General features: G+C 60.2%; 56 protein-coding genes, 2 tRNA genes, 1 rRNA gene and 1 pseudogene (1 of these 60 only partly in view). 36 read left to right on the top strand and 24 right to left on the bottom strand.

Going from position 1 to position 55,146, the window contains the following annotated elements; all coding sequences use genetic code 11:
* On the top strand, positions 1-482 hold the 3' portion of the coding sequence (locus ACYAR8_RS02690; protein WP_108120632.1) for a 1-acyl-sn-glycerol-3-phosphate acyltransferase. 682 nt of this gene lie to the left of the window's left edge; 482 of the gene's 1,164 nt are visible here — the last part of the coding sequence; its start codon lies beyond the left edge, outside the window; it ends in the stop codon at positions 480-482.
* A 170-nt stretch (positions 483-652) separates the two neighbouring features.
* Complete coding sequence (locus ACYAR8_RS02685; RefSeq protein ID WP_463579017.1) at positions 653-3,751, top strand: autotransporter domain-containing protein; 3,099 nt, start codon at positions 653-655, stop codon at positions 3,749-3,751.
* Between the two features lie 4 nt (positions 3,752-3,755).
* Here the strand turns inward: ACYAR8_RS02685 and ACYAR8_RS02680 are convergent, their stop codons facing one another.
* Positions 3,756-4,025, bottom strand: coding sequence for a hypothetical protein (locus tag ACYAR8_RS02680; RefSeq protein WP_108120630.1), 270 nt, complete (start codon positions 4,023-4,025; stop codon positions 3,756-3,758).
* A gap of 139 nt (positions 4,026-4,164) precedes the next feature.
* On the opposite strand from ACYAR8_RS02680, the gene ACYAR8_RS02675 reads away from it, so the two are divergent.
* Positions 4,165-4,368 carry a hypothetical protein gene (locus tag ACYAR8_RS02675; protein ID WP_065991803.1) on the top strand — a complete coding sequence of 68 codons (204 nt, stop codon included), beginning with the start codon at positions 4,165-4,167 and terminating at the stop codon, positions 4,366-4,368.
* Between the two features lie 100 nt (positions 4,369-4,468).
* Here ACYAR8_RS02675 and ACYAR8_RS02670 read toward each other — a convergent pair whose 3' ends face one another.
* Positions 4,469-5,050 carry a YajG family lipoprotein gene (locus ACYAR8_RS02670; RefSeq protein WP_108120628.1) on the bottom strand — a complete coding sequence of 194 codons (582 nt, stop codon included), beginning with the start codon at positions 5,048-5,050 and terminating at the stop codon, positions 4,469-4,471.
* A gap of 222 nt (positions 5,051-5,272) precedes the next feature.
* Here ACYAR8_RS02670 and ACYAR8_RS02665 point away from each other — a divergent pair, with 222 nt between their 5' ends.
* Both ACYAR8_RS02665 and mqo read left to right on the top strand, forming a co-directional pair.
* On the top strand, positions 5,273-5,506 hold the full coding sequence (locus tag ACYAR8_RS02665; protein WP_463579016.1) for a hypothetical protein: 234 nt from the start codon (positions 5,273-5,275) through the stop codon (positions 5,504-5,506).
* Between the two features lie 734 nt (positions 5,507-6,240).
* The gene (gene mqo, locus ACYAR8_RS02660; protein WP_463579015.1) at positions 6,241-7,746 is read left to right on the top strand and encodes a malate dehydrogenase (quinone); all 1,506 of its coding nucleotides are present in this window, start codon (positions 6,241-6,243) and stop codon (positions 7,744-7,746) included.
* Between the two features lie 125 nt (positions 7,747-7,871).
* On the opposite strand, the gene ACYAR8_RS02655 is transcribed toward mqo, so the two are convergent.
* From ACYAR8_RS02655 to ACYAR8_RS02640, 4 genes are all read right to left on the bottom strand, one after another.
* Positions 7,872-8,333 carry a hypothetical protein gene (locus tag ACYAR8_RS02655; RefSeq protein WP_463579014.1) on the bottom strand — a complete coding sequence of 154 codons (462 nt, stop codon included), beginning with the start codon at positions 8,331-8,333 and terminating at the stop codon, positions 7,872-7,874.
* A 229-nt stretch (positions 8,334-8,562) separates the two neighbouring features.
* Positions 8,563-8,850 (bottom strand): PA4642 family protein, encoded by a 288-nt coding sequence (locus ACYAR8_RS02650; protein WP_463579013.1) that lies wholly within the window; start codon positions 8,848-8,850, stop codon positions 8,563-8,565.
* Between the two features lie 67 nt (positions 8,851-8,917).
* On the bottom strand, positions 8,918-9,403 hold the full coding sequence (locus tag ACYAR8_RS02645) for a hypothetical protein (protein WP_463579012.1): 486 nt from the start codon (positions 9,401-9,403) through the stop codon (positions 8,918-8,920).
* A 211-nt stretch (positions 9,404-9,614) separates the two neighbouring features.
* Complete coding sequence (locus tag ACYAR8_RS02640; RefSeq protein ID WP_037018287.1) at positions 9,615-10,172, bottom strand: hypoxanthine-guanine phosphoribosyltransferase; 558 nt, start codon at positions 10,170-10,172, stop codon at positions 9,615-9,617.
* Between the two features lie 197 nt (positions 10,173-10,369).
* Between ACYAR8_RS02640 and upp the strand changes: the two genes are divergently transcribed.
* Both upp and ACYAR8_RS02630 read left to right on the top strand, forming a co-directional pair.
* On the top strand, positions 10,370-11,008 hold the full coding sequence (gene upp / locus ACYAR8_RS02635; protein ID WP_074883995.1) for a uracil phosphoribosyltransferase: 639 nt from the start codon (positions 10,370-10,372) through the stop codon (positions 11,006-11,008).
* Positions 11,008-12,288: a uracil-xanthine permease family protein gene (locus tag ACYAR8_RS02630; RefSeq protein WP_037018282.1), complete on the top strand. Its 1,281-nt coding sequence runs from the start codon at positions 11,008-11,010 to the stop codon at positions 12,286-12,288. The genes upp and ACYAR8_RS02630 overlap by 1 nt, the downstream gene beginning before the upstream one ends.
* A gap of 448 nt (positions 12,289-12,736) precedes the next feature.
* Here ACYAR8_RS02630 and hemH read toward each other — a convergent pair whose 3' ends face one another.
* Positions 12,737-13,765 (bottom strand): ferrochelatase, encoded by a 1,029-nt coding sequence (hemH, locus tag ACYAR8_RS02625; RefSeq protein ID WP_463579011.1) that lies wholly within the window; start codon positions 13,763-13,765, stop codon positions 12,737-12,739.
* A 14-nt stretch (positions 13,766-13,779) separates the two neighbouring features.
* Positions 13,780-14,682 carry a TIGR01777 family oxidoreductase gene (locus ACYAR8_RS02620; protein ID WP_463579010.1) on the bottom strand — a complete coding sequence of 301 codons (903 nt, stop codon included), beginning with the start codon at positions 14,680-14,682 and terminating at the stop codon, positions 13,780-13,782.
* Between the two features lie 298 nt (positions 14,683-14,980).
* On the opposite strand from ACYAR8_RS02620, the gene ACYAR8_RS02615 reads away from it, so the two are divergent.
* From ACYAR8_RS02615 to ACYAR8_RS02590, 6 genes are all read left to right on the top strand, one after another.
* Positions 14,981-15,967, top strand: coding sequence for an NAD(P)/FAD-dependent oxidoreductase (locus tag ACYAR8_RS02615; protein ID WP_108120623.1), 987 nt, complete (start codon positions 14,981-14,983; stop codon positions 15,965-15,967).
* A complete protein-coding gene (locus ACYAR8_RS02610) occupies positions 15,964-16,179 on the top strand; it encodes a TIGR02450 family Trp-rich protein (RefSeq protein ID WP_074883982.1) in 216 nt (71 codons plus the stop codon). The genes ACYAR8_RS02615 and ACYAR8_RS02610 overlap by 4 nt, the downstream gene beginning before the upstream one ends.
* Positions 16,180-16,348: 169 nt before the next feature.
* Positions 16,349-17,329 (top strand): 2-thiouracil desulfurase family protein, encoded by a 981-nt coding sequence (locus ACYAR8_RS02605; RefSeq protein ID WP_074883978.1) that lies wholly within the window; start codon positions 16,349-16,351, stop codon positions 17,327-17,329.
* 2 nt (positions 17,330-17,331) lie between these two features.
* On the top strand, positions 17,332-18,270 hold the full coding sequence (locus tag ACYAR8_RS02600; protein ID WP_083398691.1) for a MerR family transcriptional regulator: 939 nt from the start codon (positions 17,332-17,334) through the stop codon (positions 18,268-18,270).
* Between the two features lie 9 nt (positions 18,271-18,279).
* Positions 18,280-19,725 carry a deoxyribodipyrimidine photo-lyase gene (phrB, locus tag ACYAR8_RS02595; RefSeq protein WP_463579009.1) on the top strand — a complete coding sequence of 482 codons (1,446 nt, stop codon included), beginning with the start codon at positions 18,280-18,282 and terminating at the stop codon, positions 19,723-19,725.
* A gap of 53 nt (positions 19,726-19,778) precedes the next feature.
* A complete protein-coding gene (locus ACYAR8_RS02590; RefSeq protein ID WP_074883972.1) occupies positions 19,779-20,090 on the top strand; it encodes a YkgJ family cysteine cluster protein in 312 nt (103 codons plus the stop codon).
* Positions 20,091-20,218: 128 nt separating this feature from the next.
* Here the strand turns inward: ACYAR8_RS02590 and ACYAR8_RS02585 are convergent, their stop codons facing one another.
* The 6 genes from ACYAR8_RS02585 to hemA all read right to left on the bottom strand — a co-directional run bounded on the left by ACYAR8_RS02585 (position 20,219) and on the right by hemA (position 25,600).
* The gene (locus ACYAR8_RS02585; RefSeq protein ID WP_074883968.1) at positions 20,219-20,737 is read right to left on the bottom strand and encodes an acyloxyacyl hydrolase; all 519 of its coding nucleotides are present in this window, start codon (positions 20,735-20,737) and stop codon (positions 20,219-20,221) included.
* 112 nt (positions 20,738-20,849) lie between these two features.
* Entirely contained in the window at positions 20,850-21,650 is an 801-nt protein-coding gene (gene murI / locus ACYAR8_RS02580) for a glutamate racemase (RefSeq protein WP_463579008.1), read from the bottom strand.
* Positions 21,643-22,416: a molybdopterin-synthase adenylyltransferase MoeB gene (locus ACYAR8_RS02575; protein ID WP_463579007.1), complete on the bottom strand. Its 774-nt coding sequence runs from the start codon at positions 22,414-22,416 to the stop codon at positions 21,643-21,645. The genes murI and ACYAR8_RS02575 overlap by 8 nt, the downstream gene beginning before the upstream one ends.
* A complete protein-coding gene (gene prmC / locus ACYAR8_RS02570; RefSeq protein WP_463579006.1) occupies positions 22,410-23,243 on the bottom strand; it encodes a peptide chain release factor N(5)-glutamine methyltransferase in 834 nt (277 codons plus the stop codon). Before prmC ends, ACYAR8_RS02575 begins: the two co-directional genes overlap by 7 nt.
* Entirely contained in the window at positions 23,244-24,326 is a 1,083-nt protein-coding gene (prfA, locus tag ACYAR8_RS02565; protein WP_463579005.1) for a peptide chain release factor 1, read from the bottom strand.
* Positions 24,323-25,600 (bottom strand): glutamyl-tRNA reductase, encoded by a 1,278-nt coding sequence (gene hemA / locus ACYAR8_RS02560; protein WP_074883953.1) that lies wholly within the window; start codon positions 25,598-25,600, stop codon positions 24,323-24,325. Before hemA ends, prfA begins: the two co-directional genes overlap by 4 nt.
* 258 nt (positions 25,601-25,858) lie before the next feature.
* On the opposite strand from hemA, the gene ACYAR8_RS02555 reads away from it, so the two are divergent.
* From ACYAR8_RS02555 to ychF, 8 genes are all read left to right on the top strand, one after another.
* Complete coding sequence (locus ACYAR8_RS02555; RefSeq protein ID WP_463579004.1) at positions 25,859-27,586, top strand: tetratricopeptide repeat protein; 1,728 nt, start codon at positions 25,859-25,861, stop codon at positions 27,584-27,586.
* A 4-nt stretch (positions 27,587-27,590) separates the two neighbouring features.
* On the top strand, positions 27,591-28,208 hold the full coding sequence (gene lolB, locus ACYAR8_RS02550) for a lipoprotein insertase outer membrane protein LolB (protein ID WP_463579003.1): 618 nt from the start codon (positions 27,591-27,593) through the stop codon (positions 28,206-28,208).
* Positions 28,209-28,210: 2 nt separating this feature from the next.
* Positions 28,211-29,062 (top strand): 4-(cytidine 5'-diphospho)-2-C-methyl-D-erythritol kinase, encoded by an 852-nt coding sequence (gene ispE / locus ACYAR8_RS02545; RefSeq protein ID WP_463579002.1) that lies wholly within the window; start codon positions 28,211-28,213, stop codon positions 29,060-29,062.
* 36 nt (positions 29,063-29,098) lie between these two features.
* Positions 29,099-29,173 (top strand) — tRNA-Gln (locus ACYAR8_RS02540).
* Between the two features lie 47 nt (positions 29,174-29,220).
* Complete coding sequence (locus ACYAR8_RS02535) at positions 29,221-30,162, top strand: ribose-phosphate pyrophosphokinase (protein WP_037018241.1); 942 nt, start codon at positions 29,221-29,223, stop codon at positions 30,160-30,162.
* 140 nt (positions 30,163-30,302) lie between these two features.
* Complete coding sequence (locus ACYAR8_RS02530; RefSeq protein WP_463579001.1) at positions 30,303-30,914, top strand: 50S ribosomal protein L25/general stress protein Ctc; 612 nt, start codon at positions 30,303-30,305, stop codon at positions 30,912-30,914.
* Between the two features lie 75 nt (positions 30,915-30,989).
* The gene (gene pth / locus ACYAR8_RS02525; protein ID WP_108120616.1) at positions 30,990-31,574 is read left to right on the top strand and encodes an aminoacyl-tRNA hydrolase; all 585 of its coding nucleotides are present in this window, start codon (positions 30,990-30,992) and stop codon (positions 31,572-31,574) included.
* Positions 31,575-31,595: 21 nt separating this feature from the next.
* Complete coding sequence (ychF, locus tag ACYAR8_RS02520) at positions 31,596-32,696, top strand: redox-regulated ATPase YchF (protein WP_074883938.1); 1,101 nt, start codon at positions 31,596-31,598, stop codon at positions 32,694-32,696.
* 87 nt (positions 32,697-32,783) lie between these two features.
* Here ychF and ACYAR8_RS02515 read toward each other — a convergent pair whose 3' ends face one another.
* The gene (locus tag ACYAR8_RS02515) at positions 32,784-33,440 is read right to left on the bottom strand and encodes a class I SAM-dependent methyltransferase (RefSeq protein WP_463579000.1); all 657 of its coding nucleotides are present in this window, start codon (positions 33,438-33,440) and stop codon (positions 32,784-32,786) included.
* 158 nt (positions 33,441-33,598) lie between these two features.
* On the bottom strand, positions 33,599-35,656 hold the full coding sequence (locus ACYAR8_RS02510) for a methyl-accepting chemotaxis protein (protein ID WP_074883932.1): 2,058 nt from the start codon (positions 35,654-35,656) through the stop codon (positions 33,599-33,601).
* 431 nt (positions 35,657-36,087) lie between these two features.
* Here ACYAR8_RS02510 and ACYAR8_RS02505 point away from each other — a divergent pair.
* Positions 36,088-36,164, top strand: a tRNA-Met gene (locus ACYAR8_RS02505).
* 121 nt (positions 36,165-36,285) lie between these two features.
* Here the strand turns inward: ACYAR8_RS02505 and ACYAR8_RS02500 are convergent.
* Entirely contained in the window at positions 36,286-36,630 is a 345-nt protein-coding gene (locus ACYAR8_RS02500) for a hypothetical protein (protein ID WP_074883926.1), read from the bottom strand.
* Positions 36,631-36,819: 189 nt separating this feature from the next.
* Here ACYAR8_RS02500 and ACYAR8_RS02495 point away from each other — a divergent pair, with 189 nt between their 5' ends.
* Together ACYAR8_RS02495 and ACYAR8_RS02490 are read left to right on the top strand one after the other, a co-directional pair.
* Complete coding sequence (locus ACYAR8_RS02495; protein ID WP_074883924.1) at positions 36,820-37,524, top strand: hypothetical protein; 705 nt, start codon at positions 36,820-36,822, stop codon at positions 37,522-37,524.
* A gap of 141 nt (positions 37,525-37,665) precedes the next feature.
* Positions 37,666-39,246, top strand: coding sequence for an aldehyde dehydrogenase (NADP(+)) (locus tag ACYAR8_RS02490; protein ID WP_074883923.1), 1,581 nt, complete (start codon positions 37,666-37,668; stop codon positions 39,244-39,246).
* Between the two features lie 81 nt (positions 39,247-39,327).
* On the opposite strand, the gene ACYAR8_RS02485 is transcribed toward ACYAR8_RS02490, so the two are convergent.
* On the bottom strand, positions 39,328-39,936 hold the full coding sequence (locus ACYAR8_RS02485) for a flavin reductase family protein (RefSeq protein WP_074883922.1): 609 nt from the start codon (positions 39,934-39,936) through the stop codon (positions 39,328-39,330).
* Positions 39,937-40,118: 182 nt separating this feature from the next.
* Here ACYAR8_RS02485 and ACYAR8_RS02480 point away from each other — a divergent pair, with 182 nt between their 5' ends.
* From ACYAR8_RS02480 to ACYAR8_RS02460, 5 genes are all read left to right on the top strand, one after another.
* Positions 40,119-40,256, top strand: coding sequence for a hypothetical protein (locus tag ACYAR8_RS02480; protein WP_158273366.1), 138 nt, complete (start codon positions 40,119-40,121; stop codon positions 40,254-40,256).
* The gene (aztA, locus tag ACYAR8_RS02475) at positions 40,253-41,005 is read left to right on the top strand and encodes a zinc ABC transporter ATP-binding protein AztA (RefSeq protein WP_074883921.1); all 753 of its coding nucleotides are present in this window, start codon (positions 40,253-40,255) and stop codon (positions 41,003-41,005) included. Before ACYAR8_RS02480 ends, aztA begins: the two co-directional genes overlap by 4 nt.
* Entirely contained in the window at positions 41,002-41,871 is an 870-nt protein-coding gene (locus ACYAR8_RS02470) for a metal ABC transporter permease (protein WP_463578999.1), read from the top strand. Before aztA ends, ACYAR8_RS02470 begins: the two co-directional genes overlap by 4 nt.
* Before the next feature lie 27 nt (positions 41,872-41,898).
* Positions 41,899-42,786, top strand: coding sequence for a metal ABC transporter substrate-binding protein (locus ACYAR8_RS02465; RefSeq protein ID WP_463578998.1), 888 nt, complete (start codon positions 41,899-41,901; stop codon positions 42,784-42,786).
* 128 nt (positions 42,787-42,914) lie between these two features.
* Positions 42,915-43,565: an HD domain-containing protein gene (locus ACYAR8_RS02460; protein ID WP_463578997.1), complete on the top strand. Its 651-nt coding sequence runs from the start codon at positions 42,915-42,917 to the stop codon at positions 43,563-43,565.
* Between the two features lie 13 nt (positions 43,566-43,578).
* Here the strand turns inward: ACYAR8_RS02460 and ACYAR8_RS02455 are convergent, their stop codons facing one another.
* The gene (locus ACYAR8_RS02455) at positions 43,579-43,860 is read right to left on the bottom strand and encodes a BrnA antitoxin family protein (protein WP_463578996.1); all 282 of its coding nucleotides are present in this window, start codon (positions 43,858-43,860) and stop codon (positions 43,579-43,581) included.
* A complete protein-coding gene (locus ACYAR8_RS02450; RefSeq protein ID WP_463578995.1) occupies positions 43,857-44,093 on the bottom strand; it encodes a BrnT family toxin in 237 nt (78 codons plus the stop codon). The genes ACYAR8_RS02455 and ACYAR8_RS02450 overlap by 4 nt, the downstream gene beginning before the upstream one ends.
* A gap of 176 nt (positions 44,094-44,269) precedes the next feature.
* On the opposite strand from ACYAR8_RS02450, the pseudogene ACYAR8_RS02445 reads away from it, so the two are divergent.
* The 3 genes and pseudogenes from ACYAR8_RS02445 to ACYAR8_RS02435 form a co-directional block, all read left to right on the top strand.
* Positions 44,270-45,139, top strand: a pseudogene (locus ACYAR8_RS02445) (MCP four helix bundle domain-containing protein); the annotation flags it as partial.
* A complete protein-coding gene (locus tag ACYAR8_RS02440; protein WP_425438842.1) occupies positions 45,134-45,997 on the top strand; it encodes a methyl-accepting chemotaxis protein in 864 nt (287 codons plus the stop codon). The pseudogene ACYAR8_RS02445 and the gene ACYAR8_RS02440, both read left to right, overlap by 6 nt.
* A gap of 121 nt (positions 45,998-46,118) precedes the next feature.
* Positions 46,119-47,285 carry a hypothetical protein gene (locus tag ACYAR8_RS02435; RefSeq protein ID WP_463578994.1) on the top strand — a complete coding sequence of 389 codons (1,167 nt, stop codon included), beginning with the start codon at positions 46,119-46,121 and terminating at the stop codon, positions 47,283-47,285.
* A 121-nt stretch (positions 47,286-47,406) separates the two neighbouring features.
* On the opposite strand, the gene can is transcribed toward ACYAR8_RS02435, so the two are convergent.
* Positions 47,407-48,048 carry a carbonate dehydratase gene (gene can, locus ACYAR8_RS02430; RefSeq protein ID WP_065991764.1) on the bottom strand — a complete coding sequence of 214 codons (642 nt, stop codon included), beginning with the start codon at positions 48,046-48,048 and terminating at the stop codon, positions 47,407-47,409.
* A 160-nt stretch (positions 48,049-48,208) separates the two neighbouring features.
* On the opposite strand from can, the gene ACYAR8_RS02425 reads away from it, so the two are divergent.
* A complete protein-coding gene (locus ACYAR8_RS02425) occupies positions 48,209-48,622 on the top strand; it encodes a serine kinase/phosphatase (RefSeq protein WP_463578993.1) in 414 nt (137 codons plus the stop codon).
* Between the two features lie 56 nt (positions 48,623-48,678).
* Here the strand turns inward: ACYAR8_RS02425 and rimI are convergent, their stop codons facing one another.
* Entirely contained in the window at positions 48,679-49,131 is a 453-nt protein-coding gene (gene rimI / locus ACYAR8_RS02420; protein WP_074883905.1) for a ribosomal protein S18-alanine N-acetyltransferase, read from the bottom strand.
* A complete protein-coding gene (locus tag ACYAR8_RS02415) occupies positions 49,124-49,930 on the bottom strand; it encodes an energy transducer TonB (RefSeq protein ID WP_463578992.1) in 807 nt (268 codons plus the stop codon). The genes rimI and ACYAR8_RS02415 overlap by 8 nt, the downstream gene beginning before the upstream one ends.
* Positions 49,931-50,074: 144 nt before the next feature.
* On the opposite strand from ACYAR8_RS02415, the gene mksB reads away from it, so the two are divergent.
* The 3 genes from mksB to mksF are packed head-to-tail and all read left to right on the top strand — an operon-like array spanning position 50,075 to position 54,880.
* Positions 50,075-51,352, top strand: coding sequence for an Mks condensin complex protein MksB (mksB, locus tag ACYAR8_RS02410; RefSeq protein WP_463579073.1), 1,278 nt, complete (start codon positions 50,075-50,077; stop codon positions 51,350-51,352).
* The gene (gene mksE / locus ACYAR8_RS02405) at positions 51,342-52,049 is read left to right on the top strand and encodes an Mks condensin complex protein MksE (RefSeq protein WP_122536222.1); all 708 of its coding nucleotides are present in this window, start codon (positions 51,342-51,344) and stop codon (positions 52,047-52,049) included. Before mksB ends, mksE begins: the two co-directional genes overlap by 11 nt.
* Positions 52,046-54,880, top strand: a complete 2,835-nt coding sequence (gene mksF, locus ACYAR8_RS02400; protein WP_463578991.1) for an Mks condensin complex protein MksF — start codon at positions 52,046-52,048, stop codon at positions 54,878-54,880. The genes mksE and mksF overlap by 4 nt, the downstream gene beginning before the upstream one ends.
* 174 nt (positions 54,881-55,054) lie before the next feature.
* On the opposite strand, the gene rrf is transcribed toward mksF, so the two are convergent.
* Positions 55,055-55,146 (bottom strand): 5S ribosomal RNA (gene rrf, locus ACYAR8_RS02395); the annotation flags it as partial.

Here is a 55,146-nt window from a genome sequence, read left to right as displayed (position 1 = left end):
TGAACCTGACGCCGGTGTCGATCAGCTATGAATACGACCCGTGCGATCACGCCAAGGCGCGAGAGCTGTATATCCGCGCCACCACCGGCAGTTACACCAAAGTGCCGGGTGAGGACGACGTCAGCATCGCACTGGGAATCACCGGCTACAAAGGCCGCGTGCACGTGAACTTTGCCCCGCCGATCACCGAACTGTTCGAGGACACCAAGCTACTGGCCATCGAGATGGACCGGCAGATCCTCGGCGGCTATCGACTGTTCCCGGTCCACTACCTGGCGTACGCGCAGTGGGCCGACGCCGAGCCGGCGCTGAAGGTGCCGAAGGCCGCTGACGTGTTTCCGGCGGACGAGCTGGACCGCGCCGAAGACGAATGGCAGCGCCGCCTCAATGGCTGCCCTGCCGAGCATCGTCCGTTTCTGATTCAGCAATATGCGATGCCGGTCCGCAACCAGTACAGAGTGAAGGCCGGGTTGCCGCTTTAAGCCCCCTTCCCTCCCCCGAATAAACGGCGCCCTCAAGGCGCCGTTTGTCGTTGTGCGCCTGCGTTGCCTTGGCGATATCAGCCTTCACAAATGTGTCACCGCTGACACACTCAAGCGTAAGACTTGCTCGCTAAGGTCGTCGCCTATCCAAACGAGTGAAGGCGTACGCTATGCGATCCAGCAAACCGGTTGCCCATGTCATGGTGTCTTCCCTGGTACTTTCAGTGCTCGCCGTGTCGGTTCAGGCAGCGAGCCGTTCGGGTGACAACACCATCAACGGTGTCGACCTGCTGTCCGGATTCGACACGTTGTGGACGACCGGCGCGACGTGGGACACGGGCACACCGACCGCCCTGGGTCAGAGTCTGCTGAGGCGCAACCTGCAGATCGTGGTCGACCGTGCCAACACTCGCACCCTCGCCCAGGAAACAGCCGCCTACTTCGATGACCGCCGTGACCAGAGCTACAGCGCCATCAGCGGCCTGGGCTCGTTGAGCGCTGCCTACAAGGCAGGTGCCGGCGCCTTCACGACCATCACGCAATTCGACGACAGCAACAAAACCGTCAAGTACGACGATAAAGGCAACGGCGCAGGCAGTTCGTCTTCGGCGCTGGGCAAAGTCGTCGATCTGGTCGGCGCTGTACGCAACGACGCCTCGACCACGCCGGCCAAATCCCACTATTTGTATCCGCGACCATGGCGGCAGAGTCTGGACGGCCAAAGTCTGGCTTTTGTGGTTGCGCCCTCCCTGCGCCCGGCGGAAAGCACCACGCCGGCCAGCGACTCGGGTTTCCCCAGCGGTCATACCAACGCTGCCTACCTGTCTTCATACGCACTGGCGTACGCCATTCCCGAGCGTTTCAGCGAGTTGATGCTGCGCGCCTCGGAAATTGGCGACAACCGCATCGAAGCCGGCATGCATTCGCCGTTCGACGTGATGGGTGGGCGCATCACCGCAACCTATTTCGCCATCGACAACCTCTCCAACCCGGCCAACGCCCAACTGCGCGCCGATGCTCGCGCACAGGCACTGAGCTATTTCACGGCGCAGTGCGGCGGTGACGTCAACAATTGCATGGCCGCCATAGACCCGGCGACCGATCGCACGTCTCAACACGCTCAGGACAAGGCGCTGTTCACCTCGCGCATGACCTATGGCTTCGATCCGGTGGGCCCTACCAACCTGGCCGCCGTGGTGCCGACCAACGCCGAAGTGTTGCTGGAAACCCGCTTCCCGTACCTGGACGCCAGTCAGCGCCGCGAGATACTGGCGACCACCGAGATTTCGTCCGGCTATGCGGTGATTGATCAGTCAGGTGGCTACGGCCGTCTAAACCTGTACGCAGCCGGCGACGGTTATGCGGCGTTCAATTCCAACGTGACGGTCAACATGAACGCCAGCCTCGGCGGCTATAACGCCGTTGATGCTTGGCGCAACGACATCAGCGGCAGCGGCGCGCTGATCAAGAACGGCAGCGGTAATCTGATACTGACCGGCAACAACAGTTACTCGGGCGGCACGGTGATCAACGGTGGCGTGCTGACCGGCCATGCCAAGGCGTTCGGTAGCGGAACGATCACCGACAACGCGACGCTGGTCGTCGATCAGTCAACCAACGACACCCTCGCCAACACCCTCACGGGCAACGGTGCGTTGATCAAACGTGGCGTTGGCTCGCTGAACCTGACGGGCAACAACAGCCTGTCCGGCGCCACGACGGTGCAAGCGGGTCGGCTGGCGGTCAATGGCAACCTGGGCAACTCCATCGTCAGCGTGCAGCAAGGCGCAACGCTGGGTGGCAACGGCACCGTTGGCGGCATCAATGTCGCCCAGGGCGGCGTAGTTGCACCGGGTAACTCGGTCGGGCAACTGAACGTCAACGGCGACGTCAACCTTGCTCAGGGCTCGGTCTACCAGGTCGAATCGGACGCCAACGGCGATGCCGATCGTATCGTCGCCAGCGGCCGCGCGACGCTCAACAACAGTACGCTTTCGCTGGTTGAAGGCGGCAACTGGCTGGCCGCAAACCGTTACTCGATTCTCTCGGCAGCCGGTGGCGTCACGGGTGCGTTTGCCAACGTGCAAACCAACTACGCCTTCCTCACCCCGACGCTGAACTACACGGCGACCGATGTCGGGCTGACGCTGGATCGTAACGCACAAACCTTCGCCAGCCTGGCGACGACCCGCAATGCCAGAGCCGTCGCTCAAGGGCTGGACAGCGCCGGGGCAGGCAACGCGCTCTGGCGTCAGGTGGTGCAGGACGACGCGTCGACCGCGCAGGCCACGTTCAAGGCGCTGTCCAACGAGCTGCATGCGTCGACCCAGTCCGCGCTGATCGAAGACAGCCGACTGGTGCGCAACGCGGTGAACGATCGCTTGCAGCAAGCGCAGTCGGCACCGACACTGGGCAGCACCACACAGACCCTCGCAGGAGATGATTCCCGTGGCGTGGTGTGGACTCAAGCCATCGGCGCGACCGGCAAAACCGACAGCACCGGTGATGTATCGGGCCTCGACACGCACACCAGCGGCGTGCTGTTCGGCGCTGACGTGCCGCTCGACGAGACCTGGCGCGTGGGTGCGCTGGCCGGTTTCAGCAACAGCAGCTTCGACCTGCGCCATGCCTCAGGCTCCACTGACAGCGACAACTATCATCTGGGCGTCTATGCGGGCGCCAAGTGGGGCCAACTGGGCCTGCGCCTCGGCGCGGTCCGCACCTGGCACGAGCTGACGGCCAAGCACACGCTGGACTTGCCGGGTGCTTCCGAGCGTTTCAAGGAAGATTACAACGCGGCGACCAATCAGGTATTTGGCGAACTGGGTTACGCCATCGAGCTGGGCAACGCGCAGCTTGAACCCTTCGCCAATCTCGCCCATGTGCGACTGGACACGGACTCCTTCGATGAGAACAGCAACGCGATCAGGCTGGAGAACAAGTCTCAGGACAACAACATCACCTTCAGCACCGTCGGCCTGCGTGCCGCCACTCGCTTGAACGCTGGCAGCGTCGCGATCAAACCCAACGCGACACTGGGCTGGCGTCGGGCCTACGGCGACGTGACGCCAGAGAGCCGCGCGGCTTTCAGTGGCGGCGACACTTTCGAGCTCTCCGGCGCACCGATTGCCCGCAACGCAGCAGTGCTGGGCGCGGGTGTCGATCTGGGGTTGAGCGACACGTTGAGTGTCGGGCTGAGTTACAACGGACAGGTGAGCAGCGATGCGTCGGATCAGACGTTGAATGCGCGGGTGACGCTGGCTTTCTAAGCGATCACAGCTTCGTGCTCACCCACGACAGCAACAGCGCGAACGCCAGGCAGGCGGTGCCGAACCGGTAGCTAAGACGGATCATGCGGAGGGTGGGTACATCCATCAGGTGCATGGGCTCGTCGATCGGGGCTTGTTCGGTGAGGTGGTGCAGGTGGGCCATCTCCCGCTGTTCGCGGGTGCGCGTGGTCTGCAGCAGCCAGATGCCGGGGCCGGCGGCAAGCAATGCGCAGAGGTTGATGGCGAGACCGGGGGCGTGATGGATAAGCGACATGGTGCCTCGATGGCGCCGCATTGAAGGCGCCGCAGACTCTGTTTGGACCTGCCGCTCACACTAGTCGCTGTCACCTTAACGTCACCTGAACCGGGCACTGTGTGGGACCTTAAACCGACCCACTGCCACGGAGAGCGTCATGCTGCACGCCCACAACCAGGACCGCCTTTACCTCATCGCCCCCAGCGACGAACAGGAAGCATTGATCGACGCACTGGCGTTCAACGTCCAGGACAGGCACTGGCTGGTGTATTGCGCGCTTGGCGGACATGCCCACAACGATCTGCCGGAAGTGGATCTGCAGACCGGTTTCAGTTTTCTGGATTTCTATCAGGCGGCTTGAGCCCCCTGAGCCTGAAGTCCCGAATGCCCCAGCCGAATAAAAAGAGCCCCGGTTTCTCGCGAAACCGGGGCTCTTTGTTTACCAGTATCAGGCGTTGAGCTTATTGGCCGAGGGTGCGGCCGATCGTCTGATCCTGGAACAGGCGAGTCAAGGCGTCGCTGAGTACGTCGCTGATCAGCTTGGTGTTGGTCTCTTCGTTTGGCGCCATGCCGAAGCGTTGATCCATCGAGGCCGCATAACGGCCGCTGTAGTTACGACCGCCATTCTGAACGTCAGCGCGGAACGTGGAGCTGATGTTGGCTTCAGTGACGTACAGGCCTTCTTTCGGCGACTGATACTTCAGGTCGGCCAGGGTGACGGTCAACTGCGGACCACTGCCGTTCGGCACGGGCGTGAAACCCAGCAACCGCACGCCAGCTTCAGCCTGAGCCTGCAACTTTGGCAGCAACTGCTGACCGTTGACGGTGATCGAACTGGTTTCCGGGTACAGGCCACCCCGGGTGCCCAGTTGCTGCGACTGACGGCCGTCAACCACGCGCACGACCACTTGCTGGCCGTGACCAACCGGTGCCAGTTGAGCGTTCAGCTTGGGTTCCGGGGTGAGGGATTGCGGGCTGTGGGCACAGCCCGCCAGGGTCAGACTGCCAGCGGCAAGCAAACCGAACAGAACGCGACGCAACATGCTCATTTCTCCATGGGCCAAGGCACAAAATGTGCCGCAGTATAGCGACCTCCCAAGGCCGCTCACTAGGGTAAACATACGACAAAGTGCCATCGCGCCGGTTCCGGCCAGACGGGAATGCTCTACCAGGTCGAAATAAACACAATTGCGCAATCGCAACGTCACAGCGGTGTCATGCCTGCCGGCCATACTTTTTTCAACTCTCCAGCAAGGAGTCCTGCCATGGACTTTCTTTGGTCGTTGTTCTCGCTGCGTCGCCGTCATCGTCACTATGCTCGTCTGGACACCCACGGCACCTGCCTGGCGTTCAAGCATTGCGCAGAAACCCCTTGCGGCCAGGGCTGGGTCGAAGTCCACGAAGCAAACCTGTGCTGGCTTCAGCGCCCGCTTCCTGCCAGTGCGCGCGTGACTTCCCGGTCACGTTCGATTAGCCCCCGGCATATGCTCAGCATCTGACCGAAAGGCGAATAAAAGTCATTTTTCCTGGATCATTTCTGCCCGTTTCATCGCTATAATCTTCCCCCGATTATAAGGACGTCTCCTGATCGGGCCTCGCAGCATCGTCGATAGACACTATCGACTCCTCCGTACCGCCCACAGAGAGCCTTCCACACAGACATGTGCAGCCCGATGTGGCCGCGGCGCAGACGCCGGATCGTCGATTAATCCGAACGTCCTGCACCAGTCCTTGCCTCACATCGCGTATGAACCTGATCTGCCAGAGCTGCCATCGCGCAGCCCTTTTTGAGGTTCGCGTCTCCAAAAGAGCGTGAAAAAAACGGGTTTTCACAACTTCACAAGAGTGTGGCAAGCAAATGAATAGTTTCGCGTTTGTAAATGCACCGTTAGCGTCTGACCCAGCCCCCTTGCAAAGGACCGACCGCAACGCAGTCTCCGTCAAAAGAGCCTGAAGCCTGTCCACTACGGATTTGGTTGCACAACCGGACGCCTTGACGATAGTCGAATGGCTGCACGGGCCGAAAAATGCGTTCATGCTTGCCTTATAAAAGCATCAACCAGGCTCGTTCAGTGGCGTCCGCTGAAGATGCAAAAAATTGCGAAGAATCGGACATGGCGATCCCGGCCAGGTTGAACGAGGCACTGCGCGAACACCGCGCCGCCCGAACCTGGCGACTGACCACGGGAACACATGCCGTCAATTTGGTGCTGCAGATTTTGGAGACGCGTTAATGGCGTATAACGAAGCAGTCGACGTAGTGCTGGTCGGGGCAGGCATCATGAGTGCCACCCTCGCAGTGCTGCTCAAAGAGCTGGACCCGAACCTCAAGGTTGAAGTCGTCGAGATGATGGATTCCGGTGCTGCCGAGAGTTCCAACCCCTGGAACAACGCGGGCACCGGCCACGCCGGGCTGTGCGAGCTGAACTACACGCCGGAAGCGGCCGATGGCTTGATCGATACCAAAAAAGCGATTCATATCAACACCCAGTTCGAGGTCTCGAAACAGTTCTGGGCCTACCTGGCCCGCAAAGGCACGTTCGGCTCTTCGCGCTCGTTCATCACGCCGGTTCCGCACCTGAGCTTCGTGCAGGGCGAAAAAGGCATGGCGTACCTGAAAAAGCGTTACGAAGCGCTGCGTCCCCACCACGCCTTCTCCTCCATGGAATACACCGAAGACAAAGCCAGACTGGCCGAGTGGATGCCGCTGATGATGCCCGGCCGTCCTGCCGATGAGCCCATCGCAGCGACCCGGGTCATGCACGGCACCGACGTCAACTTCGGCAACCTGACCAACATGTTGCTCAAGCATCTGGCCAGCGCACCCGATGCGCAGGTCAAGTACTGCAAACGCGTCACCGATCTGAGCCGCAAGGGCGACGGCTGGACCGTCACCATCAAGGACGTGAACAGCGGCAGCACCCGCGACATCGACGCCAAATTCGTGTTCCTCGGCGCGGGCGGTGCAGCACTGCCATTGCTGCAGATGTCCGGCATCGAGGAAGGCAAGGGTTTCGGCGGCTTCCCGGTGAGCGGCCAGTGGCTGCGTTGCGACAACCCTGAAGTGGTCAAACGCCATCAGGCCAAGGTGTACAGCCAGGCGGCGGTGGGTTCGCCGCCGATGTCGGTCCCGCACCTGGATACCCGCGTTGTGGACGGCAAGAAGTCCTTGCTGTTCGGCCCGTACGCCGGCTTCACCACCAAGTTCCTCAAGCACGGTTCGCTCATGGACTTGCCGCTGTCGATCCGCGCGGCCAACATCGCGCCGATGCTGGCGGTCGCGCGCGACAACATGGACCTGACCAAGTACCTGATCAGCGAAGTGCGGCAGTCGATGGAGCAGCGGCTTGATGCACTGCGCCGTTTCTATCCGGAAGCCAAAGCCGAAGACTGGCGTCTGGAAGTCGCCGGTCAGCGCGTACAGATCATCAAGAAAGACTCGAAAAAAGGCGGCGTCTTGCAGTTCGGTACCGAACTGGTGTCGGCGAAGGACGGCTCCCTTGCCGCGTTGCTGGGCGCCTCGCCGGGCGCGTCGGTGACCGTTTCGATCATGCTGGATCTGATCGAGCGTTGCTTCCCGGACAAGGCCCGCACCGAATGGGCCGCCAAGTTGAACGAGATCTTCCCGGCTCGCGAAAAGGCACTGGAAACCGACGCGCAGCTTTACCAGCGCGTCAGTGCTCAGAGCGACGCCAGTCTGGATCTGGTGCAGAACAGCGAAGCGGCGACTTTCGCCTGACAGCCGGCCTGCTTCAATAAAGCTGCAAAAGAAAAACCCCGCCATCAGGCGGGGTTTTCTTTTTGGCATTAAGCGGGATCAGCTCTAACCGCAAAGCGGCTCTGTAGCAGAGCGCAGCATCAACATCACTTCATCACGAATCTGACGGAGTACGCCTGCATCGAGTTCGTGCCTTTGGTCACCGAAGCGATGCATTCCGCCGGGACTTTCCCGATCGACCTGCCCGTTGCGGACTTCTCCGGTGCCGGCGAGATCGAAACCCAACTGAAGGTCACTGAATGGGCTGCGGTGAACTCGCAGATTTTGCCTTCGCCGCTCACGCGGAAAGTTGCAGAATCATTGCGCGGGTTCTTCAGCGGGACCGACACAGCTGCGGTGGGTGCGTCAGCGGCAAAGCCGTAGCCGGTGTAATCGGTATTGGCCGGCGCCCAACTGGCCGATACCAGCGCGAGGTCGATGCCTGACTGATTCCACATTTCGATGTTGAGCTGGATTTTACTTGGATACGCCGCTTGAGCGGATACTGCCGCGGCCATCATTGCAATTGCGGCGATGGCGCGAGTGAAGCAAGTCAGTCGATTTTTCATTGCATGAATTCCCTTTCGATCATTAAAGCGAGCGTCCTGCTCGCGTTCCTGTGAGCGTTGTCACAGGGCTGAGTATGATTCAGCGCGTCGATTTCGGTAGTCGCAAACGCCGAAGGATATGGTAGGAAGGGTCTTTCGATTATGTAGTGGCAGCGCGGGAGCAGCGACCTGCTTAATGACGGGAGGGGAGCATCGGGCGCCGAAGGATGGCGCCCGGGAATTATGCGATTCAGCCTCTCGCCGTCTCGATCAGGTCGATGTATTCCTCGGCGTTGCGTTGATCCTTGATCAGCGTAACGAAGTCATTATCGTGCTCGTCTTTGCCGTCGAGGTCGTAACCGGCTTCCTTGAAGAACGTCAGAAACCGCCCGAAGTCATCGACGCGAAGGCCACGGTAGGCCTTGATCAGCTTGTGCAGCGAAGGAGAAGTGGCGTCGACCGGCTCGAAATCCAGGAAAAGCTTGATCTGGGCGTCGCCGATTTCATCGCCAATCACCTGCTTCTTATCTTTACGCATTGCTGACTCCAACTGACTTGCGGGACATTTCTCGGGCGGGCAGTTTACCCCCCGCCCGGTCGCGGGCTCAACGCGCGCGTAAGCTGCCGGTGTGCAGGTCGGCCCAGACGTGACCGCTGGCATAGCTGAGGAACTGGCAGTAGACCTTTTCGTTACGCAGCAAATCCATGAGCACGCGGTACTGCGTCGCCGGGTAATACAGCGTCAGCGTACGCGAAGGCTGGTCATAAGTCGGTTTCTTCAGGCTTTTGCTTTCGCCGTCGAAGTGGATCAGCACCTCGGTGACGGTGGCGCCCTTGTTCATGGGCTTGCCTTTGAGGCGCAGGATCAGCGGCGAGGTGACCGGGATCGGCTGCTGATTCGACTGGCGCTGACTGCCCACCACCACCGAATACTCGGTGATCTGCAGCAATTGCTGCTGCTCGGGTTCGCCCTCGCGCACGGACAGCTCGTCCGGCGGCAGGTACTGCGCATGCATGGGTTCGGCGAGTGCGGGGAGAGGCAGCGTCAACAGCAGCATCAACGCAGCGGTACTTCGAAACGATAACGTCATGGGCGCCTCCCGAAAAATGGGGGGCACTCTAGCATGTGGCGCCCGGCAGCATCTTTAGGAGCGCGCTTGCCCGCCAACGCGGTGGGTCAGGCCGCATCGATGGCGACTGAACGAATGCTTTCGCGGGCAAGCGCGCTCCTACAATAGATCTCGGGTAATACCCGAGATCTTCGTCAGACGCAGGCGCTGTAGAGCAGCATGCTGCGTCGTGTTACATGCCTTTGACGGCGTAGATCCCGGCAGCGTTGCGCCAGTAGCCTTTGTAATCCATGCCATAACCGAAGATGTAGCGGTCGATGCACGGCAGGCCGACAAAATCGGCTTTCAGGTCAGGACGCGCTTTGCGGTCGTGGTCCTTGTCGATCAGCACCGCGGTGTGAACAGCGCGCGCGCCGGCATGTTTGCAGAAGTCGATGATCGCGCCGAGGGTGTGACCTTCGTCGAGGATGTCGTCAATGATCAGCACATCGCGGTCAATGAACGAGACTTCAGGCTTGGCTTTCCAGAACAGGTCACCACCGCTGGTTTCGTTGCGATAGCGGGTGGCGTGCAGGTAGGACGCTTCCAACGGAAAATTCAGATGAGTGAGCAGCTTGCCGGCGAAAATCAGGCCGCCGTTCATGACGCAAAATACCACCGGGTTACGGTCGGCCAGCACGCCATTGATTTGCTCGCCGACGCGGGCGATGGAGGCTTCGACTTCGGCCTCGTTGTAAAGGCAGTCAGCCTCGCGCATGACTTGACGGATATGCTCGAGATCAGCGGACATGACGCTCTCCAAGGGGGCTGTGTAAGGAAAAGCGGGCAAAGGTACGCATCCGCCGACATCAGGGCAAGTGTTTCTGGACTAACGTTGCACTGACGTCCCAGAAATGTCGGCGCTCGAACCTAACCGTCAGGACAAGCTACAGCTGAATAGATTAATCTAAGCCGTTTTTTTTGCCCGCCCGCTGGAGCCTTTCCCCTATGCCCATTCGTGAGATCCGCCATCCGCTGATCCGCCACAAGCTCGGCCTGATGCGCCGTGCCGATATCAGCACCAAGAATTTTCGTGAACTGGCTCAGGAAGTCGGCGCGCTGCTGACGTATGAAGCGACCAAGGATCTGCCGCTGGAAACCTACGACATTCAGGGCTGGGCCGGCACGGTTCAGGTCGAGAAGATCGCCGGCAAGAAGATCACCGTGGTGCCCATCCTGCGGGCTGGCATCGGCATGCTTGAAGGCGTGCTCAGCCTGATCCCGGGCGCCAAGGTCAGTGCCGTGGGCGTCGCGCGCAACGAAGAAACTCTCGAAGCCCACACATACCTGGAAAAACTCGCCCCCGAGATCGACCAGCGCCTGGCGCTGATCATCGATCCGATGCTCGCCACCGGTTCCTCCATGGTTGCCACCATCGACCTGCTGAAAAAAGCCGGTTGCCGTGACATTCGCGCCATGGTCCTGGTGGCCGCGCCGGAAGGCATCGCCGCGGTCGAGAAAGCCCACCCGGACGTCAACATCTACACCGCGTCCATCGATCAGCAACTGAATGAACACGGCTACATCATTCCGGGCCTGGGCGATGCCGGTGACAAGATTTTCGGCACCAAGCAGAAGGAAGCCTGATGAAGCCGGATGAGTTCAACGATCCACTCTGGCGCACGATTTTGTCGGGTGCGCAGATGCTGTTCGTGGCATTCGGCGCGCTGGTACTGATGCCGCTTATCACTGGACTGGACCCCAACGTGGCACTGTTCACGGCAGGCCTGGGCACCCTGTGCTTCCAGGTGGTGACAGGTCGTCAGGTGCCGGTCTTCCTCGCGTCGAGCTTTGCGTTCATTACCCCGATCATTCTCGCAAAGGGCCAGTTCGGCCTTGCGGCGACCATGGGCGGCGTCATGGCAGCGGGCTTCGTCTACACCTTCCTTGGCCTGGCCGTGAAGATCAAAGGCACCGGTTTCATCGACCGCCTGCTGCCGCCGGTGGTGATCGGCCCGGTGATCATTTCCATTGGTCTGGCGATGGCACCCATTGCCGCCAACATGGCAATGGGCCGGACAGGTGACGGCGCCGCAGAGCTGATCCCGTACAACACCGCCATCATCATTTCGATGGCGGCGCTGCTGACGACCTTGATCGTTGCGGTATTCGGCAAAGGCATCTTCCGCCTGGTGCCGATCATCTCGGGCGTGCTGGTAGGTTTTGCGCTGTCGTTCTATTTCGGCGTGGTCGATGTGGCGAAGATTGCCGCCGCGCCCTGGCTGGCCTTGCCGCACTTCACGGCACCGGAATTCAACTGGCAGGCGATCCTGTTCATCGTACCGGTGGCGCTGGCCCCGGCCATCGAGCACATCGGTGGCGTGATTGCGGTGGGCAGTGTCACGGGCCGTGATTATCTGAAGAAGCCCGGCCTGCATCGCACGTTGCTGGGTGACGGCATCGCGACAACCGTGGCCGGCGCTTTCGGTGGCCCGCCCAACACCACCTATGCCGAAGTCACCGGCGCGGTGATGCTGACCAAAAACTACAACCCGAAGATCATGACCTGGGCGGCGATTTTCGCCATTACCCTGGCCTTCATCGGCAAGTTCGGCGCGTTGCTGCAGAGCATTCCGGTGCCGGTCATGGGCGGGATTCTGTGCCTGCTGTTTGGCTCGATCGCGGCGGTAGGCATGAACACGCTGATTCGCCACAAGGTTGATCTGGCCGAAGCGCGCAATCTGGTGATTGTGTCCGTCACGTTGGTGTTCGGCATTGGCGGCGTGCTGATCGGCACCGGCAACGGCCCTGATGATTTCGGTATGAAAGGCATCGCGCTCTGCGCCGTGACCGCGATCGTGCTGAACCTGATCCTGCCGGGAAATGACGCGTGGAAGAACAAGCATCTGGATGATCAGTTGCCGTAGTTCTAAAGCGTTATGAAAAGGGGGCATCACTCACGTGACGCCCCCTTTTTTGTCTGCTCGATTATGTAGGAGTGAGCTTGATCACGGAGGCGGCGCATCAGCCTCACCAATGGCGACTGGACGGACGTCTTCGCCAGCAAGCCGGCTCCTACAGTGGATCTTGCTCACACCTGAGACAGTCGGCGCATGCCCAATCTGTAGGAGTGAGCTTGCTCGCGAACGCGGTTTCCACGTCACATCCATGGCGACTGAACACACGCCTTCGCGGGCAAGCGCGCTACTACAGTGGATCTTGCTCACACCTGAGACAGTCGGCGTATGCCCAATCTGTAGGAGTGAGCTTGCTCGCGAACGCGTTTTCCACGTCACATCGACGGCGACTGAACACACGCCTTCGCGGGCAAGCGCGCTACTACAGTAGATTTTGCCAACACCTGAGCTCGCGTTATTACAACGCCATCGCCGGTGCCTTTTCGCACAGTGTGTTCAGCGCCTTCGCCCAGTTCGGGTCGTCGTTCAGACACGGAATCAGCACCAGCTCCTCGCCCCCCGCTTCCCTGAACTGCTCGGCACCGCGATCACCGATCTCTTCGAGCGTCTCGATGCAGTCCGCGACAAACGCCGGGCACATGACCAGCAGCTTCTTCACGCCTTGAGCCGCCAGCTCGGCCAGGTGAGGCTCGGTGTAGGGTTCGATCCATTTGGCGCGGCCCAGCCGCGACTGAAACGACACCGACCACTTGCCATCGGGAATCCCCATGAGCTTGGCAAACTCCGCCGATGAGCGCATGCACTGCGCGCGATAGCAGACCGCCAGAACCTCAGGCGACGCCGTTTCACAGCAGTTGCCGCTCTTGAAACAATGATTGCCGGTCGGGTCGAGCTTGGTGAGGTGCCGCTCTGGCAGGCCGTGGAAACTCAGCAGCAGGTGATCATAATCCTGCTGCAGATGCGGCCGCACGCTCGCCACCAGGGCATCGAGGTATTCCTGCTGGTTGAAAAACGGCTTCAGTAGCGAGAAGTCGAAATTCAGCTTCTTGTCACTGACTACGCGTTTGGCTTCTTCAATCACCGTTGTCACGGTGCTGTCGGCGAACTGCGGGTACAGGGGTGCCAGGGTGACCTTTTTGATGCCCTGGGCTGCCAGGCGCGTGAGCAAGGTTTCGATCGAAGGCTCGCCGTAACGCATCGCCAGTTCGACCGGGCCGTGTTTCCACTCATTGACCATGGCCTGCTGAAGTCGCTTGCTCAGCACCACCAGCGGCGAACCCTCCTCCCACCAGATGGACGCGTAAGCATGGGCCGACTGCTCCGGGCGCTTGATCAGAATCAGCGAGACGATCAGGCGACGCACTGGCCACGGCACATCAATAACGTAAGGGTCCATCAGGAACTGATTGAGGTAGCGGCGCACGTCAGCGACCGACGTGGACGCCGGTGAGCCCAGGTTAACCATCAATAAAGCGTGATCGGTCATGCAACACCTTGATGTCAGTGGCGGCCCAGAAGGTTTTCCAGTGCCGCGCGCAGATCAGTGAATCGGAAAGTGAAACCCGCCTCTTGAAGACGGTCTGGCCGGGCACGTTGACCGCCCAGCAGCAAAATCGACAGTTCGCCCAGCAACAACCGAAGCGCGACAGCCGGCATTGGCATGAATGACGGGCGATGCAGCACGGACGCAAGGGTCTTGGCGAAATCCCGGTTGCGGACCGGTGCTGGCGCGCAGGCATTATATGGACCACGTGCGTCATCCCGGCTCATCAGAAAATCAATCAGGGCGATTTGATCCTCGATATGAACCCACGGCATCCACTGGCGTCCGTTGCCGATCGGTCCGCCCATGCCCATCTTGAACGGCGGCAACAGGCGTTGCAGCATGCCGCCTTCGTCAGCCAACACCAGACCAGTGCGCACCAGCACCACGCGAATCCCCAACGTTTCAGCACGCTGCGCGGTCTCTTCCCAGGCAATGCACAGGCGACTGGCGAAATCTTCACTGACCGGTTGCGCGTTTTCGTCGAGTTCGCGCTCGCCGCCGTCGCCGTACCAGCCCACCGCCGAGCCGGAAATCAACACGTCGGGTTTCTGCTCACGGCGCTCAAGCCAGGTGACCAATTGCTCGGTCAGAGTGATGCGACTGTCCCACAGCAATATTTTGCGTTTGCGCGTCCAGGGGCGGTCGGCGATGGGTGCGCCGGCCAGATTGACCACCGCATCGACGTGCTGGCTGCCTACGTCATCGAAGTGTGCAATCCCTCGAACGTTGGCGCCGCACAGCCGCGCCACTTCCTCGGGTTTACGACTCAAGACCGTCAGTTCATGGCCCTGCGCGAGCCAGTGTTTACACAAACGACGCCCTATCAAGCCTGTACCGCCGGTCAGCAAGATGTGCATGACTGAGTTCCTTACGTGGCGTTCATCGCAATTGCGGAGTCTATTTCTTCACAAGCCATAAGCTCGTGCGCGAAATGATCACTCAACTTTAGGTCAAGTTACGGCGCCCCACTCCACCGCTGTTCTTTAGGACAGCACGATCGTGCAGTTGAACGATTGAAGCAAAGCGTCAGACTTGTCAGCGAGCCCTTGGAAAGGTCGCGTCCTGCCTATGCAGGGCGACAACTTATACCGAAAAACGGCATTGTACAGCTTTTGCCTGAGGCGTAGTCTGTGCAGACAAGGTAACGAGGCCCCTATGACTGTCCCCATCGCAATCATCGGTACCGGCATCGCCGGACTCTCCGCCGCCCAGGCGCTGCAAGCCGCCGGGCATAGCATTCACCTTTTCGACAAGAGCCGCGGCAGTGGCGGCCGGATGTCCAGCAAACGCAGCGATGCCGGCGCACTGGACATGGGTGCCCAGTATTTCACGGCCCGTGACCGCCGCTTCGCCGCCGCCGTACAGCAATGGCAGGCCGAGGGCCACGTGGCCGAATGGAAGCCGCTGCTCTACAACTATCATGGCGGAACACTCAGCCTGTCCCCCGACGAGCAAGTGCGCTGGGTCGGCGCGCCGCGCATGAGTGCGATCACCCGGGCCATGCTCGGCGACATGCCCGTGACCTTTTCCTGCCGCATCACCGAAGTCTTTCGCGGCGAACGACACTGGAACCTGCTGGACGCCGACGGCCAAAGCCACGGCCCGTTCAGTCAGGTGGTGATCGCCATCCCCGCGCCTCAGGCCACTACGTTGCTGGCCGACGCACCAAAACTGGCGAGCGTCGTTGCTGGCGTGAAAATGGAGCCGACCTGGGCCGTCGCGCTGGCTTTCGACAGCCCGCTGGACACGCCACTCGAAGGCTGCTTCGTACAAGACAGCGCCATCGACTGGCTGGCCCGCAATCGCAGCAAGCCCGGGCGCGACAGTCAGATGGACACCTGGATTTTGCACGCCACCAGCGCCTGGAGCCGTCAACATGTCGACATGCCAAAGGAAGAAGTCATCGATCAGTTGCACGGCGCATTTGCCGAGCTGATGAATTGCGCGATACCGGCCCCGGCGTTCACCCTCGCCCATCGCTGGCTGTACGCAAGACCTGCTGGCGGGCGCGAAGTCGGCGCGTTGTCTGATGCGGATCTGGGCTTGTACGTCTGCGGCGACTGGTGCCTGTCGGGCCGAGTCGAGGGCGCATGGCTGAGTGGTCAGGAAGCCGCACGGCGTTTACTGGAACACCTCAAATGAATCGTCTCAACCCGCGCAAGTTGCTGCTGTCGAAATGGACGGCAGCATCCCCTCAAAACCGTGAAAAGCACTTTCTGGTCACTGAGCTGTTTTGTGATGAAGAAGGCACGGTGCTGGAGATTGAACTGCAAGCCGTGATGACCAAGCGGAGTCAGAAGCTGGCCTGGCAGACATTGCAGAATGACCAAGCCTGGCAAATGGGCTGGAAGTAGGCACCACCAAATCGTCTCATTACCCGTCACATGCGGCTAAATCCGCGCATCTTGTCGTTTCACTCCCCGATCCTGTACAAATTATTTGACTTGCACTGCGACAAACCTATGATGGGCAAATGTTGTACAGAGAAACTCATCTGTATAAGAAGTTCATCGAGGGTTTGTCATGTCTGCTGTACTCGATCATTCATCAGAGCAAGCTTCCAAACCCAAGCTGGGCGTCAGCGCCTGTCTGATGGGCGTGGAGGTCAGGTTCAATGGCGGGCACAAGGAATCCCACCTTTTGACCCGAGCCCTCACCGAATATTTCGATTTCGTGCCCGCGTGCCCCGAAGTCGCCATCGGCATGGGCATCCCTCGCGAAGCCATCCGTTTGGTGGGTGACCCGGATCATCCTCAGGCGGTCGGCAGTGTCCACCACGCCATGAACGTGACCGAGCAACTGGCTGATTACGGCGAACACATGGCCACCGAGATGAGCGACATCTGCGGCTATATCTTCATGCAGAAATCGCCGTCGTGTGGCCTGGAGCGCGTCAAGGTTTACCGTGATAACGGCGTGCCGTTCGAGACCGGTGGACGCGGCATTTATGCCCAGGCGTTCTGCGCGCGTCATCCTGATCTGCCGGTCGAAGAAGACGGCCGTTTGAACGACCCGGTGCTGCGGGAAAACTTCATCACCCGTGTGTTTGCTTATGCCGCCTGGCAGACGCTGCTGAAAAGCGGCATTACCCGTCGTGCGCTCACCGAGTTTCACGCTCGCTATAAATACCAACTGATGGCCAATGATCCTGTCCAGTACAAGACGCTGGGCAATCTGCTGGGGACCATGGGCCGAAATGACCCGGCCGAAATCGCCCCGCGTTATTTCAGCCAACTGATGAGCGCGCTGAAGAAACCGGCCACCCGGCGCACCCACACCAACGTGTTGCAGCATCTGTGCGGCTATCTGCGGCAGACACTCACTGCGTCCGACAAGAAAGAAATCCAGGGCGTCATCAACCAGTACCACCAAGGCATCGTGCCGCTGGTTGTGCCGTTGACGCTGCTCAAACACCATTTCCGCCGACACCCCGATCCGTACATTGCGCTGCAGGTCTATCTGCAGCCTCATCCGGAAAACCTCAGTCTTCGCAACGCGATTTGACCATGACCCCCAACGAGCAAGAACCGCCGGAAGGCGACCCGCAAGACCCCGCGAGTGCCTTTGAAAACGGCTGGCTGCCAATTCGCGAAATCGCCCGCCTGACCGGCGTAAACGCTGTAACCCTGCGTGCGTGGGAACGCCGCTACGGCCTCATCGTTCCGCACCGAACGCCCAAGGGCCACCGGCTCTATAGCCACGAGCATGTGGACCGTGTGCTGACCATCCTCACGTGGCTGAACCGCGGCGTTTCGGTCAGTCAGGTCAAGCAGTTGATCGACGATCAGCAGGCACCAGCGCCGAGTGTCGAGAACGACTGGGACATTCTTCGCCAGACCCTTCAGGACGCCATCGGCGCCCTGGCCGAGCGACGCCTCGATGATTCGCTCAACCGCGCGATGTCTCTGTATCCGCCGCGCACGCTCTGCGAACAACTGTTACTCCCGCTGCTGGCGTCACTTGAGCAGCGCTGGCAGGGCCAGTTCGGCGCGCAGTTGGAGCGCGTGTTTTTCTACTCGTGGCTGCGCAGCAAGTTCGGCGCGCGGCTGTACCACAACAATCGTCAGGTCAGTGGCGCGCCCCTTCTGCTGGTCAACCAGTCTGATCTGCCGCTCGAGCCGCACCTGTGGCTGACCGCGTGGCTGCTCAGTAGCGCCGATTGCCCGGTGGAAGTGTTCGACTGGCCTTTGCCGGCCGGCGAACTCGCCCTGGCCTGCGAATACCTCAAGCCGCGCGCGGTGTTGTTGTACTCCAGCAAATCACTGAACGTCGGCCAGTTGCCTCGCCTGCTGCACAAAATCGAGTGTCCGAAGCTGATCGTCGGTCCCGCGGTGCGCATTCATTCCACGGAATTATCCGCAGCCGAGGGTGAAGTCTCCGGCCTCTCTCTTGCGGAAGACCCTTTGACCGCCCAGGCCGCTTTGCAGCGGCTGGGGCTTATCTAAGGAATAACTATGCAATTGATATGGCTGCGCAGCGATCTGCGTGTGCACGACAACACCGCGCTGAGCGCTGCCATGGAGCAGGGCCCGACTCTTGCCGTGTACATGATCAGCCCGGGCCAGTGGCAGAGCCACGACGATGCCCCGTGCAAAGTCGATTTCTGGCTGCGTAACCTCAGCGAGCTGCGCAAGGCGCTTGAAGCGCTGAACGTGCCGCTGCTGATTGTCCATGCAGACACGTGGGCGCAGGCACCCAAGGCGATACTGGAGTTGTGTCAGCAACACGGGATCGAAGGCGTTCACGTCAACGACGAGTACGGCATCAACGAGACCCGGCGAGATCATGAAGTGGAGGAGGCACTCGACGGCGCCGGCATTCTGTTTCGCCGCCACCTCGACCAGCTGTTTTTTCAGCCGGGCAGCGTGCTGACCAAAAGCGGGGGTTACTTCAAGGTTTTCACACAATTCCGCAAGGTCTGTTACGCCCGCTTGCATTACTCGATGCCGGCGCTGGTTGCACTGCCCAAACCGCAGCAGACGCTGTCCATCAAAAGCGATGTCGTTCCGGATGCGGTCAAGGGTTTCGCCGCGCCGACCGAGACCCAGCGCGCGCTCTGGCCTGCCGGTGAAGATGAGGCGCGTGACCGCCTGCACAACTTCACCGACGAGCAAGTGCATTATTACGATCAAGAGCGCGACTTTCCTGCCAAGCCAGGCACCAGCCAGCTGTCTGCGTACCTGGCGGCCGGCGTGATTTCGCCCCGCCAGTGCCTGCATTCGGCGCTGCGCAGCAACAATGGCGAGTTTGAAACCGGTAATCCGGGTTCAGTGACGTGGATCAACGAGCTGCTCTGGCGTGAGTTCTACAAGCATGTGCTGGTGGGCTTTCCCCGTGTGTCCCGTCACCGCGCGTTCCGCCCGGAAACCGAAGCGCTGAAATGGCGCAATTCACCCAAGGATCTGGAAGCCTGGCAACAAGGTCGAACCGGTCTGCCGATTGTCGATGCAGCCATGCGCCAACTGCTTGAAACCGGCTGGATGCACAACCGCTTGCGGATGATTTCGGCCATGTTCCTGACCAAGAATCTTCTGATCGACTGGCGTGAAGGTGAACGCTACTTCATGCAGCACTTGATCGACGGCGATCTTGCGTCGAACAATGGCGGCTGGCAGTGGAGTTCATCAACCGGCACCGACGCGTCGCCTTACTTCCGGATCTTCAATCCACAAAGTCAGTCGGAGCGCTTCGACCCTGAAGGTCGATTCATCAAGCATTGGGTGCCTGAACTGGCTGAGTTGAACAAGCGCGACATTCACAACCCCACTGCACTGGGCGGCTTGTTCAGCGTCGAAAGTTACCCCGCGCCTATCGTCGATTTGAAAGCCAGCCGCGAACGCGCGCTGCAAGCGTTCAAGTCGCTGCCGCAGCGACAGGCCGAGACGCAGGAGAATGGATGAGCATTGGTCACATCGGTTAGCGGTCTGCTGCGCGGTGATTTAAACTGCCGCCCATGACGACCGTTATCCCCTCGCTTCAACTCCCTGCCGAACCCGCTATCACGTGTTCCACTTGTGCGGCCTGCTGCTGTCAGCTGGAAGTCATGCTGATCACCGACACCGGCGTGCCCGAGCGTTACATCGACACCGATGACTGGGGCGGGGAAGTTATGCTCCGCCTGGACGATGGCTGGTGCGCGGCGCTGGATCGCGACACGATGATGTGCACGATCTACGACCGTCGGCCGTTGATTTGTAGAGAATTCGAAATGGGTGCACCGGAGTGTATTGCCGAACGAGAAGGGATTGCGACGGCCTATTTGTGATTGTTCATCGCCTGTGTCAGCCGCGTTGGCTGACACATTCCCGGCTAAAGCCGGTCCTACGAAGGGAAGAACCGGTGATACGTTGCAAGCGCGGTTAAGCGCGCTACTGCAATAAAGCAATGAAGCGTTTAGAACGGCATCGTGTAGTGAATAGCGTAGCTTTCGATACCGTCGTTGTTGGTGGTCATGCCGCCGTTGGAGTAGTGAGTGGCGCGCAGGCCAACTTCATGTCCACCGGCAAAGCGCAGACCAAAACCCAAACGGTCTTCGAACTGGAACGCACTGCCCAACTTGTTGCCTTCCACTTCGGTACGCTGGAATACAGCGGCGCCGATGCCGGCCTCGATGTAAGGCTTGACGCTCTCACCCGAAAACTCATAAACGAATACCGGGGAGAACGACAGGCTGTTGTTGCTGGAGCTCTTGTCTCCTTCCCAATACGTGTAAGCGCCGCTCCAGTAACCCGTCAGGCGACCGACACCGGTTTGCCACCAGCTTTGATCCCAATCAAATTGCGCGCCCAGACGATAAGTCATCGTGGACTCGCCAGTGTGTCCTACGGACAACTCGACCCCATCAGCTTGAGCAATTGCGCTTTGCCCCAACAACGCAGCCGCAATCGCAGCCAAACAAAACAGTCGCTTCATCTGAAACATCCTATTTTCGAAAGCAGTTAAAAATTTTTATACCGACAGAAGTGCTGTAGAAGCCGGCGGCTGAACTTTAGTTCACCCACAGACGAAGCGATTCACGTTTTTTTCACGAAACGAAGCTTCGCACATTGTCGGAGTTGTTACAAAGCACGCGTAGGACGTTTCTGAAATCTTCTGGATCGCCGGTCGTCCAGAACTGAGCGGTCTGAGGATGGCCGCTCGCCAACAGCTCGCGCTCGCTCAATAACCGCTGCAACTGCCGCGCTACAGCCGCCCCGGTGTCGATCAGCGTGATGGACGCAGGGATCATTTCCCGCAGCAACGGCTTGAGAAACGGGTAATGGGTGCAACCCAGAATGATGGTGTCGCAACCCGCCGCAAGCAACGGCGCGACATAACCCTGCAGCAATTGGCGAATCGTCGGGCTGACCAGGTCACCCGTTTCGATCAACTCGACCAGCCCCGGGCAGGGCTGCGTAATGACTTGCACGTCTGCCGCGAAGCGGTCGAGCAATGCGGCGAATTTGGCGCTTTGCAAAGTGCCCGTGGTCGCCAGTACACCGACGACACCGGTTCGCGTCGCTGCGGCCGCAGGTTTGACCGCCGGCTCCATACCCACCAGCGGCCAGTCAGGGTAGCGGAGGCGCAAGTCAGCGATGCCGGCCACCGTCGCCGTGTTGCAGGCGATCACCAGGGCCTTGGCGCGCTGATTGTGGAAGAACTCGGCAATCGTCGCGCAACGTTCACGAATGAATTCAGGGGTTTTCTCGCCGTAGGGGATATGGCCGCAGTCGGCGACGTAGAGCAATGATTCTCTTGGCAGCAGTTGTTGTATTTCCGCCAGCACCGACAACCCGCCGACGCCGGAATCAAATACCGCCACCGGCGCGTCACTGTCTCTATTCATGCTCGGCGGAAGCTCGACGCCCGGTGCCGCACACGCTGCAGCCAGGATCGCGTTTGACTTTCAACTCGCGGAATCGCGTGCTCACAGCGTCGATCAGCAGAAGTCGCCCCACCATAGGTTCGCCAAATTCGGCAATGAGCTTGAGAGCCTCAAGGGCCTGCAAACTGCCGACCAACCCCACCAACGGGCCGATGACGCCGGCCTCGCTGCAGGTCAGTTCGGTCTCGCTGCCGTGCCCGTACAGGCAGTGGTAACAAGGGCTCTCCGGACGGCGCGGATCGAACACCGACAGTTGCGCTTCGAGGCGGATCGCGGCGCCGCTGACCAGGGGTTTGCACGCGGCAACGCAGGCAGCATTGACCGCCTCGCGCGTCGAGAAATTGTCAGAGCAGTCCAGGACCAGATCGACCTCGGCAACGGCTGCCGCCATTGAGTCGACATCAAGGGCCGCGCGATGGGCAACCAGCGTTATCTGCGGATTGATAGCGGTCAGCCGGGTGATGGCTGAATCGACTTTGCTCAAGCCAACGCTCGGGGTGTCATGAAGGATCTGGCGTTGCAGGTTGGTCAGATCGACGCTGTCGAAATCCGCCAGATGCAGTTCACCAACGCCGGCCGCCGCCAGGTACAACGCCACCGGCGAACCCAGTCCGCCGAGGCCGACAATCAACACGCGGCTCTGCTTGATGCGCAACTGACCGTCGATGTCGACTTGTTGCAGAAGGATCTGCCGGCTATAGCGCAGCAGTTCCTCGTCCGTCAGCACGGCACTCGCCCGAAGGTGATGCGTTCATGGTCGCCCAGATCGCGGCGGGTCTTGATCTGTTCGAATCCATGCTCAACCAAAAGCTCGCGCACCGCCGCGCCTTGATCGTAACCATGCTCCAGCAACAGCCAGCCGCCAGCTTCAAGGTGCGCGGGCGCTTGCGACACAATCAAACGCAGATCATCCAGGCCATCGGCGCCGGAGACCAGCGCACTGCTCGGCTCGAAACGCACGTCACCTTCGACCAGATGAGGGTCGCTGGAGGCAATGTACGGCGGGTTGCTCAGGATCAGGTCGAAACGCTGACCCTCGACCGCACTGAACCAGTGGCTGTGCAAAACCTTCGCGTTATCCAGATGCAGGCGCTGGCGATTGCGTTCGGCAAGCTCGACCGCCTCTTCAACGCGGTCTACCGCCGTGACGCTCCATTGCGGACGATCCTTGGCCAGCGAAAGCGCGATGGCGCCGGTGCCAGTACCCAAGTCGAGCAGCGTGTGGGGAATCGCACCGGGCAAAAGCTCCAGCGCGGTTTCCACCAGCATCTCGGTTTCAGGCCGCGGGATCAGCGTATGGGGCGCGACTTCCAGGTCGATGTTCCAGAACCCTTGCAGGCCCAGGATGTACGCGACGGGTTCACCGGTTCGACGACGCTTGAGATAGCCGTCAAAGGCGTGCGCCGCTTCGGTGCTGACAATACGCTCGGGCCAGGTGTGCAGGAAACTGCGCGGTTTGCCCAAGGCAGCGGCCAGCAACAATTCTGCATCCAGACGCGCTGTCGGAGAATCCGGCAACTCGGCGCTTCTTAACAAGCTGGCGATGATGGTCATTTAATCACCCAGTGCCGCAAGTTGATCTGCCTGATACTCGGCAAGTAACGGTTCTATCACTGCATCGACCCCGCCGGCCAGAACTTCATCAAGGGAATAGAGGGTCAGGTTCACGCGGTGATCCGTGACTCGGCCCTGTGGAAAATTGTATGTACGAATGCGTTCCGAGCGATCCCCGGAACCTACCAGCAATTTACGCTCGCTGGCGATGGCGTTGGCCGCCGCAGAGGTCTGCTGATCATTGAGCTTGGCCGACAGCCAGGACATGGCCCGCGCACGGTTCTTGTGCTGCGAACGTTCTTCCTGACACTCCACCACAATGCCGGACGGCAAGTGCGTAATGCGGATGGCCGAATCGGTCTTGTTGACGTGCTGACCACCGGCGCCGGATGAGCGATAGGTGTCAACGCGCAAGTCGGATGGATTGATCTCGATGGTCTGCTGCTCGTCCGGCTCCGGCAACACCGCTACCGTACACGCAGAGGTGTGGATGCGTCCCTGGGATTCGGTTTCCGGGACGCGCTGAACGCGATGCACACCCGACTCGAATTTCAGCTTGCCGTAGACGCTTTCGCCTTCGACCCGGGCAATGACTTCCTTGTAGCCGCCATGTTCGCCTACGTTCTCGGACAGGATCTCGACACGCCAGCCACGTCGCTCGGCATAGCGGGAATACATGCGGAACAGGTCCCCGGCGAAAATGGCTGCTTCGTCGCCACCGGTGCCGGCGCGAACTTCCAGAAACACGTTGCGGCCATCGTTTGGGTCCTTGGGCAGCAGCATTTTCTGCAGGTCAGCCTCAAGCACCAGCAATTGATCCTTGGCATCGCGTACTTCTTCGACGGCCATTTCGCGCATGTCAGGGTCGCTGTCCTTGAGCAGCGCCTGGGCGCCTTCTAGGTCCGCCTGCACTTTCTGCAGTTGCCGGTACACCTGAATCACTGGCTCGACTTCGGCGTACTCACGGGAGTACGCGCGAAATTTGGTCTGATCGGAGATGACTTCGCCATCGCCGAGCAGCGCGGTCAATTCCTCGAAACGGTCGCTGAGCACGTCCAGCTTATTAAGCAGTGAAGCTTTCATTGCGGGGATTTATCCGTGGAGCCCTCGTTGAGGGCAAAGAGTTCCTGGGCCATGGCCAGCGCATCGACGCGGCCTTCGGCGGACAGCTTTTTGAGTTGCACGCTGGGGGCGTGCATCAATTTATTCGTCAGGCCACGCGCCAGCGCCATCAGCACGTCTTCAGCGTTGCTGCCATTGGCGAGCATGCGCTGGGCCTTCTGCAATTCTTCGTCACGCAGGCGTTCGCTCTGCTGACGATACGCCTTGAGCACGTCGACCGCCGCCAGTTCGCGCAGCCGCGACATGAAGTCATCGACGCCCACGCTGACCAGCTCTTCGGCCGCCTGCGCCGCGCCCTGGCGACTCTTGAGGTTTTCAGCGACGACTTCGTGCAGATCGTCAACGGTATAGAGGTAGACGTCGTCCAGCTCGCCGACCTCGGGCTCGATGTCGCGCGGCACGGCGATATCGACCATAAAGATCGGCTTGTGCTTGCGCAGTTTCAGCGCGCTTTCTACCGCACCCTTGCCCAGAATCGGCAGTTGGCTGGCCGTGGAGCTGATGACGATGTCGCTATTGACCAGCTCGGCCGGGATGTCGGCCAACAGCACCGCGTGAGCACCAAACTGCTCGGCGAGAATATTCGCCCGCTCAAGGGTGCGGTTGGCAACGACGATACGCTTGACCCCAAGCTCGTGCAGGTGACGGGCAACCAGAGTGATGGTCTCCCCTGCCCCGATCAGCAACGCCTGACTGCGCTGCAGGTCGCTGAAAATCTGCTTGGCCAGGCTGACGGCGGCAAAGGCGACGGAGACCGGGTTTTCGCCAATGGCGGTGTCGGTGCGTACCTGTTTGGCAGCGCTGAAGGTGGCCTGAAACAGCCGCCCGAGCAACGGCCCGACCGTGCCGGCCTCCCGGGCAACGGCATAGGCTGATTTCATCTGACCGAGGATCTGCGGCTCGCCGAGCACCAGCGAATCCAGCCCCGACGCCACGCGCATCATGTGACGCACCGCCGCGTCGTCTTGATGTACATAGGCGCTGGCCCGCAGCTCATCGACATTCAGGTGGTGATAATCCGCCAGCCAATGCAACACGGCGTCGGCGGTCAGCTGATCTTGCTCGATATAAAGTTCGCTGCGATTGCAGGTGGAGAGAATGGCCGCTTCCCGGCTCTGGGTCAGGCGGCAGAGCTGCTGCAGCGCCTCAACCAGCTGCTCAGGCGTAAATGCCACGCGCTCGCGGACATCAACTGATGCAGTCTTATGGTTGATACCCAGAGCAAGAAAGGCCATTCAAGGTCGCTGATGGTGACGTGAAGCCGGCAATTGTCCTACTTCACTAGAGGGAGGACAACCACCGCAATACATTCAGAACGTCCGCAGCACGCTATTGTCCCTATACAGGTTGCGTATCACCGCCTCCGGCCTGCGACAAAATGTCCGCGCGCAGGCTGTAGATTGAGCGTATCCAGATTTCGTGCGGGCTGTGGGTTTGCTCCCGGCCTTGTGTCATGATGCTTCCAAACCGCAGGTAAGCCGCCCCTCTTCTATATGAATAAATCCTCCGCGCTGTTCCTTGCCCTTGTCGCTCTGAGTGGCTGCCAGTCTACGGCCTCCGTTTCTACGGAGCCCTCCGCACCGGCGAAAGAAGCGCCGCCCGCACCCGAGGCCAAACCTCAGGTGTACGGCTCCTTTACTCAGGAAACTGTCGTCAGCCTGCTGACTGCCGAGCTTGCCGGCCAGCGCAACCGCTTCGACATCGCGCTGGATAACTACGTGACCCAGGCGATCCAGACCCAGGACCCGGGGATTTCCGAGCGCGCCTTCCGCATCGCCGAGTACCTGGGCGCCGATCAGGCTGCCCTCGACACATCGATGATCTGGGCCAAAAACGACCCGAGCAATCTCGAGGCACAGCGCGCGGCAGCCATCCAGCTGGCGCGGGCCGGTCGCTACGACGACGCCATGCGCTACATGGAGAAGGTGCTTCAGGGCCAGGGCGACACGCATTTTGACTTCCTCGCGCTGTCGGCGTCGGAAACCGACTCCACTACGCGCAAAGGGCTGATCACCAGCTTCGACCGCCTGTTGACGAAGTACCCGAAAAACGGCCAGCTGATCTTCGGCAAGGCACTGCTCCTTCAGCAGGAAGGCGACAGTGCCGCCTCCCTGAAACTGCTGGAAGACAACCCGCCGGGTGAAGGCGAAGTGGCGCCGATTCTGCTGCGGGCTCGCTTGCTGCAAAGCATGAACCGCGGCAAGGAAGCGATTCCGCTACTGGAAAAAAGCATTAAGAAGTACCCGGATGACAAGCGTCTGCGCCTGACCTATGCGCGCATGCTGGTGGAACAGAACCGCATGGAAGACGCCAAAGTGCAGTTCTCCAGCCTGGTTCAGCAGTACCCGGATGATGATGAGCTGCGTTACTCGCTCGCCCTCGTGTGCCTGGAAAACAAGGCATGGGACGAAGCGCAGGGTTACCTCGAAGACCTCGTCGCCCGTGGCAGTCACGTCGATTCGGCCCACGTAAACCTTGGCCGCATCTACGAAGAACGCAACGACCCACAAACCGCGCTGGCCGAATACGCCCAAGTGGGCCCCGGCAATGACTTCCTGCCTGCGCAGCTGCGTCAGGCCGATATTCTCATGAGCAACGGCAACACCGCCGAGGCCTCGAAACGGCTGGCTCAGGCCCGCGCGGACCAACCCGACTACGCCATTCAGCTGTATCTGGTGGAAGCCGAGGCCCTGGCCAACAACAACCAGAGCGATCGCGCCTGGCAAGTGTTGAGTCAGGCGCTCAAGCAGTACCCGGACGACCTGAATCTGCTCTACACCCGCTCGATGCTGGCCGAGAAACGCAACGATCTGAAACAGATGGAGAGCGATCTTCGCGCCATTCTTAAACGCGAGCCGGACAACGCCATGGCGCTGAACGCCCTGGGCTACACGCTTTCGGACCGCACGACGCGCTACGCCGAGGCCAAGGACTTGATCGAGCGCGCGCACCAGCTCAATCCGGAAGACCCGGCAGTGCTCGACAGCCTGGGCTGGGTCAATTACCGCCTGGGCAATCTGGATGAGGCCGAACGTCTGCTGCGCCAGGCGCTGGAGCGGTTCCCGGATCACGAAGTCGCCGCGCACCTAGGCGAAGTCCTGTGGGCCAAAGGCGAGCAGCGTGAAGCCCGCAAAGTGTGGGCCAAGGCCCTCGAACAACAACCTGACAGCCCGGTCTTGCGCAGCACCATCAAACGCCTGACCGGCGCCGAGACCCTTTGAATTTATGCAATTGCGCCACGTACTCGTATTCAGCCTGATCGCCCTGCTCGCCGGCTGTGCCGGCATGTCATCCCGCGAAGCCGTTCAAGGCAAGGGCGACGCCAATCAATGGCGTGTGAACAAAGAACAACTCAGCAGCCTCGACGGCTGGCAGATCAACGGGAAGGTTGGGATCCGCGCGCCCAAGGACTCCGGTAGCGGCACGCTGTTCTGGCTGCAACGTCAGGATTACTACGACATTCGCCTGTCCGGCCCGCTGGGTCGCGGTGCCGCTCGCTTGACGGGTCGCCCTGGCGCGGTGTCGCTGGAAGTCGCCAATCAGGGCCGCTACGACGCGCCGGATCCGGAAACCCTGCTCAAGGGTCAGTTGGGCTGGAAACTGCCGGTGTCGCATCTTGTGTGGTGGGTGCGCGGGTTGCCCGCCCCGGACAGCAAAAGCAGCCTGACCCTTGACGGTGACAGTCGCCTGGCCAGCCTTGAACAGGATGGCTGGCAGATCGAGTACCTGAGCTACACCCAGCAAAACGGTTTCTGGCTGCCTGAACGCATGAAGCTGCACGGGCAGGATCTGGACGTCACGCTGGTCATCAAGGACTGGCAACCACGCAAACTGGGGCAATGAGCATGTCGCAAGCACGACTGACACTGCCCGCCCCTGCCAAACTGAATCTGATGCTGCACATCACTGGACGCCGTGCGGACGGTTATCACGAACTGCAGACGCTGTTTCAGTTTCTCGATTATGGTGACGAACTCAGTTTCGCGCTTCGCGAGGACGGTGAAGTGCGCCTGCAGACAGAAATTGCCGACGTCCCCCACGACAGTAATTTGATTGTGAGAGCGGCCCGCGCCCTCAAAGAGCAATCCGGTTGCCCGCTCGGTGTCGATATCTGGCTGAAAAAAATCCTGCCCATGGGTGGCGGTATTGGCGGCGGAAGCTCCGATGCGGCAACCACACTGCTCGGCCTGAATCATCTCTGGCAACTTGGCTGGGATGAAGATCGACTGGCAGCGCTGGGCCTCAAACTTGGGGCTGACGTGCCGGTTTTCGTGCGCGGGCACGCTGCTTTTGCCGAGGGCATCGGCGAGATCCTGACCCCTGTAACACCCGAAGAACCCTGGTATCTGGTGCTGGTGCCGCAAGTATCTGTAAGTACAGCAGAAATTTTTTCAGATCCGCTGTTGACACGTGACACTCCTCCCATTAAAGTGCGCCCCGTTCCCAAGGGAAACAGTCGAAACGACTGCTTACCGGTTGTAACGAGGCGGTATCCAGAAGTTGGTAACGCTTTGAATTTGCTAGGTAATTTTACCGAAGCAAAATTAACCGGAACTGGAAGTTGTGTGTTTGGGGCCTTCCCAAGCAAAGCTGAAGCTGATAAAGTCTCGGCCCTTCTTACAGAGACCCTTACAGGGTTTGTAGCAAAAGGCGCAAACATCTCGATGTTGCACCGGAAGTTACAAGCGCTGCTCTAAAAGGAACCGAGTGCCAGGCACTCGTGCAACAGATACAGGGGCGTCGCCAAGCGGTAAGGCAGCAGGTTTTGATCCTGCCATGCGTTGGTTCGAATCCAGCCGCCCCTGCCATTTTCCTATAGTCATCCAGGCATACCCTAAGCCTCCAGGTACTGCGCGTGTCCAAGATGATGGTCTTTACGGGGAACGCCAACCCCGATCTGGCTCGGCGTGTCGTACGTCAGCTGCATATCCCTCTCGGTGACATCTCTGTTGGAAAGTTCTCCGACGGTGAGATTACCGCTGAGATCAATGAAAACGTTCGCGGTAAAGACGTCTTCATTATCCAGCCGACCTGCGCTCCGACCAACGATAACCTGATGGAACTCGTCGTGATGGCTGATGCCTTCCGTCGCTCCTCGGCTACTCGTATCACTGCTGTAATCCCTTACTTTGGTTATGCCCGCCAGGATCGCCGTCCGCGTTCTGCCCGTGTGGCTATCAGCGCTAAAGTGGTTGCGGACATGCTCACCGTCGTCGGTATCGACCGTGTGCTGACTGTTGACCTGCACGCTGACCAGATTCAAGGCTTCTTCGATATTCCGGTAGATAACATCTACGGCTCCCCGGTCCTGGTGGATGACATTGAAGACCAACGCTTCGAAAACCTGATGATTGTCTCTCCGGATATCGGCGGCGTCGTGCGTGCACGTGCTGTTGCCAAGTCTCTGGGCGTCGATCTGGGCATCATCGACAAGCGCCGCGAGAAGGCCAACCATTCCGAAGTGATGCACATCATCGGTGATGTCGAAGGCCGTACCTGTATTCTCGTCGACGACATGGTCGATACCGCCGGCACCTTGTGCCATGCGGCCAAGGCGCTGAAAGAACACGGCGCTGCCAAGGTCTTCGCGTATTGCACACACCCTGTTCTGTCGGGCCGTGCGATCGAGAACATCGAAAATTCCGTGCTGGACGAATTGGTGGTGACGAACACCATCCCGTTGTCCGCTGCAGCACAGGCCTGTGACCGTATCCGTCAACTGGATATCGCACCGGTCGTCGCTGAGGCGATGCGTCGCATCAGCAATGAAGAATCGATCAGCGCGATGTTCCGATAAGGGCCCTGCCCTGCCGAACCATCCGTTGACGAAAAGCGCCCCGCCCCGACACTCAATGCCGGGGCGGGGCTTTTTTGCCCATACCGTGTCAGGCGCTGGTCGCAAACGCCGCTCGGTCATGGCTATTTTGGAGATGCAAAATGAACGAATTTACTCTGAACGCCCAAGCGCGTACTGACCTGGGGAAAGGTGCGAGCCGCCGCCTGCGTCGTCTCGCCGCCTCCGTCCCAGCCGTTGTTTACGGCGGTGGCAAGGAAGCGACTTCGATCACCATCGAAGCCAAAGAACTGGCCAAAATGTTCGAAAACGAGGCTGCCTACAGCCATGTCATCGAGCTGAACATTGATGGCGCCAAGCAGAACGTCATCGTTAAAGCGATGCAGCGTCACCCTGCCAAGCAGTTCATCATGCACGCCGACTTCATCCGCGTCGTGGCTGGCCAGAAACTGACCGCTATCGTTCCAGTGCACTTCATCAACGAAGAAGCACCGGTCAAGAAAGGCGGCGAGATCTCGCACACCACCACTGAGCTGGAAGTGACCTGCCTGCCAAAAGACCTGCCTGAGTTCATCGAAGTTGACCTGGGCGCGCTGGAAATCGGCGACAAGGTTCACCTGTCCGATATCAAGGCACCTAAAGGTGTTGAATTCGTCGCTCTGGCCCACGACAAGGATCTGGACATCGCTAACGTCCACGCTCCTCGCATCGTCCAGGACGAAGAAGAAGGCACCGCAGAAGGCGAAGCAGAGTAATTATTACTCGCTAGCCGGTTGAACCCGTGATGATGGCTTCCATCATCACACTCGACCCAAGGAAGAGCCCCTGACGTGACCGCCATCCAACTGATCGTCGGCCTGGGAAATCCAGGCCCCGAATACGAACAGACCCGGCATAACGCAGGGGCTCTTTTCGTTGAGCGCATTGCCAGCGCACAGCGTGTCAATCTGACCGCTGACCGCAAATATTTCGGCCTGACGGCTAAGTTCAGTCATCAGGGCCAAGACGTTCGTCTGCTGATTCCCACCACCTACATGAACCGCAGCGGCCAGTCCGTTGCAGCTCTGGCGGGTTTCTTCCGGATTCCTCCGCAAGCCATTCTGGTGGCCCACGACGAACTCGACCTGCCTCCGGGCGTCGCCAAACTCAAACTGGGTGGCGGGCACGGCGGGCATAACGGGTTGCGCGACATCATTGCGCAGCTCGGCAACCAGAACGGCTTCCACCGCCTGCGGCTTGGCATCGGCCACCCGGGCGACGCCAGCCTGGTGTCCAACTTCGTTCTGGGTCGTGCGCCACGCGCCGAACAGGAAAAACTGGACGCCAGCATCGACTTTGCCCTCGGCGTGTTGCCGGATGTACTCGCTGGCGACTTCGCCAAGGCGATGCGCGTCCTGCACAGCCAGAAGGCCTGACATCACTCGAGGGGAAACACCATGGGATTCAACTGCGGCATCGTCGGCCTGCCCAACGTCGGCAAGTCCACCCTGTTCAACGCCCTGACCAAGTCCGGTATCGCGGCGGAGAACTTTCCCTTCTGCACCATCGAACCGAACACCGGCATCGTGCCAATGCCGGACCCGCGCCTGCAGGCCCTGGCCGACATCGTCAACCCGAAGCGCATCCTGCCGACCACCATGGAATTCGTCGACATCGCCGGGCTGGTTGCCGGTGCATCCAAAGGTGAAGGCCTGGGCAACAAGTTCCTCGCCAACATCCGCGAAACTGACGCCATTGCTCACGTCGTGCGCTGCTTCGAAGACGAGAACGTGATTCACGTCTCCAACAGTGTCGACCCAAAGCGCGACATCGAGATCATCGATCTGGAGCTGATTTTCGCTGACCTCGACAGCTGCGAGAAGCAACTGCAGAAAGTCACGCGCAACGCCAAGGGCGGCGACAAGGACGCAGTGGTCCAGAAAGGCCTGCTGGAACAACTCATCGCACACTTCACGCTGGGCAAACCTGCGCGCAGCCTGATGAAGAGCATGAACGCCGATGAGAAAGCCGTCATCAAGGGCTTCCATCTGCTGACCACCAAACCGGTCATGTACATCGCCAACGTCGCGGAAGACGGTTTCGAGAATAACCCGCACCTGGACGTGGTTCGTGCTATCGCCGAAGAAGAAGGCGCAATGCTGGTGCCGGTCTGCAACAAGATCGAAGCGGAAATCGCCGAACTCGATGACGGCGAAGAAAAGGACATGTTCCTGGAGGCCCTGGGCCTTGAAGAACCTGGTCTGAACCGCGTGATCCGCGCCGGCTACGAAATGCTGCACCTGCAGACCTACTTCACTGCCGGTGTCGAAGAAGTGCGTGCCTGGACCGTCCGTGTCGGCGCCACCGCGCCACAGGCTGCCGGCGTGATCCACACCGATTTCGAAAAAGGCTTCATCCGCGCCGAGTGCGTCGCCTACAACGACTTCATCCAGTACAAGGGTGAGGCCGGTGCCAAGGAAGCGGGGAAATGGCGCCTGGAAGGCAAGGATTACATCGTCAAGGACGGCGACGTTCTGCACTTCCGTTTCAACGTCTGACGAGCTCGTGGACTCCCACGAACCTCGTTGAACACCAAAGCCCGCGCATCACTCAGTGATCCGCGGGCTTTGTGCTTTTCATGCGCCTCAGACGATCGGCTGCGCTGCGCGAAACAGCAGAACTACGCCTTCGCGCTTGAGCGTTACCTCGCGAAAATGAGTCCGCAAATGCGCCTCGAAACCAGCTTGGGTGTCCTGGCTGTTTCCGAAGATGCCTTTCTTGTTGTAGACCGCCATCAGCTTGCGACCGAAGCCGTTGTGCCCCACCTCGTCCCCCAGAATCGTTGCGCCAAACAATACGCCGTCAGGGTTCAGGTTGTGCTTGAGGTGAGCAAAGATCGCCGCCTTGGCCGCCAGCGGACCTGGCAGGCAATGCAGCAGGTAGAACAGCGATATCGAATCGAAACGCTCGTTGCCGGGGATCGGCGTCATCACATCGTGCTGAAAGGTGCGCGTGTCTGACCGGCCGATTCTGCGCTTGGCAGCGGCGAGGCTGCTGGGGTTGAGGTCCATCAGGGTGATTTGGGTGGCCACCGGCAGCTTCGCCTTGGCCAGGTAATAACCCGTGCCGACACCGATATCCAGATGATGCGCGCGAACATTGGCGCGGAAGAACGGCAACAACACCTCGTCGGTCGTGCAACGCCAGGCATACCGATTGGAGATGCCCAACACCCAGGCGTCGTACAACGCTAACGTCAGGGGCGAATAAACCGCCGCACCTGCGGCACTGCTGTCGGTCATGGAGAAATCCCCTACGGCGATGGGTATCGAAATACCAAAAGAAAGCGACGGATCTTATACGTCGCCTGCCTTTCTTCTTTCAACCCGCGCCACACGCTGCCGCATGATGGCGTGCATGCAGTCGCACGCCGATCACCCTCACGCCTCGCCTGCGCGGCTCACCCTAAATGGAATCTCGCGGTGTTGTCACTCAAGGCCCGACTGCCTTTAGTCAGTGTGTCTGCGGCCTGATTGACCGCACGCGCGCCTTCAAGCAAACGGCCAGCAGCCTGATCAACCTGCTGGATGTTGCCGCTGACCTCGTCCGCCGTCGAGGCCTGCTCCTCAACCGCCGTGGCGATCTGCGCCAGCGTGTCAGTGACGATCTGCACCGCGCTGGCGATCTCTTCCAGCCGCTCGCCCAGCCCGGTCACCGACTGTGCATCACTGACCGCCTGGCCACATGCCGCCTCCATCAGGCTGACGGCCTGACTGACGGTCGAACGCAGGCTGTCCACGGTCCCGGCGATTTGCGCGGTCGACGCCTGGGTACGCTGCGACAAACTGCGCACTTCGTCAGCGACCACGGCGAAGCCACGGCCCTGCTCCCCCGCTCGCGCCGCTTCGATGGCAGCATTGAGCGCCAGCAGGTTGGTCTGTTCGGCAATGCCGCGGATGGTGTCCACCACGGACTGGATCTGCTGCCCCTGCTCACTGACTTTGCTCAACGCGTTGGCGGTGTCGGTTAGCTTCTGGTTCAGCTGCTGAATGCTCGCCGTGGTGCGTTGACTGTCGCGGCTGCTGTCTTCGGCGATGCGTCGGGTGGCCTGGGCGCTGCCGGATGCGGCTTCACAGCTGCGGGCCACACCAATGGACGTCGCGGCCAGCTCGGTGGCCGCAGCGGCGATCTGACTGATTTGCTGCTGTTGATCTTCAACTTCGTTGAGCGTGCTGCCGGACTGCGCATTGAGGGTCAGCACCGCAGAACCCAGTTGCTGGGTTTCGTGGTTGACGCCCAGCAGACTGGTGCGCAGTTGCACCACCGCAACGTTGAGGGCGGTGCTGATTGCAGCGAGTTCGTCACGCCCCTGGACGGCGACCTCAACGCACAAATTGCCGTCACGCAGCGACTCGGCCAGGGTCGTAATGCCCTTGGCGCTGCGCTGGATCGACGCTTGCAGGCACATGAATAGATACAGCGCCGCGAGCGCAAGAATGCTGAAAATTGCGGCCACCGGAACGAACTGCAGAGTCGACTGCTCATGGTAATAATCGAGCCGACTGGTCAGTGACGACAGTGATTGCTTGCGCAAGGCCGCCAGTCCTTCGCTGACGCCATCGACGCTGCGCTCGAAAGCAGCAGGGTCTAACTTGATGCTGCCGCCGAATACACCGTCGTCGAGCACTTTCAATTCGTTATCAAGGCGCTGAAGACTGTCTTCATACTGACGCGTCCAGACTTCCATGCCCGGATACGCTTTGGATTGGAGCGAACCCACGGCTTTGACCAGTTGATCCCGCGCGTCACCGATACGACTGCGCAGGTCGCGCATTTGAAGACGGCTCTGCAACGAGAACTGCCCGGACGCGATCGACGATTGGCCGATACTCGCCATCCGCCCTACGCGCTCGACCAGTTCCGGCGCCTGCTGCGTAGAGATTTGCATCAGCAAGTAGGTTTCAAGCCATGGATCGAGAATCAAGCCGCTGTCCATGGCGATCTGCTCTCGCAGACTCTGCAACGCTGTGAGGGCGGAGGTAAAACGGTCATAGCCGTCCGGCCACCAGCCAACGGTGCGCAGAGATTCCGAATCCATGCCTTTGACCGAAGCCTGCACCGCTTGATAACGCGTCATGATGTCCGCGCTGGCGTTCTGCGCTTTGAGCTCATCGCCCAGAGAAGCGAGGGTTCGGGTCAGGTCAGGGTTGGCGGCATCCAGCGCGTTCATGGCTGCCTTCGCGGCTGGCGTCGGATCACGAAGAATGTCGACGGCCTTCCAGCGCGCAGCGCGGTTGCGCTGGGCCGTCAGCTGCACATCCAGCGCATCAAGCGCCATGAGTTGGCGCACGCCGGCTTGTTCCTGAGAAATCACCTCCAGCTTGCTGCGGTAATCCTGCCCGATCATCCAAAGGCTGCCTGCGAGCGGCAAAATGAATAGAAAGAAGAGCACCTGAAACTTGCGTGCGAACCCGAGACGTCCGAGCAGGCGGATGCCTGGCGACAAAAGACTCTGCATAGCCGACTACTCCTCACCGACAACCGCTGCACGACCCATGATCATCGCTGCGCTGCCTTACATTTTTACCGGCAAAATGCCATGTCTGTGTTTTGAAAACGATAACCGCCCATCTTTTGAACCAGGGCCGCGTTATGGCTTGTCGAAATCCGCAGCTGCCTACATCCATATCGGCAGCGCTGCGGCAGGCATAAGCAAAAAACGGACCGATAGCACGAGGCCATCAAACCGGGCACGAGACCCGGCAGAGTGCACGCCGGGTGCTCGAAAGTGGGGCAAAAGCACTCATCGTGAGCAGTGAAACTGTCACCGAGGTGCGGGGATGAAGGATGGTTGACGGTGCGGGAGGCTAACCGATTGATCGCGTGGATAATTTTTTTCAAAGAGACGCTTGACACATATTCGATCTGAGCGAATAATGCGCGCCACTTGGCTACATAGCTCAGTTGGTTAGAGCATAGCATTCATAATGCTGGGGTCCGGGGTTCAAGTCCCTGTGTAGCCACCAAGTACCTCAACAAAGCCCGCCTTGCGCGGGCTTTGTTGTTTCTGGCGTTTAGGTTTCAACCAGATTTGTCTCGGAACGTCATCAACCCTGCTCCGTGGTGCACCTTAAGGCCAACCTCCCCTCAACCAGCCCGAAACGCCCAGACCACTTCCACCAGTCTGGCAGCGATCAGCAGATAAACCAGCGACACCAGAATCTGAATCGCCACGTGGTAGCGCAGCTTGCCAAGCCTGCGAATGCCGTCGCTGACGTTCAGGAACATCAGCACGGCGGACACGCCAATCAGCCCCCATCCAGTAGCGCCGGACACCAGTACACCGATGAACTGGTGGTAATCCGCCCTCAACGCACTGGTGCCCGCCGCGAACAACAGCGCGCACACCAGCAGGTTTTTGATGTTGTCGAAGATTTGCGTGCTGAGATCGTGTTCCAGCAAATCGATGTAACGCACCCAGATTTTTCGCATGGTCCGGCGCCTGTGGCTCGATGAACTCATAGCGTAGCGCGCATGCGGCAAGACGGCTGGATGTTGCCCTGTGGCCCGGGCGAAGACGGCAATCCGTGACAACGGCGCTCTCGTCCAATAGATTACGCCCCTCGAAACGCCCCGGGCTTTTCGCGCCTCAAACCCAGTTAACGAAGCAGTGGATGTTCAATGTCTGATTCCCATACCGATCCGGCGGCAAACGCCGTGTCGTCGAAGCAAGCCTACGAAGAAGCCATCAACCTTTCACAACATGTGCCACAGGCCAAAACCATCAGCGAGATGGTGCTCGACGCGTTTCAGAGCGCCAAGGAAAGCGACCAGATTCGCGATCTGCGCCTGGCCATACGCGCCGCCCATGACCGATTCGATGATGACCAGGCCTACGAACTGATGGGTCAGCTTAAACAGCTCAAGGACGCCGAAGCCGCCGACATGGCCGCACTCGAAGACCTGAGCGCGAAGTTTCCGATCAGCCGGATTCTCTCCAGCTACAAGGACGACCCGAGTTTCCAGGAGCTGGTCTACAGCCTGGCGTTGAAAGTGCTCAACCAGACGCATCAAGCGGTCAGCAACCCGAGCGGCGGCAAGAGCAAAGCGGCACGGCCGAAGAAGGAAGCCGAGGTTTTCGTCATCAGCAAGGACGGCGCCAGCGTCACCCTGCCCCTGCGTACGCCGCGCTCGAAAGCCAACGCGGACCGGGAAGCCTTTGAATTCCTGGGTTTCTCGTTCGTCGGTGAAGGCGAGGAGGCCGAGCTGCAGAGCGAGGTGTTCGTGGACAAGGACGGTAACCAGCAGCCCGCCACGCGCAAGAACATCGTCAGCGCGATCCAGCAGCAAACTGCGTTTGAAGGATTCAGCGTCGTTCAGCAATAAGCTGCAGCAATAAGCGCGGCCAAAGGCGCCGCAGCAAGCTCAACACCCGGACCGGTGGCGATCGCAGCGCCATGAGGTAACCTCAAGGGCTGGCCACAGCGGTGCCAACTGACGGTCGCCGCCCTCGAGAGGTGTTGAGCAATGCAGATTCTTGGTGAAACGATCATCGGACAACGCGCTGTGCGGGGCCAGGCCGGAGAGGTTTTTGCCCTCGCCGCCGCCACGGGTGAACCCCTGGCACCGTCGTTTGGCGCCAGCACGCTGGAAGACGTCAACGCTGCGTGCGAACTGGCCGAGGCGTCATTCGATCACTACCGGCAATTGAGTGACGATCAACGCGCCGCCTTTCTAGAAGCCATCGCCCAAGGCCTTCTGGACCTGGGCGATGTGCTGACCGAGCGCGTTCATGTCGAAAGCGGCCTGCCCAAGCCACGCCTTGAAGGCGAGCGGATGCGCACGGTGAACCAGCTCAAACTGTTTGCCAGCCTGCTGCGTGATGGCCGCTGGCACGGTGCCGTGGTCGACACCGCAATGCCGGAGCGCCAGCCACTGCCGCGCGCCGACCTGCGTCTGCGGCGCATCGGCCTTGGCCCGGTGGCAGTGTTCGGCGCCAGCAACTTCCCCCTCGCCTTCTCGGTCGCCGGCGGCGACACCGCTTCAGCGCTGGCGGCTGGCTGCCCGGTCATCGTCAAGGCGCACCCGGCTCACTTGGGCACCAGCGAACTGGTGGGACGCGTGATTCAGAAAGCGGCGCGCGACACGGGCATGCCGGAGGGCGTTTTCTCGTTGCTGATCGACAAGGACATTGCCGTCGGCCAGGCGCTGGTCAGCCACCCATTGATTCAGGCGGTGGGCTTCACCGGCTCCCGCCGTGGCGGCCTGGCGCTCGTGGCAGCGGCTCAAGCGCGTCCGGTGCCGATCCCGGTGTATGCCGAGATGAGCAGCATCAACCCGGTGTTCCTGCTGCCGGCTGCTTTGCTGGCCCGTGCCGAAGCCATCGCCAAGGGTTTTGTCGAATCGCTGGTTATGGGCGCGGGGCAGTTCTGCACCAATCCCGGCATCCTGCTGGCACTGGAAAGCGACGCGCTGGAGACGTTCGTGTCGGCCTCGGCCAAGGCGTTGTCTGACAAACTACCGACCACCATGCTGACGCCAAATATCCACGGCGCTTACTGCAACGGCTTGAATAATCTGCACAGCGCGTCCGGTGTAACGCTGGTGGCGGAAGGTCAGGAGGCCGAAGGTTCATTCCAGGCACGCCCGGCTTTTTTCCGTACCGACTCGGCCACCTTCCTCGCCAACCCTGCGCTGGAGGACGAGAACTTCGGACCAAGCGCGCTGCTGATTGTCTGCACCGACGTTGCCGATCTGCAGAAGGTCGCTGCCAGCTTCGACGGGCAACTGACCGTGACGCTGCAGTTCGACGACGGCGACGAAGCCACCGCCCAGTCGCTCCTGCCGATCCTGGAGCGCAAGGCGGGACGGATTCTGTTCAATGACTTCCCGACCGGCGTCGAAGTGAGTTATTCGATAGTCCACGGCGGGCCTTTCCCGGCCACTTCCGACAGTCGCAGCACCTCGGTAGGCGCGACGGCCATTGATCGATTCCTGCGTCCCGTGTGTTACCAGAACGTGCCGGACTCGCTGCTACCGCCTGCGTTGAAAGCCGGCAATCCGCTGAATACCTGGCGGCTGGTGAACGGCGAACTGTCAAAGGACTGAGCTGCATCCACGTCCGGCGACGGAACCTGCGTCACCGCGCTCCTTCCAATCAGGGGCGCGGTCATGGCAAGCGAGGCATCATCAGTCGGCAGATCGCGGCAGCACCTTGCCCTCCACGCCATCGCCGATCACCAGAAAATGCCCGCCCGCGACATGGTGAATCGTCCGCAGCGCGTCATGCCCCTCGAAATGCCAGTGCCCTTCGGAAAACACGCGCTCATCCGCCCACGCCGCGACCACTTCGCCGATGAACAGATCGTGCGCGCTCTGGTTGTGCGGCTCGGGAATCAATCGGCACTCCAGCCAGCCTGCGCAGCCTTCCAGCAGGGGCGCTTCAACGTGGGAGCCCGCGAAGGTCTCCAGACCATAAGCCTTGAATTTATCCAGGCCTTGTTCTTGGGAGATGTCCAGCCCCGAGGTCGAGCCGACCGTTTCGACGATATCGATCTGGCTGAGGGTCGGCACGTTGATCACAAACGTGCCGGAGCCTTCGAGCAACTGCCGCGTCCATACGGACTTATCCAGAACGACAGTCACTTTCGGCGGCTGGAAGTCCAGCGGCATCGCCCACGCCGCCGCCATGATGTTGCGTTGGCCGTCGTGGGCAGCGCTGATCAAGACCGTCGGGCCATGGTTGAGCAAGCGGTAGCATTTGGCGAGAGGTACCGGACGCCGGTGAGAAACGGTCATGGAGATTATCCTGGCAAAGAGAAAAGTGATCGAAAACTACAGGGTTTATCGCAGCGGTGGAACGCCACCCTCCCGTGCATGAAGGAAACTGTCGCCTGCCTGAAACTCACCCAAATCGCGCTTTGCAGATCAAGCCAAAGGTGATGTAATACTATAACAAAGTATTTCAGGCAGTCCTTTACGTGAAACGCGACTCTCGGCTTTCCCCCTCCCTTGCAACGTCCGCTCTGGCTCAATCGGCTGGCAAACGCGTGATGATTTCCCTCGCCGTGCTGGTGCTGCTGTGGATCGGCGTTGCCTGGGCGGTGGCGATTCCATGAGTGCCGCCATTGACCTCCACGACCTGACGCTCACCTATGAGCGCCGGCCAGCGGTGCACCACGCGAACGGCCGATTCGCGGCGGGCAGCCTGACGGCGATCGTCGGGCCGAACGGCGCCGGTAAATCCACGCTGATCAAAGCCATCGCCGGGACGCTCAAACCCGCCGCGGGGCGCGTCGAGCGCAACCAGCTGGCAACGCGGCACATCGGTTATCTGCCACAAGCTGCCGAGATCGACCGCAGCTTTCCGCTCAGCGTGGCCGACACCGTGATGATGGGCGCATGGCGCAGCATCGGCGCGTTCCGCGGCGCCACGCGCAAGCACGCTCAACAGGCACAGGAGGCGTTAGGGGCCGTGGGTTTGGCGGGGTTCGAGCAACGCAGCATCAGCTCGCTGTCGTCGGGTCAGTTTCAACGCGTGCTGTTCGCCCGGCTTTTATTGCAGGACGCTTCGGTGATTCTGCTCGACGAGCCCTTCACCGCCATCGATGCACGCACCACGCGGGACTTGCTGGAATTGATCCGCACCTGGCACGGCCAAGGGCGCACCGTCATCGCCGTCCTGCATGACATCGAGCAGGTGCGTCAGCATTTCCCGAGCACGCTGCTGCTGGCACGGGAAATCATTGCCTGGGGCGACACCGCCGACATCCTCAACGACGACAACCTGCGCCGCGCCAAGAACATGGCCGAACACTGGAACCCTGACGCACAGCCGTGCGACGCCGATGGGGAGCAAACGCTGTGACGCTCTATAGCCTGTTGATCCAGCCCTTCGTCGATTTCGGTTTCATGCGCCGCGCCCTGGTGGCGTGTCTGGCGCTGGGCATCGGCTCCGGTCCGGTCGGTGTGCTGCTGATGCTGCGGCGCATGAGCCTGGTGGGGGACGCCATGAGTCACGCGGTGTTGCCGGGTGCTGCGGTGGGGTTTCTGTTCGCCGGATTGTCACTCCCGGCGATGGGCTTCGGCGGCCTGATCGCAGGTCTCGCCGTGGCGTTGCTCTCAGGATTGGTAAGCCGTTACACAACGCTGCGTGAAGACGCCAGCTTCGCCAGCTTTTACCTGACATCGCTGGCCGCCGGCGTGCTGATCGTCTCACTGCACGGCTCCAACGTGGACCTGCTTCACGTGCTGTTCGGCACCATTCTGGCGATCGACGATCAGGCGATTTTCATGGTCGGCGGCATCGCCTCATTCACCCTGATTCTGCTCGCGTTGATCTACCGCCCGTTGATCCTCGAATGCTTCGACCCGGGTTTTCTGCGCGCTGTGGGGGGCCGGGGTTCGCTGTATCACGTGCTGTTTCTGCTGCTGGTGGTGCTCAATCTGGTGGCGGGGTTTCAGGCATTGGGCACGCTTATGGCCGTCGGCATGATGATGCTGCCCGCCACCGTCGCGCGGTTCTGGGCTCGCTCGCTCACCGGCATGATCGTAATTTCGACCGCCGTGGCGACGCTCTCGGGCTTCATCGGCCTGATCGTCTCCTACCACGCCAGCGTCGCTTCGGGACCGGCCATCGTGCTTACCGCCAGCGTCTTTTACGGGTTCTCACTGTTCTTTGGACGCAGCGGCTTTGTACGCCGGCTGTTCCCGAGGGTTCATCTGTCCGGCTGATCGTCCTCTTACCGCAAGGAAACCACCATGAAACGTTTCACGCTTCTGACCGCCGCACTGGCGTTGTCGGGCCTGGCCAACTTCGCCCAGGCAAAAACCCTGGAAACCGTCGCCTCGTTCACCGTCATCGCCGACATGGTGCACAACGTCGGTGGCGATCACGTCCACGTGACCTCGCTCATCGGGCCCAATGGCGATCCTCATGTCTACGAGCCCACGCCAAATGATGCCCAGGCGCTGAAAAAAGCCGACGTAGTATTTGTCAGCGGCTTGCATCTGGAGGGCTGGCTGGATCGGCTGATTACCGCCTCCGGCTACAAAGGCCAGCCTGTCGTGCTCTCTGACGGGATCATGACCCGCAGCATGGAAGAAGACGGCAAGAAGATCACCGACCCCCATGCCTGGAACAGTGCGGTAAACGGCGTCGTTTACGTCAGAAACATCATCAAGGCCCTGCAGAAAGCCGACCCGGACAATGCCGCCGATTACAAAGCCAACGGTGAGAAATACATCGCCCAACTGCAGGACATGGACGCTTATGCCCGTGCGCAGATCGGCACCATCCCGGTCGCACAACGCAAGGTGCTGACGTCCCACGACGCCTTTGGCTATTTCGGCGACGCCTATGGCGTGACCTTTCTCTCGCCACTGGGCTTTTCCACTGAAACCGAAGCCTCTGCCGCTGACGTCGGCAAGCTGATCAATCAGATCAAAAAGGAGCACGTCAGCGCCTACTTCTTCGAGAACTCCGGCGACCCGCGCCTGGTGCAGCAGATCGCCAAAGCCAGCGGCGCGCACCCGGGCGGCGAGCTGTATGTGGAATCGCTGTCGCCCACAGACGGCCCGGCGGCGACGTACGTGACGATGTTTCGCTACAACGTGGACAAGCTGACAGCGGCCATGAAAGGCCAGTGATGCAACGCCGCAACGGCTGACTGATCTCTGCTGCGCGATGTGCGTGGCAGAGATCAGCGAACCGGCCGCGCTGGTGCGGGTCAATCTGTATGCTGGCGCACCGTCCGCCGACATCGACAGGATGATCAATGACCGCTCTCTCATTCGCCCCTTTTCAGTCCCTCGCCGACCTGCTGATTCCCCACACCGTGGCGGAAAGGCTCGACGGCTCCCACGACGTTTCCCACCTGCACCGAGTCTGGAGCAACGTCTGCGCCATTCGTGACACGGAGGGCGGTGATCATCAAGTCCTGCTCGCCGCCACCCTGCTCCACGACTGCGTTTCGGTGGAAAAGAACTCGCCCTTTCGCTCAAGCGCCTCGCGTCTGGCCGCGGCAAAAGCGACCGAGCTACTGGCCGAAATGGGCTGGGACGAGGAGCGCACCCAGGCCGTCGCACACGCCATCGAGTCCCACAGCTATTCGGCCGACATCACGCCGACCTCGCTGGAAGCAAAAATCCTGCAGGACGCCGACCGTCTCGACGCCCTCGGCATGGTTGGCGTGGCGCGGCTGTTCTACGTGTCCGGGCGGATGGGCAGCCATCTCTACGATCCGGTCGACCCGCAGGCGCAACAGCGCGACCTGGACGACAAACGCTTCGCCGTCGATCACTTCACAACCAAAATCTTCACCCTGGCGCAGGGGTTTAAAACGGCCGCGGGCCGCCATATGGCGCAGGTCAGGCATGCCCGGGCGGAGCGGTTCTTGAGGGAGTTTATGGAGGAGATTGGGGCTTAGGGTGCCTGGAAGGTCATAGCGATATTTCAGATGGCTCATGGGTTTTTAGCCAGTCGACCAGCGCGGCATTCATACGCGTTTGCCAGCCCGGTCCTGACGCACGGAATTGCTCCACCACGTCGTGCTCCAGGCGAATGGTAATCCGCTCTCGCAGAACCGCCGCACGAGGTCGGCCACGCTTGACCAGCTGTTCTCCCATGTACTCATCAGCATGATCGAAGTATGCATCTGACAATTCGGGGGCATCGTCGGGATCAACCCAGTCGATGCCGGTAGAGGTTTTGTTCACGCTCATTGGCTTTTCTCATGGAAATGATACGGCGAGCCGCGCCGCGCGGCGTCCAGACCAATACCACCATACCGTTCTGACAACACACCGATCGTGATGTATCGGGTTTCCCCGTAGTCCTGCCGGCAATCTTCGCTGGTCAAATGCCTGCCGGCGAATACCAACCCGGCATCCCCAAAGTCGAGGCCACGCTTAAGAAGGGTGATGTCGCGTTTTGCGATGTCGAAGATTATCTGCATTGAATTATTGTATGTACAGAAAATAACGCAACAAGGTCTCCGAGACACGTAAGGACGTATCCCACAATCCGCGCTGCCAGTGCCCACTCGTATCCCCGCTGACGTCATGCTCGCTTTCATCAGCTGACCCTACCGCAACAATTCCGAAACATTCCCGGCAATGTCACAAAGACATCATGGAACACCTCTATAACCATTTCTCCGGTTTTTCGTCGATGGGATGGGTGGCAGTGAAAAGGTTATTGCGTCGTGTAGTCCGTCCGTCCTCCAGGCCTGCTTTCCTGCGTCGCTTCAGGATTACCCAGCGGTTGGTGCTGTGCTTCGGCGTGACTGCGCTGCTGCTGGTCGGGCTCGGTGTGTTTTGCCTGTTGCAGATGCAGAGCATCCGCGATCAGGGAAAAGCGGTGGAGAGTGGGTCGTTGCCCAGCATTGCCATGGCCGACGCAATCGCCATCGACCTGATCAAATTGCGCGGCGAGAGCGCCAGGCTGATTGCCAATGCCGACGACCCCGGCGCGGTGGTTACCAGCAAGATCAATGTCGAGCAGTTGAAGAACGAAGTCGAAAAAGGCTTCGTCGATTATCTCGCCCACGCCACTGACAGCACCGAGCGGGACTCCATCAAGGCGCTTCAAGACGCCTATGGCGCCTTCATGCCGGGGCTACACGACGAAATCGCGCTGATTGAACAACGCAAACTGGACGACGCGCGCATGCTGCTCAACACCACGCTGAGCCTGCAGGGTGACCTGATGGACATGCAGGTGCAGTTGCTGCGCGAGCTGAACAAGCAAAGTGCGGCGGGCGCCGTCGATGCCGCCGGCGCGCGCTTCCAGCAGACCCGCATCATCGCCGTCAGCGCCATCGCGGTGGCGCTGGTGCTCACTTTGCTGCTCGCGTGGCGACTGAGCCTGAGCATCATCCGCCCCCTGCGTCAGTCGCTGCACATCGCCAGCACCATTGCCCAGGGAGATCTAAGCCCGCAGCCGATTCCGGAAGGTAAGGACGAAACGGCTCAACTGCTGAAGACCCTGGGCCTGATGCGCGCCAATCTGCATGGCACGATCGATCAGATTTACGCCGCAGCGGGCCAGCTAAGCCAGTCAGTTCAGGAGATGGGCGCGATCGCAGAGGCCAGCGCGAGGAATCTGCAACTGCAGAACGATGAGATCGAGCAGGCGGCGGTTGCCGTGAACCAGATGAGTCAGGCTGCCGGGGAAGTCGCCGACAACGCCAGCAGCACATCAATCGAATCGAAGGCGTCCAACGAAGCGGCCGCCGAGGGGCGCCTGCGCCTGACCGGCACCATCGATTCGATCAAGGAATTGACCGACAACGTTCTTGATTCCTCTCACCAGGCCGATGGCCTTGCCGAGCGCACGCTGAGCATCAGCAAGATCCTCGAAGTCATTCGCGCGATTGCCAACCAGACCAACCTGCTTGCACTGAATGCCGCCATCGAAGCTGCACGCGCGGGCGAAGCAGGTCGTGGATTCGCTGTGGTCGCCGACGAAGTGCGCTCACTCGCTCAACGCACCAGCGCGTCGACCACCGAGATCGAAACCCTGATCAACGATGTACAGAAAAGCACCCAGGAAACCGCGCAAACGTTACGCGTCACCGCTGCTCAGGCCAATCTGACTCTGGAGCAGGCCGCTGCCACTGGACACGCACTGACCGTCATCATCAGCGCAACCTCGACCATCAGCGACCGGAACATGCTGATCGCCAGCGCCGCCGAACAACAGGCGCAAGTGGCTAACGAAGTTGATCGCAACCTGAGCAGCATTCGCGACCTGTCAACGCAATCGGCGTCGGGGGCGCAGCAAACCACGGTGGCGAGCAATGCGCTGTCGATGCTGGCAACCGACCTGAACACGGTGGTTCAGCGGTTCGTGTTGTGAGGCGGGCGCCATTGAAAAATGTCACCGCGGCCTTCCCAGCCCATTCCCAGCCTTGTCCAAGTGTTTCATTATCGAAACACCACCCACGCAGAGGGGTGTTTACGCCAACAAGGACATGAGCATGAAGAAAACAGCTGCACTGAGTATCGCCCTTACTGTACTGACGCTGAGCCTCAACGCTCAGGCTGACGTCAACGTGAAACTGGGGAGCAAGGAGCGCGTCACGCACCTGTTTGCCTACCCGAATAATTGCAATGTCATCTGCTTCCGAAACTGGACGCTGGAACAGACCATCGAGCACTACCTCACGCAAAGCGTGCAGCGTGATGGCTACGGCGTGGCCCAGGTCGCGGTGCACAATGACAACGATGTGATCTACGCCGACATCACCGGCGTACCGGACGGCTACGACAAACCACTTTCAGCGCTGCTCGACGCCGGCGACCTGGCCTACGCCGGCGCAAGCAAACTCAACGCCGATGGCAAATTCGCCTACAACTGGTATCTGTTTTTGCCGCTGGGCATGGCGCTGGAAAACCGCAAGAGCGTCGAGCTGCTGCATTTCCCTCCGGACTACTCGCTGACTCAGGCTCAGGACTATCTGTTCTCGGCCACTACCGACCGCTGGTCTGAGCTGCTCACGGAGAACGGCATCGCCAAGGAGCAGACGCCGGCCTATCAGACCATCATCGACATCGCGCCGATTGCTGCGCCCTCCAACGCCGGCAAGGACCTCGAAAACGTTTACAGCTATTTCACCGATTACCAGACCAGCATGGTGAAGCAGCTCACTCAAAGTACTGCGGGCACATCGCTGCCGATGGTCGCGTTCGGTGCCCCGGTGCGCGCCTGGCTGAAGCAGCAGTACAACGTGACGGTTCCGGTGTTGGGCTTGGGTAGCATCAGCCCGGCCAGTGGGCAAAGCGTCGCGGTGCTGGGTTCGAATCACCCGAGCTATATCTGGAATGCAGCGGACAAAAGCAATTACGGCGGGGACGAAGCCAAGGCGGATGAAGCCGGTTTGAAGGTCATGGGCCAGGACCTGAGCGCGGCGTGCTGGCAGGCCGGCATGGGCCAGAAACCGGCAACCGATCCGGCGGCGCTGTTGAACCAGTGCACGACCAACTGGCAGGTGACCAACAAGGTTCAGACCTGCAAGTTGTTCTTCACCACGGTCCGCAAGTTGACGCCGGATCAGGCGGCCGCGAAATGCCGGACGGGCGAGGTGTCGCGGCAGATCAAGCAGCTGCAGAAGCCGCTGCCCCAGATGAAGAGCGCTCAGCTTTAACGCATCGATCCTGTAGGAGTGAGCTTGCTCGCGATGTCCTCAGCGCACACAGATGTGACTGGACTGACGCTATCGCGAGCAAGCTCACTCCTACACCTTGATGGACGCTTGCCCTACTCGATCACTCCCCCTGCGGACGCAACCGATACTGCGGCGGCAATTGCTCCGGGCCGCTGATGGTCGCGTTCAGACTTTTCCAGCGCCCGTCCTTGATGCCATAGATGCAGCCGTGGACGGACAACTTCTGCCCGCGATGCCAGGCGTTTTGCACAATGCTGGTATGGCCAACGTTGGCGACCTGCTGAATCACGTTCAGCTCGCACAACCGGTCGACCTGTTCTTCTTCAGTCGGCAGTTTCGCCAGCAGCTCGCGGTTTTCGTAGTACAGGTCGCGAATGGTGCGCAACCAGCCGTCGATCAGGCCGAACTGGCGATCCTGCATCGAAGCGCGCACGCCGCCACATCCGTAGTGACCGGTAACGAGAATGTGTTTCACCTTCAGCACATCGACGGCGTACTGAATCACCGACAGGCAATTAAGGTCGGTGTGCAGCACTACGTTAGCCACGTTGCGGTGCACGAACAGATCCCCCGGCAGCATGCCGACGATTTCATTGGCGGGTACACGGGCGTCCGAACAACCGATCCATAGGAATTCCGGCGTCTGCTGGCGCGCCAGCTTGGCAAAGAACTCGGGGTCTTCTTCCTTGATGGCGGCAGCCCAACGTTCGTTGTTGTCGATCAAGTCTTGTAGTTCGTTCATGCGTTGATGCCTCGGAAATGATGCTCAGCTATGACTGGGTCTCGGCGCTTCAGGTCACGCGCGGTGATCGCCCCATCGGCGGCACCGATCAGGAAGTGGATGGAATCTTCGCCATGTCGTCCGGTCCACCCATTAGGACCGACATTACTGAGGATTTGCCATGAACGATTCACGCCGTCCATTCGATGCCACTCAACCTGAGCCCATCGATGACAACGAAGACCGCATGGGATCAATGGAAGAGCTCAACTTCAACGACAACAATGAGCCGAGCGGGCGCATTGGCGATGTCATCCCTGAAGATGAGCTGGACACGTTGATTCCTGATGAACGTGCACGTGAAGCCGGTTTGACCGGTGCCTCTACCGAAGATCACAACCCGACCGACGACGACATGAGCCCGGAAACATTGATCCGTGAAGACGGCGCGCGCTCGCCCCGTGAAGCCGGCGAAGATGGCCCGGCTGATCTGGACCTGAGCATTGTCGATGAAGATGACGTCGGCGGTGGCGATGGCCTGGATGAAGAAGAAATGGCTATTCTCGATCCGCTGGATGGCAAGCCTGGCGTCTGATCAGCGGCTTGAGTGTTGTGGGAGCGAACCTGGTTCGCCCCACGACGGCCTCTGATTTATTCGAACAGCGTACAGGCCATGACGACCGCGTCCTCACGCCCGCCCACTGCTGGGTAGTAATCCCGACGTCGGCCTATTTCGTTGAAGCCATAGCGCTCATATAAGCGATACGCCGACCGGTTGCTGTCTCGCAGCTCAAGAAAACATTCCCGGCCATTTATTTCGTAGGCGCGCTTCATCAGGTGCTCAAGCAGCACCAGCCCCAACCCACGTCCCTGGCTCTCTGGCTTGACCGTAATGTTGAGCAAGTGCGCCTCATCAATGATCACGTTGATCACACCGTGCCCTACTTGCTGACTGCCTTCGAACATCAGCCAGACTTCGTATGACTTCAGCGCATCGAGGTAAATGCCCCGCGTCCAGGGATGGCTGAACGCGGCATATTCGATCTTCAGGACGGCATCAAGGTCAGCTTCAGTCATGCGGCGAAACGTTACTGCGTCATTCATCTACGGTCTTCCAACGGCCCATCAACTGACGCATGGAGCGCCACACTTCGGCCTTGCGCTGCGGCTCGTCCATCAACAATTCCAGACCCGGCAGCGCCCAGGCCAAGCCCAGGCCGTCGACCTGGAGTTCGAGATTGAAAGATTCAGCATCCGTTTCAGCCGCAAACCGCAGCGCCGGAAGTCCGATCAGCCACAGGCAGGCGCAGGGTTGTTCTTCGACGCGTGCATACAGAAAGCCCTGGACGAAATCCCGCGCGGCTTCCGGCCCTTGATCCATTTGCCCGCGCACCAATAGCGGCCAGCGCACAGGCTCACCGATGATCTGAGGGCTGTCCGGCAAACCGGCGGCGCGCAGCATGTCTTTGAGCAACAGATAGGAAGGGTCGCGGCTCTGAAACGGCTCGCCGGTCACCAGCTCTACAAGCAGCAGGCAGCTCCCGGCGCGCAACAGCTGAAGGGCAAAACGTGGAGGCGGGACAACCGGCGCTTTCACCACGGCCGGCGCACGTTCTTCTTCCTGCACGACTTTTGGCTTGGGCGCACTGGATGGTCGGGGTATATCGATCTTCGGCCGCTCGACTGTACGCGCAACAAGCGTGGGGGCAGCGGGTGGCGAGTCGCGTTCCGGCGCGCGTGGCGCATCCGCCTGAATAACCGGCGCGGGCGCATCCACTACCTGCGGCACGGGCGCAAGCAGCTCGGGGCGCGACGGCGCGGCGAAAGGCAATTCAGTGCGCGGCAGCCAGCTGACCACCTGCATGGCGGTCAGATAAGCGCGACGGCGAGGCTCGTTGAGCAAAGGTCAGCTACCTGTGGATAAAGTCAGGCGGGAGATTCTACAGGCCTTCACTGCTTCCCGCCGCTGTTGATCGACTGAGGGTGAAAAACGAGCCCGGCGATGCAGTACAATCGCCGCTTTTATTTGCCAGTCAGCGACCATCCGATGATCGAACCTAAGCGCGTCCTGCGCGCCCTTGCCGAACACTGGGCGCTTCTCGAGCCACTCTGCGAGCACTTCGACCAAGGCACTCTGAGCCTGAGCGAACTGCGCTTGCAGCTGGCGGCCCAGCAATTGGAGAGCACGCCCCAGGACATCACCACTCTGCTGGACGTCTGGATTCGGCTCGACATTCTGGTCCCGGTGGCGAAAAGCCCGAACCGTTTCGAGCTGAACGCGCAGATCCACGATTTCCTCTCGTACCTGCGCCGCGAGCACCGGCTGGGCTTGTGCCTGGAAATCGAAGCGTACCTGCGCCACCTCGAACGGCTGGCTGGCTACATACAGGAAGCCTTCGACGCCCGCGACGCCAGTGACCTGGCGCGGCAACTGCGCCTGCTCGACATGCGCGTGCGCGATGTATTGAAGAAGCTCGCCAACGATGAGCAGGCACTGGTCGCCGTGGCGGAGCGCGCCAAGACCAGTGATCGACAGATCCCGCTGCGTCAGCGTTACGCGGAGGTGCTGGCAACCTGGGACGAATACGTCGAGCCGATGATCCAGTTGGTCAATGCCGATGGCGCCTTCGAACAGGGCGTGCGCAAGGTAGAGAACGTGCTGCTGCGCATGCTCACCGATCAGCAACGTCTCGGCCATCTGGTCGACGACGACATGCTGCTGCGCACCCACGCGCGGATCCTCGAAATGCAGACCAGCGCGCAACTGACCCTGCGTCATGCGCGTGAATTGCTGCTGCCGCTGCGTGAGGAAGCGCGTCGCCACAATGCCGTGACCCGGGGCGCAGCGCTGGCGCTGTCGGCGATTCGTCGGCGGGGGATCGACGCGGTGCCGCAAGCGGCTATGCCGATGTTCACCCGTCCGCAAAGTACGTTCCTCGGCAGTGCAAATCAGGTTGAAGCGTACGTATATGCGCTGGCGCGCTTCGAGCCTAAGCCCGCGCACTTCCCCAAGGCCAACATCACCCGCAAGGGCGAGCCGCCTCGCGCGCCGCGTACGGTCAAAGAGATGGTCGAGCGCTGCGAAGACGCCCTGCCGATGCCGGATCTGATGGTCTGGCTGCTGGAGCAGGAGCCCACCGGCGCGACCGACGAATTGCTGTACTGGTTTTCGCGCCTGTCGCGGGACAAACGCTTCAAGCGCGAGCGCCTTGAGCGCCGCGAATACCTGACACAGGAGCACCGCGTCAGCCTGCGCTCCTTCGCACTGCTCTCGAGCAAAGACGCCACCCCAGAGAATTCCGAGGGCACCGCCCATGCATCTTGATCTATCCGAAATGACCCAGCTGGCGCCGATCTTCCGCGAGCTGTTCAAGGGCTACCACGTCAGCCGCCGCGACCCCGAGTTGTACGCACAACTGTCGAATCTTCAGGACCAGTACCGCGGCCTGTTCAAGGCGCTGGGCTTCGAACTGGTCTGCGACACACGTGGGTTCTACTACTTCGTGCCTGATCTGGCGGCCGCGCAGGTCAACAAGACGGCCCAACGTCTGGCGCTGTTCACATTCATCCTCGTCGAGCACCTGGCCGACCAGGGCCGCGACCCGGTTGCCGTGCTGGATGGCGGTAGCCTGGGCCGTGACGAATTGCCCTCGCTGCTGGAAAAGTACCGCGATCTGTTCCTGCAAGCTGAAGTACAGACCCAGGAAGAGCTGGAAGAAAAAATCATGCGCCGCATGACCCAACTGGGATTCGCTGCAGAAGAAGTGGGCATCTATCGCTTCCTGCCGCCCATGCATCGCTTCCTCGACGTCTGCCTGTCCGTGCAGCAAGACCGTGATCTGGCGGCCAGCCTGCATAGCGCCCTGCCGTTACCGGCCCCGGTGTTGATCGACGAAGACAGCGATGAGCGACTGCTGGAAACCGACGATCCGCTGGACCTCACCGAATTCGATGAATCCGCAGAAACCGAAGAGCAAGCGCTAGCCCGGGCGATCGCTGAAGAACAGGAGCATGACGCATGAGCCAGGAACGCTACGGCATACGCCGCTTCGCGCTGCTGAACACGGCCGGTTACAGCCTCGGGTTGTTTCCACTGGAGCATCCGCTCTCGGTCTATGGTGCGAATAACCTGGGCAAGAGTGCGTCGATCAACGCTTTGCAGTTCCCGATTCTGGCGCGCATGTCAGACATGAGCTTCGGCAAATACAGCCTTGATCAATCGCGCCGCTTCTATTTCGCTTCCGACACCAGCTACATCCTCGTCGAAGTCTCCCTGCCCCACGGCCCCCATGTCATTGGCGTGGTCGGTCGTGGCCCGGGCGGCGGTTTCGGTCACCAGTTCTTCGCCTATGCCGGCAAGCTGGACCTGGCTCACTACCAGAAGAACGACACCTGCCTGCGCCAGAAGGAGCTGTTTGCCAATCTGGAAAGCCAGGGCCTGAAGGCCTATGAGCTGAAGCCCGATGAACTGCGCCGCTTGCTCGTCGGTGGCCACACGTCGATTCCGCTGGACCTGACGCTGATTCCCCTGCGCTCGACCAGTGAACAGAGCCTGAAGACCTTCCGCGCGCTGTTCATCAACTTGCTGCACATGCGCGAGATCACCGCTGCCAAATTGAAGCAGCTGTTTCTCGATGCGTTCGAACACAGCCTGCGTTCCGGCAGCGTCGATTACATCGCCGCATGTGAAGAAGCCTTCCGCGACGTACGACGCATGGAGCAGGACTACAACGCACTGGTCCTCGCCGGCCCGCTGGTCGAAGCACTGGCCAATGGCGTCAGACAGCGCGACATCCTTCGCGGCAAGCTGCATCGCCTGTCGCCGTTGCTCGACTCGTTGCTCGGCACATGGCAGGACTATTCCAATGCGCGCAAAGAAGAGCTGGTCATTCAGAGCGAGCACTACCGTAACGAACAGGATTCGCTGCAGAACGATCAGCGTGGCGGCACGCAAGAATTGATGCGCCTGGAGCGCGAGATCAGCAACATCCAGCGCTGGATCGGCGAACTGGCAGTCCTGAAGAACCGCTTTGCGCTGGTCGACGACGTAAGAGTTCTGGAACAGCAGCTACTGGCTGCCAAGGATGCCCATGATGAGCTGGCCGGTGCGCTTGCGCAGTCGCGCCAATTCAGCGCCGAGGATCTGGATGAGCGCCTGCGCGATCTGGAAAAACGCCTGAAATCAGTGAAACAACAGCTCGATCATGCGGACAACAACAGCTATGCCCGCCTGCGCGAAGAGTTCTCGCAGCCTGATGTAGAGCGTCTGATGCGCCTGTTCAACAGCGCGCTGTTCAGCTTGCCACTGGGTGAGCAAGGCATCGCGCTGGATGATGGCGATGCGTGGGTCAAATCCCTCGAAGCGATTCTCGACGGGTTCAAAGGCGAGCGCTTCGAAGTGCCCGGCCTCACCGTCAATCTGTCAAACATCGAACCCCCTGCCCTGCAAGCGCTGGCCGACCGCGCGGCGCTGCGCGATCAGAAAGAGCGCCTGGAGAAAGAGCTCAAGCAACTGAAGACGCAACAAGCCGTCGCAGCTGACCGCGCGGCCAGCAAGACCCAGACGGAAGCGTTGTACCAACAGGTGCTGGATGCGCAGAAGGCGCTCGAGGACTTCCGCCGCGCTCAAACATTGAGCGCCGAAGAGGGCGAGAAGCTTGAGCAGTTGGCTCAGATGGAAGCGGCGCAAGACGAACTCAAACGGGCCAGTGATGCGTTCACCGAGCGCGTTCAACAGCTTTCAGCCAAGCTGCAGCTGATCGGTCGTCAGATCGGTGATCTCGAATCCAAGCAACGCACATTGGATGACGCACTGCGTCGTCGTCAGCTGCTCCCCGCCGATCTGCCATTTGGCACACCGTTCATGGAGCCGGTCGACGACTCACTGGAGAACCTGCTGCCGCTGCTCAATGATTATCAGGACAGCTGGCAGGGACTCTTGCGCTGCGATGGTCAGATCGAAGCGCTATACGCGCAAGTACGTTTGAAAGGCGTTGCGAAGTTTGACAGCGAAGACGACATGGAGCGGCGTCTGCAGTTGCTGATCAACGCGTACGCGCACCGCACTGATGAAGCGCTTACTTTGGGCAAGGCACGCCGTGCTGCTGTGACCGACATCGCGCGGACGCTACGCAACATCCGCAGCGACTACGACAGCCTCGAACACCAACTGGCTTTGTTCAATCGAGAGATTAACCGCCGGCAGGTGTCGAATCTGGAGAGCTTCCGCATTGTCCTCGCGCCGAACAAGGAAGCGCTCAAGCACATCGACCAGATCATCCACAGCGCCGGTCAGTACGAAGAGGGCGAGACACTGTCGGTGTTTGATCTGAGCCAGAGCGCCGAGCAGGACAACAAGAACGAGGAAGCCAAGGAATATCTGGCCCGCCTGGTTGCGGCTAACCACAACCAGCTCGGTCTTAAAGACCTGTTCGAGCTCGCGTTCGAAATCACCAAGGTCAACAGCCAGCCGGTTATCCACACCGACATTGATGGCGCGGCGTCCAACGGGACGACCATGACCATTAAGGCACTGACCAACATGTACCTCTTGCTGCACCTTATGGATCGTGAGCAGGCCGGACGGATTCGTCTGCCCTACTACCTCGACGAAGCCGCTGACATCGATGAGAGAAACCAGGCCGCGCTGCTGGAGACAAGTTTGCAGCTGGGCTTTGTACCGATTCTGGCGAGCGTTAAGCCACAAGTGTCGGCCCATGTGGCCATTGACTTGGAAGGCGGCAGCGGCCCTGCCGGGATCTATATCGACGAGGCAGACTGGAAGTACATTCAGCGTCGTGACGAGGCAGCTCCGGTAAACGTAGCCAAAGCAGTTGAAACCCTTAGCGAGTAATTAAACCACTCGAAAGCAAAAAGCCTCGCAGCGATGCGGGGCTTTTTTGTGGGCGCTGATTGGCGGCGGTTGGCGGTTGGCGGTTGGCGGTTGGCGGTTGGCGGGGCCAGGAACTTTTTCGCGCACAAAAAACAAAACCCCATCTGCTTTCGCAGATGGGGTTTTGGAATTTAATCTTGACGATGACCTACTCTCACATGGGGAAACCCCACACTACCATCGGCGATGCATCGTTTCACTGCTGAGTTCGGGATGGGATCAGGTGG

This window comes from Pseudomonas sp. HP_01 (genome assembly GCF_055284355.1).
This window is presented reverse-complemented; position numbering and strand designations above follow the sequence as displayed.

Bases quoted from the DNA above. Each gene is read 5' to 3' on its own strand.
- ACYAR8_RS02665 (WP_463579016.1), top strand. From the start codon at position 5,273: ATGGACTTTCTTTGGTCGTTGTTCTCGCTGCGTCGCCGTCATCGTCAC.
- prmC (WP_463579006.1), bottom strand. From the start codon at position 23,243: ATGACCATCATCGCCAGCTTGTTAAGAAGCGCCGAGTTGCCGGATTCT.
- ACYAR8_RS02555 (WP_463579004.1), top strand. From the start codon at position 25,859: ATGAATAAATCCTCCGCGCTGTTCCTTGCCCTTGTCGCTCTGAGTGGC.
- lolB (WP_463579003.1), top strand. From the start codon at position 27,591: ATGCAATTGCGCCACGTACTCGTATTCAGCCTGATCGCCCTGCTCGCC.
- ACYAR8_RS02650 (WP_463579013.1), bottom strand. From the start codon at position 8,850: ATGCGTAAAGATAAGAAGCAGGTGATTGGCGATGAAATCGGCGACGCC.
- ACYAR8_RS02655 (WP_463579014.1), bottom strand. From the start codon at position 8,333: ATGAAAAATCGACTGACTTGCTTCACTCGCGCCATCGCCGCAATTGCA.
- ychF (WP_074883938.1), top strand. From the start codon at position 31,596: ATGGGATTCAACTGCGGCATCGTCGGCCTGCCCAACGTCGGCAAGTCC.
- ACYAR8_RS02425 (WP_463578993.1), top strand. From the start codon at position 48,209: ATGAACGATTCACGCCGTCCATTCGATGCCACTCAACCTGAGCCCATC.
- ACYAR8_RS02615 (WP_108120623.1), top strand. From the start codon at position 14,981: ATGACTGTCCCCATCGCAATCATCGGTACCGGCATCGCCGGACTCTCC.
- ACYAR8_RS02670 (WP_108120628.1), bottom strand. From the start codon at position 5,050: ATGTTGCGTCGCGTTCTGTTCGGTTTGCTTGCCGCTGGCAGTCTGACC.
- hemA (WP_074883953.1), bottom strand. From the start codon at position 25,600: ATGGCCTTTCTTGCTCTGGGTATCAACCATAAGACTGCATCAGTTGAT.
- ACYAR8_RS02675 (WP_065991803.1), top strand. From the start codon at position 4,165: ATGCTGCACGCCCACAACCAGGACCGCCTTTACCTCATCGCCCCCAGC.
- ACYAR8_RS02460 (WP_463578997.1), top strand. From the start codon at position 42,915: ATGACCGCTCTCTCATTCGCCCCTTTTCAGTCCCTCGCCGACCTGCTG.
- ACYAR8_RS02680 (WP_108120630.1), bottom strand. From the start codon at position 4,025: ATGTCGCTTATCCATCACGCCCCCGGTCTCGCCATCAACCTCTGCGCA.
- ACYAR8_RS02685 (WP_463579017.1), top strand. From the start codon at position 653: ATGCGATCCAGCAAACCGGTTGCCCATGTCATGGTGTCTTCCCTGGTA.
- ACYAR8_RS02620 (WP_463579010.1), bottom strand. From the start codon at position 14,682: ATGCACATCTTGCTGACCGGCGGTACAGGCTTGATAGGGCGTCGTTTG.
- ACYAR8_RS02530 (WP_463579001.1), top strand. From the start codon at position 30,303: ATGAACGAATTTACTCTGAACGCCCAAGCGCGTACTGACCTGGGGAAA.
- ACYAR8_RS02500 (WP_074883926.1), bottom strand. From the start codon at position 36,630: ATGCGAAAAATCTGGGTGCGTTACATCGATTTGCTGGAACACGATCTC.
- rimI (WP_074883905.1), bottom strand. From the start codon at position 49,131: ATGAATGACGCAGTAACGTTTCGCCGCATGACTGAAGCTGACCTTGAT.
- hemH (WP_463579011.1), bottom strand. From the start codon at position 13,765: ATGACCGATCACGCTTTATTGATGGTTAACCTGGGCTCACCGGCGTCC.
- mksF (WP_463578991.1), top strand. From the start codon at position 52,046: ATGAGCCAGGAACGCTACGGCATACGCCGCTTCGCGCTGCTGAACACG.
- ACYAR8_RS02585 (WP_074883968.1), bottom strand. From the start codon at position 20,737: ATGAAGCGACTGTTTTGTTTGGCTGCGATTGCGGCTGCGTTGTTGGGG.
- ACYAR8_RS02610 (WP_074883982.1), top strand. From the start codon at position 15,964: ATGAATCGTCTCAACCCGCGCAAGTTGCTGCTGTCGAAATGGACGGCA.
- ACYAR8_RS02605 (WP_074883978.1), top strand. From the start codon at position 16,349: ATGTCTGCTGTACTCGATCATTCATCAGAGCAAGCTTCCAAACCCAAG.
- ACYAR8_RS02490 (WP_074883923.1), top strand. From the start codon at position 37,666: ATGCAGATTCTTGGTGAAACGATCATCGGACAACGCGCTGTGCGGGGC.
- ACYAR8_RS02495 (WP_074883924.1), top strand. From the start codon at position 36,820: ATGTCTGATTCCCATACCGATCCGGCGGCAAACGCCGTGTCGTCGAAG.
- ACYAR8_RS02465 (WP_463578998.1), top strand. From the start codon at position 41,899: ATGAAACGTTTCACGCTTCTGACCGCCGCACTGGCGTTGTCGGGCCTG.
- ACYAR8_RS02590 (WP_074883972.1), top strand. From the start codon at position 19,779: ATGACGACCGTTATCCCCTCGCTTCAACTCCCTGCCGAACCCGCTATC.
- ACYAR8_RS02455 (WP_463578996.1), bottom strand. From the start codon at position 43,860: ATGAGCGTGAACAAAACCTCTACCGGCATCGACTGGGTTGATCCCGAC.
- upp (WP_074883995.1), top strand. From the start codon at position 10,370: ATGCCCATTCGTGAGATCCGCCATCCGCTGATCCGCCACAAGCTCGGC.
- ACYAR8_RS02440 (WP_425438842.1), top strand. From the start codon at position 45,134: ATGCGCGCCAATCTGCATGGCACGATCGATCAGATTTACGCCGCAGCG.
- ACYAR8_RS02510 (WP_074883932.1), bottom strand. From the start codon at position 35,656: ATGCAGAGTCTTTTGTCGCCAGGCATCCGCCTGCTCGGACGTCTCGGG.
- ACYAR8_RS02515 (WP_463579000.1), bottom strand. From the start codon at position 33,440: ATGACCGACAGCAGTGCCGCAGGTGCGGCGGTTTATTCGCCCCTGACG.
- mksB (WP_463579073.1), top strand. From the start codon at position 50,075: ATGATCGAACCTAAGCGCGTCCTGCGCGCCCTTGCCGAACACTGGGCG.
- mksE (WP_122536222.1), top strand. From the start codon at position 51,342: ATGCATCTTGATCTATCCGAAATGACCCAGCTGGCGCCGATCTTCCGC.
- prfA (WP_463579005.1), bottom strand. From the start codon at position 24,326: ATGAAAGCTTCACTGCTTAATAAGCTGGACGTGCTCAGCGACCGTTTC.
- ACYAR8_RS02600 (WP_083398691.1), top strand. From the start codon at position 17,332: ATGACCCCCAACGAGCAAGAACCGCCGGAAGGCGACCCGCAAGACCCC.
- ACYAR8_RS02485 (WP_074883922.1), bottom strand. From the start codon at position 39,936: ATGACCGTTTCTCACCGGCGTCCGGTACCTCTCGCCAAATGCTACCGC.
- murI (WP_463579008.1), bottom strand. From the start codon at position 21,650: ATGAATAGAGACAGTGACGCGCCGGTGGCGGTATTTGATTCCGGCGTC.
- ACYAR8_RS02640 (WP_037018287.1), bottom strand. From the start codon at position 10,172: ATGTCCGCTGATCTCGAGCATATCCGTCAAGTCATGCGCGAGGCTGAC.
- can (WP_065991764.1), bottom strand. From the start codon at position 48,048: ATGAACGAACTACAAGACTTGATCGACAACAACGAACGTTGGGCTGCC.
- mqo (WP_463579015.1), top strand. From the start codon at position 6,241: ATGGCGTATAACGAAGCAGTCGACGTAGTGCTGGTCGGGGCAGGCATC.
- ACYAR8_RS02645 (WP_463579012.1), bottom strand. From the start codon at position 9,403: ATGACGTTATCGTTTCGAAGTACCGCTGCGTTGATGCTGCTGTTGACG.
- ACYAR8_RS02630 (WP_037018282.1), top strand. From the start codon at position 11,008: ATGAAGCCGGATGAGTTCAACGATCCACTCTGGCGCACGATTTTGTCG.
- phrB (WP_463579009.1), top strand. From the start codon at position 18,280: ATGCAATTGATATGGCTGCGCAGCGATCTGCGTGTGCACGACAACACC.
- ACYAR8_RS02435 (WP_463578994.1), top strand. From the start codon at position 46,119: ATGAAGAAAACAGCTGCACTGAGTATCGCCCTTACTGTACTGACGCTG.
- ispE (WP_463579002.1), top strand. From the start codon at position 28,211: ATGTCGCAAGCACGACTGACACTGCCCGCCCCTGCCAAACTGAATCTG.
- aztA (WP_074883921.1), top strand. From the start codon at position 40,253: ATGAGTGCCGCCATTGACCTCCACGACCTGACGCTCACCTATGAGCGC.
- ACYAR8_RS02450 (WP_463578995.1), bottom strand. From the start codon at position 44,093: ATGCAGATAATCTTCGACATCGCAAAACGCGACATCACCCTTCTTAAG.